Annotated in this window: 49 protein-coding genes and 1 pseudogene (1 of these 50 only partly in view); 21 read left to right on the top strand and 29 right to left on the bottom strand. The window is 67.6% G+C overall.

All coding sequences use genetic code 11. The features are described 5' to 3' along the window. Nucleotides 1–636: 636 nt before the first annotated feature. The gene (locus CEY09_RS23555; RefSeq protein ID WP_088590470.1) at nt 637–1,173 is read right to left on the bottom strand and encodes a DNA-deoxyinosine glycosylase; all 537 of its coding nucleotides are present in this window, start codon (nt 1,171–1,173) and stop codon (nt 637–639) included. A 167-nt stretch (nt 1,174–1,340) separates the two neighbouring features. Here CEY09_RS23555 and CEY09_RS23550 point away from each other — a divergent pair, with 167 nt between their 5' ends. After that, a complete protein-coding gene (locus CEY09_RS23550; protein WP_088590469.1) occupies nt 1,341–2,204 on the top strand; it encodes a pirin family protein in 864 nt (287 codons plus the stop codon). 237 nt (nt 2,205–2,441) lie between these two features. Then, nucleotides 2,442–3,470 (top strand): AraC family transcriptional regulator, encoded by a 1,029-nt coding sequence (locus tag CEY09_RS23545; RefSeq protein WP_088590468.1) that lies wholly within the window; start codon nt 2,442–2,444, stop codon nt 3,468–3,470. Between the two features lie 79 nt (nt 3,471–3,549). Here the strand turns inward: CEY09_RS23545 and CEY09_RS23540 are convergent, their stop codons facing one another. The 9 genes and pseudogenes from CEY09_RS23540 to CEY09_RS23500 form a co-directional block, all read right to left on the bottom strand. Next, nucleotides 3,550–4,446, bottom strand: coding sequence for a SphA family protein (locus CEY09_RS23540; protein WP_088590467.1), 897 nt, complete (start codon nt 4,444–4,446; stop codon nt 3,550–3,552). Then, nucleotides 4,443–6,065: a phytoene desaturase family protein gene (locus tag CEY09_RS23535; RefSeq protein WP_088590466.1), complete on the bottom strand. Its 1,623-nt coding sequence runs from the start codon at nt 6,063–6,065 to the stop codon at nt 4,443–4,445. Before CEY09_RS23535 ends, CEY09_RS23540 begins: the two co-directional genes overlap by 4 nt. Before the next feature lie 24 nt (nt 6,066–6,089). Next, nucleotides 6,090–6,599 (bottom strand): flavin reductase family protein, encoded by a 510-nt coding sequence (locus CEY09_RS23530; RefSeq protein WP_088590465.1) that lies wholly within the window; start codon nt 6,597–6,599, stop codon nt 6,090–6,092. Then, on the bottom strand, nt 6,596–7,837 hold the full coding sequence (locus tag CEY09_RS23525) for a styrene monooxygenase/indole monooxygenase family protein (RefSeq protein WP_088590479.1): 1,242 nt from the start codon (nt 7,835–7,837) through the stop codon (nt 6,596–6,598). The genes CEY09_RS23530 and CEY09_RS23525 overlap by 4 nt, the downstream gene beginning before the upstream one ends. A 60-nt stretch (nt 7,838–7,897) precedes the next feature. Further along, entirely contained in the window at nt 7,898–8,686 is a 789-nt protein-coding gene (locus CEY09_RS23520) for an SDR family oxidoreductase (protein ID WP_088590464.1), read from the bottom strand. 209 nt (nt 8,687–8,895) lie between these two features. After that, a complete protein-coding gene (locus tag CEY09_RS23515) occupies nt 8,896–9,525 on the bottom strand; it encodes a class I SAM-dependent DNA methyltransferase (RefSeq protein ID WP_088590463.1) in 630 nt (209 codons plus the stop codon). Next, a pseudogene (locus tag CEY09_RS23510) lies at nt 9,522–10,270 on the bottom strand (PDDEXK nuclease domain-containing protein). The gene CEY09_RS23515 and the pseudogene CEY09_RS23510 overlap by 4 nt, the downstream one beginning before the upstream one ends. Nucleotides 10,271–10,448: 178 nt before the next feature. Then, entirely contained in the window at nt 10,449–12,305 is a 1,857-nt protein-coding gene (locus CEY09_RS23505) for a phosphoenolpyruvate carboxykinase (GTP) (RefSeq protein WP_088590462.1), read from the bottom strand. A gap of 141 nt (nt 12,306–12,446) precedes the next feature. Continuing rightward, a complete protein-coding gene (locus tag CEY09_RS23500; RefSeq protein ID WP_088590461.1) occupies nt 12,447–14,069 on the bottom strand; it encodes an acyl-CoA synthetase in 1,623 nt (540 codons plus the stop codon). Between the two features lie 101 nt (nt 14,070–14,170). Between CEY09_RS23500 and CEY09_RS23495 the strand changes: the two genes are divergently transcribed. Continuing rightward, a complete protein-coding gene (locus tag CEY09_RS23495; protein ID WP_088590460.1) occupies nt 14,171–14,914 on the top strand; it encodes a TetR/AcrR family transcriptional regulator in 744 nt (247 codons plus the stop codon). Here CEY09_RS23495 and CEY09_RS23490 read toward each other — a convergent pair. Then, complete coding sequence (locus CEY09_RS23490) at nt 14,860–15,789, bottom strand: SDR family oxidoreductase (protein ID WP_088590459.1); 930 nt, start codon at nt 15,787–15,789, stop codon at nt 14,860–14,862. The two genes, CEY09_RS23495 and CEY09_RS23490, sit on opposite strands and share 55 nt — an antisense overlap. Before the next feature lie 136 nt (nt 15,790–15,925). On the opposite strand from CEY09_RS23490, the gene CEY09_RS23485 reads away from it, so the two are divergent. The 4 genes from CEY09_RS23485 to CEY09_RS23470 all read left to right on the top strand — a co-directional run bounded on the left by CEY09_RS23485 (nt 15,926) and on the right by CEY09_RS23470 (nt 19,453). Next, nucleotides 15,926–16,720 carry an enoyl-CoA hydratase/isomerase family protein gene (locus CEY09_RS23485; protein ID WP_088590458.1) on the top strand — a complete coding sequence of 265 codons (795 nt, stop codon included), beginning with the start codon at nt 15,926–15,928 and terminating at the stop codon, nt 16,718–16,720. 57 nt (nt 16,721–16,777) lie between these two features. Continuing rightward, nucleotides 16,778–18,070, top strand: a complete 1,293-nt coding sequence (locus tag CEY09_RS23480) for a Zn-dependent hydrolase (protein ID WP_088590457.1) — start codon at nt 16,778–16,780, stop codon at nt 18,068–18,070. 115 nt (nt 18,071–18,185) lie between these two features. Then, nucleotides 18,186–18,521 carry a thioredoxin family protein gene (locus CEY09_RS23475; RefSeq protein ID WP_088590456.1) on the top strand — a complete coding sequence of 112 codons (336 nt, stop codon included), beginning with the start codon at nt 18,186–18,188 and terminating at the stop codon, nt 18,519–18,521. 56 nt (nt 18,522–18,577) lie between these two features. Continuing rightward, nucleotides 18,578–19,453 (top strand): DMT family transporter, encoded by an 876-nt coding sequence (locus tag CEY09_RS23470; RefSeq protein ID WP_167390150.1) that lies wholly within the window; start codon nt 18,578–18,580, stop codon nt 19,451–19,453. 10 nt (nt 19,454–19,463) lie between these two features. On the opposite strand, the gene CEY09_RS23465 is transcribed toward CEY09_RS23470, so the two are convergent. Together CEY09_RS23465 and CEY09_RS23460 are read right to left on the bottom strand one after the other, a co-directional pair. Then, nucleotides 19,464–20,348 carry a DMT family transporter gene (locus CEY09_RS23465; protein ID WP_006226865.1) on the bottom strand — a complete coding sequence of 295 codons (885 nt, stop codon included), beginning with the start codon at nt 20,346–20,348 and terminating at the stop codon, nt 19,464–19,466. Continuing rightward, entirely contained in the window at nt 20,339–21,067 is a 729-nt protein-coding gene (locus tag CEY09_RS23460) for a GNAT family N-acetyltransferase (protein ID WP_088590454.1), read from the bottom strand. The genes CEY09_RS23465 and CEY09_RS23460 overlap by 10 nt, the downstream gene beginning before the upstream one ends. Nucleotides 21,068–21,189: 122 nt before the next feature. Here CEY09_RS23460 and pdxR point away from each other — a divergent pair, with 122 nt between their 5' ends. Then, nucleotides 21,190–22,680 (top strand): MocR-like pyridoxine biosynthesis transcription factor PdxR, encoded by a 1,491-nt coding sequence (gene pdxR / locus CEY09_RS23455; protein ID WP_088590453.1) that lies wholly within the window; start codon nt 21,190–21,192, stop codon nt 22,678–22,680. An 18-nt stretch (nt 22,681–22,698) separates the two neighbouring features. Here pdxR and CEY09_RS23450 read toward each other — a convergent pair whose 3' ends face one another. Next, complete coding sequence (locus CEY09_RS23450) at nt 22,699–22,995, bottom strand: hypothetical protein (protein ID WP_006226868.1); 297 nt, start codon at nt 22,993–22,995, stop codon at nt 22,699–22,701. Beyond that, complete coding sequence (locus tag CEY09_RS23445; protein WP_088590478.1) at nt 22,995–23,627, bottom strand: LysE family translocator; 633 nt, start codon at nt 23,625–23,627, stop codon at nt 22,995–22,997. The genes CEY09_RS23450 and CEY09_RS23445 overlap by 1 nt, the downstream gene beginning before the upstream one ends. Nucleotides 23,628–23,900: 273 nt before the next feature. Here CEY09_RS23445 and CEY09_RS23440 point away from each other — a divergent pair, with 273 nt between their 5' ends. Next, nucleotides 23,901–24,725, top strand: coding sequence for a DUF72 domain-containing protein (locus CEY09_RS23440; protein ID WP_006226870.1), 825 nt, complete (start codon nt 23,901–23,903; stop codon nt 24,723–24,725). 18 nt (nt 24,726–24,743) lie between these two features. Here the strand turns inward: CEY09_RS23440 and gorA are convergent, their stop codons facing one another. Further along, on the bottom strand, nt 24,744–26,102 hold the full coding sequence (gene gorA / locus CEY09_RS23435) for a glutathione-disulfide reductase (RefSeq protein ID WP_088590452.1): 1,359 nt from the start codon (nt 26,100–26,102) through the stop codon (nt 24,744–24,746). Nucleotides 26,103–26,265: 163 nt separating this feature from the next. Here gorA and CEY09_RS23430 point away from each other — a divergent pair, with 163 nt between their 5' ends. After that, complete coding sequence (locus tag CEY09_RS23430; protein ID WP_006226872.1) at nt 26,266–26,889, top strand: LysE family translocator; 624 nt, start codon at nt 26,266–26,268, stop codon at nt 26,887–26,889. 22 nt (nt 26,890–26,911) lie between these two features. Here the strand turns inward: CEY09_RS23430 and aceE are convergent, their stop codons facing one another. Next, nucleotides 26,912–29,575 (bottom strand): pyruvate dehydrogenase (acetyl-transferring), homodimeric type, encoded by a 2,664-nt coding sequence (gene aceE / locus CEY09_RS23425; protein WP_088590451.1) that lies wholly within the window; start codon nt 29,573–29,575, stop codon nt 26,912–26,914. A gap of 183 nt (nt 29,576–29,758) precedes the next feature. Then, a complete protein-coding gene (nirK, locus tag CEY09_RS23420) occupies nt 29,759–30,841 on the bottom strand; it encodes a copper-containing nitrite reductase (RefSeq protein WP_006226874.1) in 1,083 nt (360 codons plus the stop codon). 194 nt (nt 30,842–31,035) lie between these two features. Here nirK and CEY09_RS23415 point away from each other — a divergent pair, with 194 nt between their 5' ends. Beyond that, complete coding sequence (locus CEY09_RS23415) at nt 31,036–31,809, top strand: Crp/Fnr family transcriptional regulator (protein WP_088590450.1); 774 nt, start codon at nt 31,036–31,038, stop codon at nt 31,807–31,809. A gap of 4 nt (nt 31,810–31,813) precedes the next feature. On the opposite strand, the gene CEY09_RS23410 is transcribed toward CEY09_RS23415, so the two are convergent. Both CEY09_RS23410 and CEY09_RS23405 read right to left on the bottom strand, forming a co-directional pair. After that, a complete protein-coding gene (locus CEY09_RS23410) occupies nt 31,814–32,620 on the bottom strand; it encodes a formylglycine-generating enzyme family protein (protein WP_088590449.1) in 807 nt (268 codons plus the stop codon). 105 nt (nt 32,621–32,725) lie between these two features. After that, nucleotides 32,726–35,011, bottom strand: a complete 2,286-nt coding sequence (locus tag CEY09_RS23405) for a nitric-oxide reductase large subunit (protein ID WP_088590448.1) — start codon at nt 35,009–35,011, stop codon at nt 32,726–32,728. A gap of 232 nt (nt 35,012–35,243) precedes the next feature. Between CEY09_RS23405 and CEY09_RS23400 the strand changes: the two genes are divergently transcribed. Both CEY09_RS23400 and CEY09_RS23395 read left to right on the top strand, forming a co-directional pair. Further along, nucleotides 35,244–35,702, top strand: a complete 459-nt coding sequence (locus CEY09_RS23400; protein WP_006226879.1) for a MarR family winged helix-turn-helix transcriptional regulator — start codon at nt 35,244–35,246, stop codon at nt 35,700–35,702. Then, nucleotides 35,699–36,406: an aspartate/glutamate racemase family protein gene (locus tag CEY09_RS23395; protein ID WP_088590447.1), complete on the top strand. Its 708-nt coding sequence runs from the start codon at nt 35,699–35,701 to the stop codon at nt 36,404–36,406. Before CEY09_RS23400 ends, CEY09_RS23395 begins: the two co-directional genes overlap by 4 nt. 5 nt (nt 36,407–36,411) lie before the next feature. Here CEY09_RS23395 and CEY09_RS23390 read toward each other — a convergent pair whose 3' ends face one another. Continuing rightward, nucleotides 36,412–37,122 carry a Crp/Fnr family transcriptional regulator gene (locus tag CEY09_RS23390; RefSeq protein ID WP_006226881.1) on the bottom strand — a complete coding sequence of 237 codons (711 nt, stop codon included), beginning with the start codon at nt 37,120–37,122 and terminating at the stop codon, nt 36,412–36,414. Nucleotides 37,123–37,285: 163 nt separating this feature from the next. On the opposite strand from CEY09_RS23390, the gene CEY09_RS23385 reads away from it, so the two are divergent. The 5 genes from CEY09_RS23385 (at nt 37,286) to CEY09_RS23365 (ending at nt 43,604) form a co-directional block, all read left to right on the top strand. Continuing rightward, nucleotides 37,286–38,977 (top strand): acyl-CoA synthetase, encoded by a 1,692-nt coding sequence (locus tag CEY09_RS23385; protein WP_088590446.1) that lies wholly within the window; start codon nt 37,286–37,288, stop codon nt 38,975–38,977. A 42-nt stretch (nt 38,978–39,019) separates the two neighbouring features. Then, on the top strand, nt 39,020–40,789 hold the full coding sequence (locus tag CEY09_RS23380) for an acyl-CoA dehydrogenase (protein WP_088590445.1): 1,770 nt from the start codon (nt 39,020–39,022) through the stop codon (nt 40,787–40,789). 228 nt (nt 40,790–41,017) lie between these two features. Then, the gene (locus CEY09_RS23375; protein ID WP_088590444.1) at nt 41,018–42,028 is read left to right on the top strand and encodes an ABC transporter substrate-binding protein; all 1,011 of its coding nucleotides are present in this window, start codon (nt 41,018–41,020) and stop codon (nt 42,026–42,028) included. Between the two features lie 95 nt (nt 42,029–42,123). Beyond that, nucleotides 42,124–42,876, top strand: coding sequence for an ABC transporter permease (locus CEY09_RS23370; protein ID WP_088590477.1), 753 nt, complete (start codon nt 42,124–42,126; stop codon nt 42,874–42,876). Continuing rightward, on the top strand, nt 42,864–43,604 hold the full coding sequence (locus tag CEY09_RS23365) for an ABC transporter ATP-binding protein (RefSeq protein WP_088590443.1): 741 nt from the start codon (nt 42,864–42,866) through the stop codon (nt 43,602–43,604). The genes CEY09_RS23370 and CEY09_RS23365 overlap by 13 nt, the downstream gene beginning before the upstream one ends. A gap of 42 nt (nt 43,605–43,646) precedes the next feature. On the opposite strand, the gene CEY09_RS23360 is transcribed toward CEY09_RS23365, so the two are convergent. After that, entirely contained in the window at nt 43,647–44,873 is a 1,227-nt protein-coding gene (locus CEY09_RS23360; RefSeq protein ID WP_088590442.1) for an MFS transporter, read from the bottom strand. A 114-nt stretch (nt 44,874–44,987) separates the two neighbouring features. Here CEY09_RS23360 and CEY09_RS23355 point away from each other — a divergent pair, with 114 nt between their 5' ends. Next, the gene (locus tag CEY09_RS23355) at nt 44,988–45,443 is read left to right on the top strand and encodes a winged helix-turn-helix transcriptional regulator (RefSeq protein WP_088590441.1); all 456 of its coding nucleotides are present in this window, start codon (nt 44,988–44,990) and stop codon (nt 45,441–45,443) included. Here the strand turns inward: CEY09_RS23355 and CEY09_RS23350 are convergent. The 4 genes from CEY09_RS23350 to CEY09_RS23335 form a co-directional block, all read right to left on the bottom strand. Beyond that, nucleotides 45,440–46,411 (bottom strand): pyridoxamine 5'-phosphate oxidase family protein, encoded by a 972-nt coding sequence (locus tag CEY09_RS23350; protein WP_088590440.1) that lies wholly within the window; start codon nt 46,409–46,411, stop codon nt 45,440–45,442. The two genes, CEY09_RS23355 and CEY09_RS23350, sit on opposite strands and share 4 nt — an antisense overlap. A 32-nt stretch (nt 46,412–46,443) precedes the next feature. Beyond that, nucleotides 46,444–47,073 carry a glutathione S-transferase family protein gene (locus CEY09_RS23345; RefSeq protein ID WP_088590439.1) on the bottom strand — a complete coding sequence of 210 codons (630 nt, stop codon included), beginning with the start codon at nt 47,071–47,073 and terminating at the stop codon, nt 46,444–46,446. A gap of 122 nt (nt 47,074–47,195) precedes the next feature. Next, nucleotides 47,196–48,101: a LysR family transcriptional regulator gene (locus tag CEY09_RS23340; RefSeq protein ID WP_167390148.1), complete on the bottom strand. Its 906-nt coding sequence runs from the start codon at nt 48,099–48,101 to the stop codon at nt 47,196–47,198. Beyond that, nucleotides 48,085–49,005, bottom strand: a complete 921-nt coding sequence (locus CEY09_RS23335) for a LysR substrate-binding domain-containing protein (protein WP_088590437.1) — start codon at nt 49,003–49,005, stop codon at nt 48,085–48,087. Before CEY09_RS23335 ends, CEY09_RS23340 begins: the two co-directional genes overlap by 17 nt. Nucleotides 49,006–49,112: 107 nt before the next feature. On the opposite strand from CEY09_RS23335, the gene CEY09_RS23330 reads away from it, so the two are divergent. Next, complete coding sequence (locus CEY09_RS23330) at nt 49,113–50,465, top strand: MFS transporter (RefSeq protein WP_234818378.1); 1,353 nt, start codon at nt 49,113–49,115, stop codon at nt 50,463–50,465. On the opposite strand, the gene CEY09_RS23325 is transcribed toward CEY09_RS23330, so the two are convergent. After that, nucleotides 50,422–51,306, bottom strand: coding sequence for a LysR substrate-binding domain-containing protein (locus tag CEY09_RS23325; protein WP_088590435.1), 885 nt, complete (start codon nt 51,304–51,306; stop codon nt 50,422–50,424). The two genes, CEY09_RS23330 and CEY09_RS23325, sit on opposite strands and share 44 nt — an antisense overlap. A gap of 126 nt (nt 51,307–51,432) precedes the next feature. Here CEY09_RS23325 and CEY09_RS23320 point away from each other — a divergent pair, with 126 nt between their 5' ends. Beyond that, nucleotides 51,433–52,101: a flavodoxin family protein gene (locus CEY09_RS23320; protein WP_088590434.1), complete on the top strand. Its 669-nt coding sequence runs from the start codon at nt 51,433–51,435 to the stop codon at nt 52,099–52,101. On the opposite strand, the gene CEY09_RS23315 is transcribed toward CEY09_RS23320, so the two are convergent. Then, nucleotides 52,047–52,853, bottom strand: a complete 807-nt coding sequence (locus tag CEY09_RS23315) for a helix-turn-helix transcriptional regulator (protein WP_088590433.1) — start codon at nt 52,851–52,853, stop codon at nt 52,047–52,049. The genes CEY09_RS23320 and CEY09_RS23315 overlap by 55 nt on opposite strands. A gap of 18 nt (nt 52,854–52,871) precedes the next feature. Beyond that, nucleotides 52,872–53,369 carry the 3' portion of a proline dehydrogenase family protein gene (locus CEY09_RS23310; RefSeq protein WP_088590432.1) on the bottom strand. It continues 462 nt past the right edge of the window, so 498 of the gene's 960 nt are visible here — the last part of the coding sequence; the start codon falls outside the window, past its right edge — the gene reads right to left on this strand; its stop codon occupies nt 52,872–52,874.

Below are 53,369 nucleotides of genomic sequence, written 5' to 3'. Positions count from 1 at the left end.
ATGGTGGCGGCGGCGCTCAGGCCGAGGAGTCCTTTCAGGAAGCCGCGTTTACTGGGTAGGGGGGGTTCTGGTGAGGGGGGCATTGCTTGGGGCTCCGGGGCGGTTACTTTTTGTTGTTATTAACTTATCACTGGGAGTTATATAGGGGGTTGATTTGAATCAATTGGGGGACGGATACGGGGTCGGGGCTCGGCAGGTTGCCTTTGCTGGGTGCTGGTTGCAGGCTGCTGGGTTCTTGGGGCGCCGGTTGTCGCGCGGGCGGGGGTGGCGCGGCCAACGATGACGGTCCGGCCCGCGGGGGCCGGACTTCCCCGTCCTCATCCTCGTCCGCCTACGGCTCCCTTCGGATTCCGTCGGGCGTCACCGAACGGCCGCCCCACCCCCGCCCGCGCGACAACCAGCTCCAGCAGCGTCATGCCAAGGCCGCTGGGGGGAGCGGCGTGCTTGGCGTTTTGGTGGGGGTGAGAATGCCGCGGAAGGGGGTGGCATGCCCGCCCGAGAAGGCCGCCCTGCGCGGCCTTTTCGGGCATACGTGGTGGGGGTTGCGGGGGGATGTTGCCGGGGCGTGTTGCGGGGCGTTGTGCCGGGGGGCAGTGGGAGCTGCGGGGTGTTGCGGGGGTGTTGCCGCCTTCGTGTTTAGGCGGTGAGTGCTTGTCGCCAGGCGGCGAGCTTTGTCTCGAAGGAGGCGGCGGCGTGGGCGGGGCTGGTGGAGGGGAGATCCACGTATTCCAGGTTTGTTTGGGGTAGCCTGGGCAGGACGTGGCGGCGGTAGAGGGTGGCGGCCTTGCCGCCGTTGAAGCAGACGCGGGTGATGGCCGGGTGGGCCGTCAGGAAGGCGGCGAAATCGTTGGGGATGAGCGTGTCGTGGCGGATGTTGGCGTCCAGGCTGCCGGGGCGTTCGCAGGCTTGCAGGACGTCCCACAGGGCGATGCCGGCGGCTTGCAGGGCTTGCAGGCGGTGGGGGTAGTCCAGGGTGGGATCGAAGCCCAGGACCTGCGCGGCGATGGGCCAGAATGCGTTGCGGGGGTGGGCGTAGTAGCGAACCTGTGCAAGCGACGCCACGCCGGGCATGGAGCCCAGGACCAGCACCCGTGAATGGGGGGTTGCGACAGGGGCAAAGCCCCAGACGTGATTGTTGCGCCCTTCCTGGGCAGTGTCCGCGCGTAGTTCCATCGGGCAAGGATACGACAGACGGCAGCGGGCGGAATGGGATGGGGGCATCGTCCGATCCATGGAACAGTGCTTATCAATAGGGGGGACTACCGAAACCAGCGTTCCGCCCTTATCTTTAACCCTATGACGAACGACCCCGCAGGGGTCGCGCAATAGGAATAGACGCCATGAAGAAGATCCTCGGTTTGCACGCTGCTCCCCGCCCCCACTGGGTGGGTGACGGCTTCCCGGTGCGCTCGATGTTCTCCTACAACGACAAAGGCAAGAACGTCAGCCCCTTCCTGCTGCTGGATTACGCCGGCCCGGCCAAGTTCGAGCCGGCCGACCATCCGCGCGGCGTGGGCCAGCACCCCCATCGCGGCTTTGAAACCGTGACCATCGTCTACAGCGGCGAGGTCGAGCACCGCGACTCCACCGGCAACGGTGGCGTCATCGGTCCTGGCGATGTGCAATGGATGACGGCGGCCTCGGGCATCCTGCATGAGGAATTCCATTCCCCCGCGTTCACCCGGTCGGGTGGCGAGCTGGAAATGGTGCAGTTGTGGGTCAACCTGCCTGCCCGCGACAAGACCGCGCCGGCGGGTTACCAGGGCATCCTCAATGCGGACATCCCCGTGGTGGCGCTGCCGGACGATGCGGGTTCGCTGCGGGTGATCGCGGGCAACTTTGCGGGCCAGGCCGGCCCGGCGCGCACCTTCACGCCCATGGACGTGTGGGACGTGCGGCTGAATGCGGGCAAGACCGCGACGTTTCCCGTCGCCGCGGGCCGCAACAGCATGCTGGTGGTGCTGCGCGGCACGGTGCTGGTCAACGGCGAGTCCGTCGCCCGCGACGCGCATCTGGCGCTGTTCTCGCAGGACGGGGAAGACATCACGGTCGAAGCCAACAACGACGCCGTGTTCCTGGTCCTGAGCGGCGAGCCGATCGATGAGCCGGTGGTGGGATACGGTCCGTTCGTGATGAACTCGCAAGCGGAAATCGTCGAAGCCATCCAGGACTTCAACGCCGGCCGCTACGGGAAGATGCACTGACGCCACGAGGCGGGCGCTGTCTGCCCGCCCCAGGCCTTAACTCCTTCATTTGACGGCGATTAAGCCGTGCGCGAAAAACCGTGGCCCTGGCCGCGGTTTTTTGCATTCTGCGGCTAGGCAGTGCAGGAAACGGCCAGGCTCCCCCGGCGCGGGACGGGTTTTCCACCAGTCCCCCCCGCCCTGCGCAGCTTTACTATCGAATCCTTCCAGGCTCCCACGCGGGAGGAAACCCCTGCCATGATCAACCCGACGCCGTCCGCCACCAGCACTACCTGGCCGCCCGCCGCGCCGCGCATCGAATCCGTCCTGGGGCTGCCGGCGCAGCAGCTGTTCGCCTCCGGCGATCTGGATGAAGCCCGCTCCATGGTCGGCCGGGTCATGCGGCCGCATCAGTTGGGCGTGGTGGGCGCGATGCAGCGCCTGGATGCCCGCATGCATCACCAGCCGCTGGGCGATGTCTCGTTGAACCGGTTGCGCTACGGCGCCCATGTCGAGATCCGACCCGGCCCGCTCGAGGACTTCTTCCTGGTGCAGATGCCGCTGGCGGGATCGGCCCGCATCAGCAGCGGCCCGCAGCAAGTGGACTCCACGCCGGATGTCGCGTCCGTAGTCAGCCCGGACGACGACCTGGCGATGCGCTGGAGCGGCGACAGCGATCAGTTCATGCTTCGCGTGGGCCGTTCCCTGCTCGAGCGCACGTTGATGGGTCAACTGGGCTGTACGCTGGATCGGCCGCTGCGCTTCCAGCTGGGATTCCGCTGGCGCGATTGCCCGGCCTGGCGCTGCCTCATGACGTATCTGCTGGACTGTTCGTCGCAGCACGCGGACCTGGCCACGCACAAGTTGATCGTGCACCAGATGGAACAACTGGTCGCGGCCACCCTGCTGTCGGCCCATCCTCACAACTACACCTGCGTGCCGCCCGGCCGCCGCGCCGCGGTGCTGCCGCGCCACGTGCGCAGCGTGCAGGACTATCTGCAGGCCCACGCGCACGAACCCGTCAGCGCCGAACAACTGGCCCGCATTGCCGGCGTCAGCGTGCGCAGCCTGTATGCGGGGTTCAAGGAATTCCTGGACGTGAGCCCCATGCACTACCTGCGCGACCTGCGCATGGAGCGCGCCCGCGCCGAACTGCTGTCGGGCGAAAGCCACAACATCGCCGCCGTGGCCCTGCGCTGGGGCTTCGCGCACATGGGCCGCTTCAGCGCCGGGTACAAGGCGCGGTACGGCGAAAGCCCAAGCCAGAGCTTGCGCCGTTGCGGGTGAGAACACGCCTAAGAGAAAAAGGTTCAGCACGACGGGGCCGCGCTGGACTGGGGTCGTGCCGGGGCGCCCCCCTCCTGCTTTAGAACGGAATCGCCAGCTTCACATACAGCTGCGAGCCTTCTGGCCGGTTCTTCACCTTGAATTCCTGCTGCCATTTGGCGGTGAACAGCCAGCCCTTGTCGTTCAGGTAGCGCACCGACGGGCCGACCCCGAACGCGCGCGCCCGACCTGCGGCGCTGTTGGGTCCGCTGTCGTCCGTCACTTGCTGGAAGGCGTGGCCGCCTACCCCCAGCACCCAGCCCTTACCCACGCCCCAGCCCAAGGCGTAGTCGGCATGGATCGCCTGCCCGGAACGGGTGTCCGTGGCGGAGTTGCGGAAGTTGAAGTCGTACATCAGCTTCAGGTCGGCGTTGAATCCGTCCGGGCTGATGCGGCTAAGCGCGAACACGGGTTGCGCGGTCCAGTAGTTCTTGCCCAGGCTGGACGGGTCCTTGCGGTCGTACTCGCCGGTGGGCGCATACATGTCCAGTCCGACCACGTAATGCAGCGTCGGCGACACGTGATAGCCCAGCGCCACGCCCAGCGTCATGTCGCCCAGGCCGGTGCTGCGGTAACGTTCGCCGGCCGCCTTGAACGTGACGTCCAGGAGCGGCGCGATCGCGTGGAAGGCCAGTTGCCCGCCCATCACCTGCTGCTCGGTCACCCAGATCAGGCGCGGCGCCAGCACGTTGACGTCGACCTTGAAGCCCGGCACCGGCACCCGCTCGCCATCGTCGCCACGCAAGGTGTCGTAGCGCGCCCCGCCGCCGTAGACCAGCATGTGCACGCCGGGCGGCGGCAACGCGCCCGACATGAAGTTCTCGAGGCCGTCGGGGTAGATGCCCAGCCCGCCGCCTTCGGTGGCCTGGGCCGCCGTGCCTGCCAGCGCCAAAGCCACGGCACAGGCCAGCCGCCGGCGTTCAAGGTGTCTGCTCATGTTCCGCTCCTGCCCCCACGGGGCGCCAGATGTTGCGCGACGAGATAGCCGGAGCCGCCGCCCAGGCCGGGGCCTGGATGGGTGGCGGCGCCGATGTGGAAAAGGTTGGAAAGCGGCGTCCGATGCGCGCGCGCGCCCTGGCTGCCGGCAAAGGGCCGCAGCCAGAAGAATTGGTCGGGCGAGCACACGCCCGAATAGGGATCACCGCCCACCAGGTTGCAGTTCAGGGCTTCAAGGTCTGCCGGGCAATAGCTGCGGCGGCCGACGATGCGCTGCGCCAGCCCCGGCATGACCGGCTCCAGCCGCGCCTGCACGCGGTCGGCCACTGCCTCGCGCAGCGCGGCGTTCCAGCGCCCGTCTTCGGGTGCCGCGATCTCGCCCGCCGCGTCGCCTTTGACGCGCACCGGCAGTTCCTGCATCTGCACCCACAGGATCCAGCCGCCTGCCGGGGCGCGTGACGGGTCCACCGCAACGGGCTGGCCGATGGCCAGCGTGGGGCGCGCCGGCAACAGGCCGTTGTTGGCATCGGTCACCGATGCGCACACCTGCTCCATGCTCTCGGTCAGATGCACCAGCGGCACATGACGCAGTTCGGGGGTCAGCCAGTCCGGCGGCGCGTTCAGCGCGAAATGGATCTGCATGCCGCCGCGGCCGTAGCGGTAGCCGGCTGCGCGCTGGCGCAAGGGTTCGGGCGCGTCGGGCAGTAGCTGGCCGTACAGTTGCCCGGGCGTCACGTTGCAGACCACCGCCTCGGCCGCGCGGTATTCGCGGCCACCTGCCATCACGCCGACCGCGCGGCGCCGACGGCCGCCTCCTCGGGTCAGCACGCGTTCGACCGCGGTGCCGGTCAGCAATCGGCCGCCGCGCTGCTCGATCACTTTCGCCAACGCCTCCACCAAACCGCTGCCCCCGCCCTTGACCACCGGCATGCCGCCGGCCACGACGGCCGCGAAAGTCAGCTTGCCGATCAAGGCAGAGCACGCGTCGTCGGGGCCCAGCCCCGTATGCAGCACCCAGGGTGCGATCAGGGCGCGCGCCGCGTCCGACCGCAGTTCGCGTTCGGCCCATCGGCGAAACGGTTCCAGGGACGCCGCGGCAAAGGCGGCCAGGCCGTCCATGCCGCGCTTGCGCCATTCCTTGAACAGCAGCTTGAGCATGCCCGCGCCGTACGGGTTCTGCCCCAGCATCCCGAACGTCAGCGCGGCGTCCTCGCCGAAAAGCCGTTGCGCCATGGCGGCAAATGCCGCGCCATCGCCCGGCGCCCAGGCGTCCAGCCGCCGCGCGCTGTCCTGGATGTCCTGCTTGAATGCCAGCCCCGAACCGTCGGGCCGCACCAGCCCGGTCGTGTACTCGCCTTGCAGGAATTCCAGGCCGGCTTCGCCCAGCGCGGGCTTTAGCGCCGCGTAGGCCGGGCTGCCCACAAACAGCGGATACCAGCACGACAGCACGTCGTGGTGGTAGCCGGGGAACAGTTCTTCGGTGCGGATGCATCCGCCCAACCGGTCGTTGCGCTCCAGTACCAGCACCGACTTGCCGCGCTGCGCCAAAAGCGCGGCGCACACCAGCGAATTCATCCCGCTGCCTACGATGACGACCTGCGCATCTGACTCTGTGGCCATGAATCACTCCAACGGGTAGGGCCGCTACGCGGCGGTCAGCGCCGTGAAGCGCCCGGCATGGAACACCAGCGGCGTCGCCGCCACGCTGGCCACGCGCAGCACGCGCCCGAACAGCAGCAGGTGGTCGCCCGCGGCGCTCTGCTGGTCGTTCGCGCACACCAGCGTGGCGACGGCGCCGGCGATCGCAGGCACGCCCTCCGGCACTTCATGCAGCGGCGTGCCGTCGAACTTGTCGGCCACCGCCGAACTGGCGAATCGCATCGCCAGCGCTTCCTGGCCGCAGGCCAGCACGCTGATGGTGAAGTGGCTGCAATCGCGGAACGCCGCCAGATTGGGCGAATGGTTCACCAGGCTCCACAGCACCAGCGGCGGATCCAGCGACAGCGAGGCGAACGAATTGATGGTCAGGCCGACCTTGCGGCCGTCCGGGCAGCGCGTGGCCACGATGGCCACGCCGGTCGGGTAGCTGCCCAGCACGCCGCGCAGGACCTTGGGGTGCAGGTCGGTGCTGCCCCAGTCCAGCGGCGCCGTCATGCCGCCGCCCGCGCCGCCTTCGAGGCGATGAACGCTTCGCAGGCGAGTTCGTCGCGCCACCACGGGAAGAACGACGGGGGATGGTTGAACCCATTGGCGACGGCGCTGGCCAGCGCCGGCGAATCCTCGGCCGCCTTCAACAACTTGAGCAGATGCGGCGCGGGCGGCATCAGCATCGAATTCGTCCATTCCACCACCGCGCCGCCGTAGTCCCAGAAGCGTTCGAAGGTCTGCTGCATCCATTCGGCCGTAAAGGCGGCGTCGCCATGCGCCAGGATCGCCTCCAGATACACGGCGCAAGCCTTGGTCGCGTTGTTGGAGCCTTGTCCGGTGATGGGATCGTTGGTCACCACGGCGTCGCCCAGGCCGAACACCAGACGGCCCGACGGCAAGGTCATCACCGGCTTGCGCACCGTGGGCGCGAAACTGCCGGCCAGGATGCCGTTGGCGTCCGTCAGCTCTACTGCCTTGCAGCGGTCGGCCTCCCAGGGCAGGTAGGTGCGCAAGATATCCAGGCTCTGCGCCAGGTGTGCCTGCGGCGACTTGATGTCGCGCCAGCAATCCATCGGGCCGCCGGGGATCCCTTCGAACACCATGATTTCGCAGGGGCCGCCCGTCGTCAGCGCCGGGAACACGAAGTATTCGCCTACGCCGGGAATCAGGTTGAATGCGACCCGCGAGTAGTCGGGTGCGGGGCGCATGCCGGCGACGTAAGTCAGCGCCAGCGCGCGCTGCGGCCGATCGAATTGCGACCGGTGCGCGTCGCGCTCGAACAGCTTGACGACATCGCCCTTGCCGGCGGCCAGCAGCACCAGGTCATGCGATGCGGCCAGCAGTTCCAGCTCGCCCACGCCGCCGTCCTGGATCAGCAGCCTGCCGCCGCGGGCCTCGAACCGTTCCATCCAGGCCGGCATCTTGATGCGCTGGTCCACCGCCTGCGCGGAGTGGTCCAGGCGCGCGGCCCAGTCGATCAGTTTGTGGCCCGGCTGCTCGGGATGCGGCACCGCCAGCCCGATGCCGTCGACGGTCGGACAGTCGGCCTCCCATTGGTTCAGGCCCAGGTCGCGTTCGATCTGCAACGACGCATCGAACATGCATTGGCTGGACATCACTTTGCCGTTGCGGATGTTGTCCGGGTCGCGATTCGTGACCACGGTGACCTCGTACCCTTTGTCCAACAGCCCCAACGCCAGGGGCAGTCCGGCCTGGCCGCCGCCCACGATCGCGATTCGACGCATCATCCCTCTCCTTTCGTTTGCATTGCCCGCCGCCATTGCCGCGGGCCTGTTCATGGCTCGTTACTGCGCCAGACGGGGAATCGCCGGCCGCGCCTGCTCCGGCCCCATGGCGGAGTAGCCGCCATCCACCGCGTAATCGGCGCCGGTGACAAAACTGGCGTGGTCCGACAGCAGAAACGCGACCACCTCGGCCACTTCGGCCGGATCGCCGGCGCGCCCCAGCAAGTGGTAATCAGCGGCCACGCGATCGGTCTTGGCGCGGTCGCCTTGCGTCAGTTCGTCCATCACGCGCGACCACGTCCAGCCCGGCGATACGGAATTAACGCGGATGCGGTCAGCCGCGTAGTCCATGGCCAGGCTGCGCGTGACCTGCAGCAGCGCCGCCTTGGACACCGGATACAGCCAGCGGCCGGTCTGCGCGACGCGCGACGAGATGCTGGTGAAGTTGACGATGGCGCCGCCGCCGGCGGCCAGCAGATGGGGATGGACGGCGCGGGCGGCCATCACGGCGCTCACGACATTGATGTCCAGCGCCCGCAACCAATCGGCGCGGCCGGAAGCGGCGCCGTCGTCCAGGTAGGTCGCGGCCAGGTTGACCAGATAATCGATGCGGCCAAAGTGGGACGCGGCCTCGGCCACGCCCCGCGCCAACTGCGTGTCGTCCGAGATGTCCACTTGCCAGAACCGCGTGGCGGCCTGGTCCGCCCCGGCCACGCGTTCGCCATTGGCGGCGTCGATGTCGAATAGCGCCACGCGCACGCCCTTGTCGCGCAGCGCCTGGAGCACGCCCGCGCCGATCAGCGTGGCGCCGCCGGTCACGATGGCAACCTTGTTTTGCAGACCCTTCATCGCATCACCTCCGCATTGCTGACTGAGTGAGGCGAATACTGATGCCGCGCCGCGTGGCGGGCGTAGCCGGATCCGGCAGCCGCTATCCGCGGACTGCGCTTATTCGAGGAAATGGGGATGCAGGCTGGACACGATGGCCGGAATTCGCAGCCGCTGTCCGTTTTCTGCCAAGGCGCCGCCCGTGGCGGCAGCGCCCGATGCGCACCGCGCTAGCCTATACGCCGCCAGACGCTGGCCAGCCAGGGCTGCTGGTCGCGCGGCAATCCTTCCGGGCGATAGTAGTGTTCCAGCGCGTCGAAGCCGGCGTCCGCCAGCAGGCTGCGCCAGCCGTCCAGGTCGTGGTAGACGCCATAGCGTCCACGGTTCCATCCTTCCTGATTGCCGCCGCGCGGGTTCGAGCTGAACAGCACGCCGCCCGGTTTCAGCGCCGCGCGTAGCGCGCGCAACACCTGGGGCAATTCCTGGCCAGGCACATGAAACAGCACGGCATTGGCGAAGATGCCGTCAAAGCGTTCGGCGGGCAACGCCAGTTTCAGGAAATCCTGATGCCAGACTTCGCAACCACTGGCCGCACGCGCCATGGCGACAAAGCTGGGCGTGCCGTCCAGCCCCACCGGCCGATGGCCCAGCGCGACGAAGGTCTTCAAGTCGCGGCCGGGTCCGCATCCCAGATCCAGAATGTCGTAGGGCGGCTCGCCCTGGATATGCCGCAGCAACGCGGCGATGTTCTGGCTGACATCGTGGTCGCGCGTGCCGGCCTCGAACGATTCCGCGTTCTCTTCATAGTGCGCGAGCGTCAGCGCGCTGATCTTCGCAAGGTCTTCCGGGTCCAGTTTCATGAAGCCATTGTGCCTCGTTCCGCCATGCCCCGCAGTTCGATCTGCGCACGCGCCCGGCAAGCGGCCTGCTGCAACCGTTCCACCAGCACCGCCCGCGGCGGCAAGGCGGTCAGATACTCCGCCACGTGTATGCCTGACTTGTCCAGTTCCAAGAGCTCGATTTGTTCGGACTTCTTGCCCGCGCAAAGGATGATTCCGAGCGGCGCGGCTTCCTCGGGCTCGCGCTCGAATTTATCCAGCCACCGCAGGTAAAGCTCCATCTGGCCTTTGTAGGCCGCTTTGAACTCATCCACCTTCAACTCCACCGCCACCAGCGCTCGCGCAGCGTTCTGACGCTCCAGCGGTCGGCGCTGGCAATCTGCGCGTAAAAGTCTCGCTGAAGGGGATCTTTTAAAGGGATCAGCGCGATAAAGTGCGTCCAGCTCAATTGTCGTATCAGTGATACGACAATCTTTTCATCTGGGAAAGCGACCGCAAACTGCACCATGCGGCGCAGGTTTTTCACGGCGAAGCCGACTCCGTAGCCCTTGACCAATTGCGCCGCCAGCGCCGCGAGCAGTCCCACCCCATAGTCAGCCCGCCGCCCCGCCAGAACTTGCGTATGAATGCGATGGCCGATGCGCCAGTGGAGCATTGTCAGTTCACTGTTGACCGCAGACGCCGCGCGCTGGCGAGCCGCTTCGATCATCGCCTTGATATCGCCAAGCAACGCTGCGGATTCCGCAAGCGGTGAGCCCGCTGCCATTTCCACGGTCTGCGTCGACGCTTGTGCCGCATCGCCCACGACTCGTTCCCGCTTCGGTTTCGCCACAATGACTCCTCAAATACCCCGCTGGCTCGCAATGCCCCGGGGAAAAGTCATCATGAAATAGAAAAGCCCGCGTGCCTATGCAGCACGCGGGCTTTTCAGACGCAGTCAGCGATCAGGCTGCCAGGCGCCCTTCGATCTTGGCCTTGGTGGCCGGCAGGTCTTCAGGCAGGCCCTGGGCCAGTTGGCCGAAGAGCTCGTGGTGCAGCGCCAGTTCCTCGCGCCAGGCGGCAGCGTCCACCGACATGACCTGGTCGAACTTGTCCGGCGTGAATTCCAGACCCGTCCAATCGATGTCCTGATAGCTGGGCGATACGCCAAACACCTGGTCCACGCCCTTGGACTGGCCGTCGATGCGGCCCAGCATCCAGCGCAGCACGCGCATGTTCTCGCCGAAACCCGGCCAGACGAACTTGCCGTCCGGGCCCTTGCGGAACCAGTTGACGCAATAGATGCGCGGCAACGTGGCGCCGGTGGCTTCCAGTTGCTTGCCCAGCTTCAGCCAGTGGTTGAAGTAGTCGCTCATGTTGTAGCCGCAGAACGGCAGCATGGCGAACGGGTCGCGGCGCACCACGCCCTGCTGCCCGACGGCGGCGGCGGTGGTCTCCGAACCCATGGTCGCGGCCATGTAGACGCCTTCGACCCAGTTGCGCGCCTCGGTCACCAGCGGCACCGTGGTGGAGCGGCGGCCGCCGAAGATGAAGGCGTCGATGACCACGCCTTCGGGGTTTTCCCATTCCGGATCGATGGACGGGCACTGCGCGGCCGGCGCGGTGAAGCGCGCGTTCGGGTGCGCGGCCTTGCGGCCGGTTTCGCGCGCGATGGCGGGCGTCCAGTCCTGGCCTTGCCAGTCGATCAGGTGCGCGGGCGGCGTGTCGGTCATGCCTTCCCACCAGACGTCGCCGTCATCGGTCAGCGCCACGTTGGTGAAGATGACATTGGCCTTCAGGGTGGCCATGGCGTTGAAGTTGGTCTGCTCGCTGGTGCCCGGAGCCACGCCGAAATAGCCGGCTTCCGGGTTGATGGCGTGCAGGCGGCCGTCGGCGCCCGGCTTGATCCAGGCGATGTCGTCGCCAATCGTGGTGACCTTCCAGCCGTCCATGCCTTGCGGCGGGATCAGCATGGCGAAGTTGGTCTTGCCGCAAGCGGAAGGGAACGCGGCGGCCACGTGGTATTTGCGGCCCTTGGGCGAGGTCACGCCCAGGATCAGCATGTGTTCGGCCAGCCAGCCCTGATCGCGCCCCATGGTGGAGGCGATGCGCAGCGCAAAGCACTTCTTGCCCAGCAGCGCATTGCCGCCATAGCCCGAGCCGTAGCTCCAGATCTCGCGGCTCTTGGGGAAATGCACGATGTACTTGGTGGGGTTGCACGGCCAGGCCACGTCGGCTTCGCCGGCGGCCAGGGGCTTGCCCACGGAATGCACGCAAGGCACGAAGTCGCCGTCGGTGCCCAGCACGTCATAGACCTGCTTGCCCATGCGCGTCATGATGCGCATGTTCACGGCCACGTAGGGGCTGTCGGAGAGTTCCACGCCGATGTGGGCGATGTCCGAACCCAGGGGGCCCATCGAGAACGGCACGACGTACAGCGTGCGGCCGCGCATGGCGCCGTCGAACAGGCCGTTGAGCGTGTCGCGCATCTGGGCCGGGTCGGCCCAGTTGTTGGTCGGGCCGGCGTCTTCGGGCCGGTCCGAACAGATGAAGGTGCGGTCTTCCACACGCGCGACGTCGGACGGATCCGAGCACGCCAGGAAGGAATTGGGCCGCTTGGCGGGATTCAGCCTGCGCATCGTGCCGGCCTGGACCATCTGCTCGCACAGGCGGTCATATTCCTCTTGCGAGCCGTCGCACCAGACGACGCGATCGGGTTTGGCCAACGCGACAAAACTGGCCACCCAGTCAATCAGGCCGCGATGCTTGACGTAGGCCGGCACGTTCAACGCCGCAAGGCCCCCATCCAATGGCTTATTCATTGGGGCTATCTCCATACTTAGACAAATGGTGATACGGCCCCAATTGCGTGGGGCCGTATGTAATTTGCGCCATCATACTTGCAGCGCGGGGCAACCCGTCAACCCATCCTCATGGACGAGTTTGTCACGGGTTGAGACGGCTCAGGAATAGCGGCCGTCACGCAACTCCCTGCGAATGATCTTGCCGGTGGCGGTGGTCGGCAAACTGGTTACAAAGCGGATCGCGCGCGGGTATTCATGCGCGGCCAAGCGGGTGCGGACATGCGCCTGCAGGGCCTTGACCAGCGCCTCGTCGCCGTCGAAGCCGTCGTTCAGCACCACATAGGCCATCACGATTTCCGTGCGCTGCTCGTCCGGCACGCCCACCACCGCCGCCATCCGCACGGCCGGATGGCCGATCAGGCAGTCCTCGATGGGTGCCGGGCCGATGCGGTAGCCGGCGCTGGTGATGACGTCGTCATTACGCCCCACGAAGCGGATGAAGCCTTGCTCGTCGCGCACGCCCAGGTCGCCCGTCAGCAGGTAGTCACCCACGAATTTCTCGGCGGTGGCCTCGGGGTTGTTCCAGTAGCCCAGGAACATGACCGGGTCCGGCCGCGATACGCCGATGTTGCCCTCTTGTCCATCGGCCACTTCCACGCCCTGGTCATCCACAATAGCCACCCGGTGCCCGGGCGCCGCACGGCCGATCGAGCCGATTTGCGGGTCGAACAGCGACGAGCACGACGACACCAGCATGTTGCATTCGGTCTGGCCATAGAACTCGTTGATGGTGACGCCCAGCACGCGGCGGCCCCAGTCGATGAGCTCGGCCCCCAGCGATTCGCCGCCGCTGGCCACCGAGCGCAGGGCCAACGGGCCGGCCGCTTCGGGATAGGCTGCGCCGCGCATCATTTTCAGCGCGGTAGGCGGCAGGAAGGTGTGCGTGACGCCGTGGCGCGCCATCAGTTCCAGGGCGGAGGTGCCGTCGAACTTCTCGAAACGACGCGCCAGCACGGGCACGCCGTGGTGCCAAGACGGCAGCAGCACATCCAGCAGGCCGCCGATCCAGGCCCAGTCGGCCGGCGTCCACATCAGCTTGGCGTTTTCGGGGAAGAACTCGTGCGACATCTCCACGCCGGGCAGATGCCCCAGCAGGACGCGATGCGCATGCAGCGCGCCCTTGGGCTTGCCCGTGGTGCCCGACGTATAGATGATGACGGCGGGGTCGTCCGCCGCGGTGCGCACCGGCGTGTAGTCGTCGGACTCGGCGGCCAGCGCCGGATGGAACGGCACCGCGCCGCCCTCGCCTTCGCCATCAATGCAATAGATGACCTTCAGGTCCGGCAAGCTGGCGCGGATTTCGAGCAGCTTGCGGCAGCCCTCGGCGTCGGTCACCAGCGCCGCCGCGCCGCTGTTGGCCAGCCGGTACTGGATGGCGTCCACGCCGAACAGCGTGAACAGCGGCACCGCCACCGCGCCCATCTTGTAGACGGCGATGTGCGTCACCGCGGTCTCGGGCGCCTGCGGCAAATACACCGCCACGCGGTCGCCGCGCCGCACCCCATGGCGCTCCAGGCTGTGCGCGAGGCGATTGGACTGCGCCTTGATGTCGTCGAAGGTATAGCGCGTTTGCGCGCCGTCGCTCTTTTCGTAGATCAGCGCCACGCGTCCGCTGCCGTCGGCCCATTTGTCGCAGGCGTCGACGCCGATGTTGAAGTCCGCCGGCACCTGCCATTGGAATTGGGACACAAGCTGCTTGTAGGATTCGGCTCGGGACAGCATGGTTTAGTCTCTGATGTTGTTATGGATCATCCAGGGCTTGCTCAACTTGCTTGACCCTGGCTCAATAATAAGCCCCGCCTACCCGCCCTTTTGCCGTCCGCATGGAAAAAACCCCTGTCGTCCCGACCCGCCGCCCGGCGGCCAGCGCCAAGTCGGAACAGCGCATCCGCGACATCCTGAACATGGCCCGGCAGGTCTTCTCCGAGGCCGGCTTCCAGGCGGCCACGACGACCGAGATCGCCCAGCGGCTGGGCGTATCCGAAGCCACGATCTTCACCTACTTCGGCGGCAAGCGGGAATTGTGCGTGCGGGTGATCAGCGACTGGTACGACGAGATCATCGGCAAGGTCGAAGACAGCTTGCCCCACGTGCAGGGCGCGCGCGCGCAGCTGCACTATCTGGTGCATACGCACCTGCGGCACCTGCTGGCCGAAGGGCCGGGGCTGTGCGCCTTCATCCTGTCCGAAGGGCGCGCCCGCAACGACGATTTCGGCGAGGTCTACGCCGGCCTGCAGCGCCGCTACACCGCGCCGCTGATGCGCATCCTGGCCCAAGGCCAGGCCGACGGCGACATCCGCCGGGACATGCCCTTGCGGCTGTTGCGGTCGGCGGTCTATGGCCCCATGGAGCACGTGCTGTGGGACGCCATCCTGCGCGGCGCGCGGGTAGATGTGTCCGCCACGGCCGACCAGCTGGTCGGCTTCCTGTGGCAGGCCTTGCAGCCGCCCCGCCAGGACGCGCTGGCATTGGCCCGGTTTCGCGGCGAAGTGCGCGACGCCCTGCATCGGCTTCAGGCTTCCGAATCGTCAGCAGAGTCCGAAAACAAGGACGGCGGCACGTACTGAGGAAAGCCGTTGTAGACCTCGCCGCGCTCGGCGGGCTGCAAGGACCAGGAGTGGCGTGCGTTCGGCACGCCGCCATCCACGCGGATGACGCTGCCATTGATGAAGGCGGCCGCCGGCGACAGCAGGAACACCACGGCCGCCGCCAGTTCCGCCTCGGTGCCGAAGCGTTGCAGCGGCACCTTGGTCTTCAGCTTGCGCAACACCGCGCGGTACTTGTCGTCGTAGCTGTCCATGCCGCTCGACGCGATCCAGCCTGGCGCCACCGCATTCACGCGAACCCCGGCGTGCGCCCATTCGCAAGCGGCGGTTTCGGTCAGGTTCCACACGCCGGCCCGCGCCGCGCCCGAATGGCCCATGCCCGGCATGCCGCCCCAGATGTCGGCCAGCATGTTGACGATGGCCCCGCCGTGCTGGCGCATGTGCTGCGTATAGACCTCGCGCGCCATCAGGAAGGTGCCGTGCAGGTTGTTCTGAACCACGGCGTTCCAGCCGTTGAAGCTGATGCGGTCCAACGGCGCCGGAAACTGCCCGCCCGCGCAATTGAACAGGCCATCGATGGCGCCATGCCGGGCCAGCACGTCCGTGACCACGCCGCGCACGCCGGCCTCGTCGCGGATATCGCACGCGTGCAGGCTGATGCGCCCGGCGGCTTCGGGGTAGATGCGGGCAATCTCTTCACCCGCCGCCTCAAGCTTGTCCAGCTTGCGACCGACCAGCGCCAGGCTCGCCCCCAGCGCCGCCAGTTCGTGCGCGGTGCAGCGCCCCAGGCCGCTGCCTCCGCCCGTCACCAGGATGGTCTTGCCGTCGTACAGTCCGGGCCGGAATACCGACGCATAACGCTGATCGGCGGCCTGGCCGCCTGATTGTGGATTCATGTCTCGCTCCGTTATTTTTTGAGGATAACTCAATACTTGACCGGAATTCATCGCGGACTACCCAAAATAGCCCTAGAATCATCGAGCAGTAGCATCTAGCTTATTGAGCCATATTCAATACAACGGGAGACCCGGCATGATTCTGCACGCCCCCCTGGACGTCGCCCACGACGGGGCCATCGTCCGCCTGACGCTGAACCGCCCCGACATGCGCAACGCTTTCGACGAGACCCTGATCGCCGCGCTGACCCGCGCCGTCAGGCAGGCGGCGCAGGATCCCCGTGTGCGCGTGCTGCTCTTGACCGGCGCCGGCAAGGCGTTCTGCGCGGGCGGCGACCTGAACTGGATGCGCAAGATGGCCACGCATACCGACGCCGACAATCGCGCCGACGCCACCCGGCTGGCCGATATGTTGCACACCATCTGGTCGTGCCCCAAACCCGTCGTTGCCTGCGTGAACGGCGATGCCTACGCGGGCGGCATGGGCCTGCTGTCGGCCTGCGACATCGCCATCGCCGCAGATTCCGCGCACTTCTGCCTGTCTGAAACCCGCCTGGGGCTGCTGCCCGCCACCATCAGCCCCTATGTGATCCGGGCCATGGGCGAACGGGCGGCCAACCGCTATTTCCTGACCGCCGAACGTTTTGACGCCGCCACCGCGCTGCGCCTGGGGCTGCTGCACGACGTGGTGCCGGCCGAGGCGCTGCATGACGCGGCCGACGCAATCTGCCGCACGCTGTGCGCCAACGGCCCCGATGCCGTCCAGGCCAGCAAGCGCCTGGTGCGGGACTTCGCGGGCCAGCCGATCGACACGGCGGTGATCGCCGACACCGTGGAACGGATCGCGGCCTGCCGCAGCACCGACGAAGCCCGCGAAGGCGTGGCCGCTTTCCTGGAGAAGCGCGAACCGTCGTGGCGGCTGGCACCCTGAAGGGGCGGCGGGCTAGATCGCCATGACATAATCTACGGCGCATCTTCAGGAATCTTCATGCCGCACGCAACACCCCCTGCATCGCCTTCCCCCCAATTCCCCCCGCTCAATGCCGACCGCCTGTGGTCGCGCATTGAAGCCTTGTCCCGCTTCACCCTGCCCGACGTCCCATGGACGCGCCGCGCCTTTTCGCCCTTGTTCGACGAGGCTCGCGCCTGGCTGCGCAGCGAGTTCGAAGCCGCCGGCCTGGCCACCCGCCTGGACGCGGGCGGCAACCTGATCGGCACCCGCGCCGGGCGCGACCCGGCCCGCAAGCCGATTGCCACCGGCTCGCATTGCGACACCGTCATGGCCGGCGGCCGTTTCGACGGCATCATCGGCGTCCTGGCCGGCATCGAAGTCGCGCACACGATGCAGGAACACGGCATCGAACTGGCGCATCCGTTCGAAGTCATCGACTTCCTGTCCGAAGAACCCAGCGACTACGGCATCTCGTGCGTGGGTAGCCGCGCGCTCTCTGGCCAACTGACGGCCGACATGCTGGCCGCCCGCAACCCCGACGGCGAGACGCTGGCCCAAGGCATCGCCCGCGTCGGCGGCGACCCGTCGGCGCTTCATGCCCCCTTACGCAACGCGGGTGACACCGCGGCGTTTGTCGAACTGCATATCGAACAGGGCCCCGTCCTGGAAAGCCGCAGCCTGCCGATCGGCGTGGTCACCAACATCGTGGGCATCCGCCGCGTGCTGATCGTGGTGGAAGGCCAGCCCGATCATGCTGGCACCACCCCCATGGACATCCGCCGCGACGCGCTTGTCGGCGCGGCCCGCATCATCGATGCCGCCAGCCGCCAGGCCAGCGCCGCCAGCGGCAATCCGCATTACGTGGTGGCCACGGTGGGCCGGTTGTCGATGACGCCGAACGCCGCCAACGCCGTGCCCGGCCGGGTGGAGCTGACGCTGGAAATGCGCAGCGACAGCAACGCCGTGCTGGACGCGTTCCCGGAAACGCTGATGGCGGGCGTGGCCGACGACCTGAAGGCGCTGCGCCTGACGGCAGGCTTCACGCAACTGAGCCGCGCGCAGCCCACGGACTGTTCGCCGCTGGTGATGGACGCGGTCAAGGCCGCGGCCGACCAGCTGGGCTACGCGTCGATGCGCCTGCCCAGCGGCGCGGGCCATGACGCCGTGTACATGGCGCCCACGGGCCCCATCGGCATGGTCTTCATCCCGTGCCTGAATGGCCGCAGCCACTGCCCGGAAGAATGGATCGAACCCGCGCAGTTGCTGGACGGCACCCGGGTCCTGTACCAGTCGGTGCTGGAGCTGGACCGGGTGCTGCGCGGCGCTTGAATCGGCACATCCATTCGGCGCCCGCGGGTATCCCTGGCCCGCGGGCGGCGCGCTGCCATAATGGACGCCTTGCGCCGGGTTCGTCTGGCGCCCACGACTCGTCCCCCCGCCGCCCATGGAACAGATAGAACTCAATGACAGCACCGCCGACCGCTTCCTGCTGGATGCGCCCGGCCTGACGCTGCTGGTCTTTCACAGCCGCACCTGCGGCACCTGCCGCATCGCGCGCGAACAGCTGCCGACCCTGGAATTGCCCGTGGAACGCGTGTGCTGGGTGGATGCGGGCGACAACCGCGGACTGGTCGAACGCTACGAGGTCTTTCATCTGCCCGCCATGTTCGTCACGCGCGACGGCGCCTTCTTCGGCCCGGTGCAATCGACCCTGGCCGAATGGGACTTGCGCCAACAGATCGGCCTGGCGCTGGACAGCTACCCCGCCGAACTGCCGTGAGCGCGCCCGCCGCCAAGCCCCAACGCTTGCCGCTGGACGCGCTGGCAACCAGCGGCATGCTGGCCCTGTGCGTGTGCTGGGGTTTCCAGCAGATCGCCATCAAGCTGGTGGCCGGCGATATCGCCCCGATCATGCAGATCGGCCTGCGCTCGACGTTCGCGGCGCTGGTGCTGGCGGTGGTGGTGTGGCGGGCCGAGGGCTTGCGCGCATTCCGCGACGGCACCGCCCTGCCCGGCCTGATCGTCGGCTTGCTGTTCGCGGGAGAATTCCTGTTCGTGGCGCAGGGCCTGCTCTACACCACGGCCTCGCACATGTCGGTGTTCCTGTACACCGCCCCCATCTTCGCCGCGCTGGGCCTGCATTGGCTGTTACCTGAAGAACGCATGCGCCCGCTCCAGTGGCTGGGCGTGGCGATCGCGTTCGGCGGCATCGGGGTGGCGTTTTTGGGCAAGCCAGCGCAGGCGGGATCCTCGAACATGCTGCTGGGCGATGCCATGGGCCTGGCCGCGGGCTTGCTCTGGGGCGCCACCACGGTCGCCATCCGCAAGACCTCGCTATCGGAAGCCGCGCCGTCCAAGACGCTGTTCTATCAGATGGCGGTGGCCGCCATCGGGCTGCTGGCCTATGCCGCCGCCACCGGTCAAGACACCATCCGCTACACGCAGGCCGCCGTGCTGAGCGTGGCCTTCCAGTCGGTGGTGGTGGCGCTGTCCAGCTACCTTGCCTGGTTCTGGCTGCTGCGCCGCTACCTGGCGTCGCGGCTGTCGATCCTGTCTTTCATGACACCGCTGTTCGGCGTGAGCTTCGGCGTGCTGATCCTGAACGAGCCGCTGGACGCCGGCTTTGTCATCGGCGCGGTGCTGGTGCTGTCGGGCATCACGCTGGTCAGCGGCGCGGAAGTGATCAGGAACCTGTTGCAGAAGCGGGTGTGAGCCGCCGGCGTCACCCCCGCGCCTTGCCCAAGTTCAGTACGATCAGCGCCGCCCCGGCCAGCACGAAGGCGAAGCCCAGCCAGTCTGCCGCGCCCGGCCGGTCGCCCACCAGCGCCATCGCGCCCAGCACCCCGACCACGGGCACCATCAGTGTCGTCAATGCCGCGACGGTGGCGCTGACCTTTTCGCTCAGCACGAACCACAGCCAATACGCCACCGCCGTGCCCAGGATGATGTGAAACGCCAGCGCGCCGGCCACCCGCGCATTCCAGCCCTGCGTGGGAAACGACTCGCCCGCGATCAGCATGCCCGTCAAGGCGCAAGCCGCGCCCACCACCAGTTGCCAGGCCGTCACCACGATGCGGTTGCCCGCCACGGGCCACCGCTTCAGATAGACCGTGCCGGCGGCCCAACCGAAAGCGGCGATCAGCGGAAAGGCCAGGCCTTTGGTCGCGGCGATGTCGTGGTCGACGAAGACGGCATGCAGCACCGGCCAGGCCAGGATGGCCACGCCCAGCGCGCCCAGCGCCAGCGCCACGGCCCGGCGTCGGTCGGGGCGTTCACCCAGCACGGCCCAGGCCAGCACGGCCGACATCATGGGCATGGTGAAGGTCAACACCGCAGCGCGCGAGGTGCTGGTGCTGAGCTGCGCCCACGCCACCGCCAGGTTGAACACCGCCACGGCCAACAGGCCGCCCACGATGATGCCGGGCCACGACGCACGCGGAGGCAACAGGGCCACGCGCTTGGCCAGCGCCAGCAGCAACAGCAGCACCGCACCGCTGCCCAGGCCCATGACACGCAGCGTGAACGGCGGGAAGATCGACAGAATGATCTTCACCGCCGGCCAGTTCAGCCCCCAGAACAGCGCAAGCGCTATCGGGATCAGGCGCACGCGGCCTTTTCCTGGGCGGTCAGTTCGGCCAGGCCCTTGCGCTGGTTGCCTTCGGCGTCGAAATTCTCGGGGTCCAGCCAGCGCTCGTAGGCAGCGCGCAGCGCCGGCCACTCGCTGTCGATGATCGAGAACCATGCCGTATCACGGCTGCGGCCCTTGTAGACCGTCGCCTGGCGGAAGATGCCCTCGAATTGGAATCCCAGCCGGGCGGCGGCCTTGCGCGACGGCGCGTTCAGGCTGTCGCACTTCCATTCATAGCGGCGATAACCCAGTTCGTCGAAAGCGCGGCGCATCAGCAGGAACTGCGCCTCGGTCGCGATGCGGGTGCGCTTGAGCTGGCGCGAGAACGACACGAAGCCCACTTCGATCACGCCGTTGGGCGGGTCGATCCGCATCAGCGCCAGCGTGCCGATGGCGCGGCCCGTTTCCAGATCGATGATGGCGTGGTGCAAAGGGTCGCTGCCTGCCTGCGCGGCCTCGGCGAACGTCCGGTAGGCGGCCTCGTCAGCAAAAGGGCCGACGCCCATGTAGGTCCAGTCGCTATCGTCCGGCGCCTGGCTGAAGGCCTGATACAAGTCCGCCGCGTGGCGCTCGGCGGACAGGGGTTCCAACCGGCAGTAACGGCCAATGGCCGGCGTCAGGGGCGGACGCGCGCGCGGGGTCCAGCCGGGAACATCAGGGCCAATGGGTTGTTGGAATGCGTTGACGCGGGGTTGCATGCTACGGGCCTCATCCTGGTTAGCGCGCGTCGCCGGCGGTGGCGGACGCAACACGCATGACCTCACGATATCGGAATCGTGGCATCATAAAAAGCACCACGATCCTTGAATTTAATAGGGCCATGACTCCCCTGCCATCCCTGGGCGACCCTGCGGACGCCGCCCTGCTGTCCAGCCCGCTGGCGCGCGGCCCCGGCGCGCTGCCTCGCCAGCGCCAGCTGATCCAGCGGCTCAAGCAGGCCATCCTGGCCGGCCAATTGCCCGCCGGCGGCAAACTGCCATCGTCGCGCGCGCTGTCCGAGGACCTGGATATTTCGCGCAACACGGTCCTGATCGCCTACGAGCAGCTTACTGCCGAAGGCTATGTCATCGCCGACCGGCAAGGCACGCGCGTGGCGGCGCTGTCGGCCGCCGCCAGCAACGCCGCCCGGCAGGCCGCGCCGCCGCCCGCCGAATCCTCCTTCACCGCCAAGCGCCTGTCGCGCATCGTATCCTCGCGCTACCTGCACGACGGTTCCCTGCCGATGACGCCCGGCACCCCTGCGTTGACGCAGTTCCCGGTCAATGCGTGGCGCCGCGCGCAGGACCGCGCGCTGCAGGCCGCCCCGGCCACCACGCTGGGGTATGGGCATCCGGTGGGCGAACCCGCGCTGCGCGAAGCCATCGCCCAGTACCTGCGCGTATCGCGCGGCGTGCGCTGCGAGACGTCGCGCATCGTCATCACCGAAGGCGCGCAGGGCGCGCTGGCGCTGTGCGTGCAACTGCTGACCAACCCCGGCGACACCGCATGGCTGGAAGACCCCGGCTACCGTGGCGCCAAGTCCGCCTTTCATGCGGGGGACCTGGACGTCGTGGCGATGCGCGTGGACGCCGACGGCATGGTGATTCCCGAAGACGCGTGGCAGACGCGCCCGCCGCGGCTGATCCAGACCACGCCGTCGCACCAGTACCCCACCGGCGCCGTGCTGTCGGTGGCGCGCCGGCTGGACCTGCTGGAACGTGCGCGCCGCGCGGGTGCGTGGATCATCGAAGACGACTACGACAGCGAATTCCGCCATCAGGGCGAGCCCATCGCGGCCATGCAGGGCCTGCTGCCCGACGCACCCGTGCTGTATGTGGGCACGTTCAGCAAGACCATGTTCCCTGCCCTGCGCCTGGGTTTCCTGGTGCTGCCCGAAACCATCGCCACGCAAGCCATGCCGTCCGTCATCGAAATGCTGCGCGGTGGCCACCGGCTGGAACAACTGACCATGGCGGCCTTCATCGACAACGGCCAGTTCTCGCGCCACCTGGGCCGCATGCGGCGGCTGTACCGCGAGCGCCAGGCGGCGCTGCGCGACGCGCTTGCCGCGCACCTGGAGATCGATCATGAAGTGCTGGGCGGCCACAGCGGCCTGCACCTGACCGTGCGGCTGCCGCCGGCGTTTTCCGATGTGGCGATCGTGGAGCAGGCGCGCAAGCTGGGGATGAACCCCGGCGCGCTGTCCTCATTCGCGATCACGCCCCGCCCGGAAGACAATGGGCTGGTGATCGGATATGGGAACACGGGGGCCGAGCGGTTCCCGGCGCTGGTCGGCCGGCTGCGGGATATCGCGTTGAAAGCCCGGCGCTGACGGCCAGGCCGCCCGCGGCTAATCCACCAGCCCGCCCAGCACCAGCACCGCCAGCACCAGCCAGAAGAGAAATCCGATGATGGAGCGGCGCAGCAAGGCCTTGACCGCCGCCCACAGGAACATCAGGCCCAGCACCAGCAGGACGAAGTTGAAGATCGACGGGCTCATGCCCATCGCGCCGGCCAGTCCGGAATAGAAGTCGCCCAAGGCGCCGCCCAGGCCGCCCAGCAGCCACTTGATGCCCGCAACGATGCCGCGCAGCGCTTCGCCGAGCATGCCGCCCAGCGACGCGAAAAAGCCGCTATCGTGTTCCATCAGCGGCGCGTATCCATGATCATGCGCACGGCCAGGCCCGCCAGCACCGTTCCCATCAGCCAGCGTTGCACGACCATCCACAGTGGACGGCCCGCCAAGAAGCCGGCGATCGATCCGGCCATGATGGCGATGACGGCATTGACCGACAGGCTGACCACCACCTGCGTCATGCCCAGCGCCAGCGACTGCGTGAACACGCTGCCGTGGTCGGGCTGGATGAATTGCGGCAGCAGCGACACGTACATCACCGCGATCTTGGGATTCAGCAGATTGGTCACCAGGCCCATGGTGAACAGCGTCCGCGGGCTGCTCTTGGGCAGTTCGCGCACCTGGAACGGCGAACGGCCGCCCGGCCGGATCGCCTGCCACGCCATGTACAGCAGGTACAGCGCGCCGCCGATGCGCAGCGCGTCATAGGCCAGCGGCACCGTCAGCAGCAAGGCGGTGATGCCGAAGGCGGCGCACAGCACATAGAAAATGAACCCGACCGCCACGCCGCCCAGTGAGATCAGACCCGCCTGGGGGCCTTGGGAAATAGAGCGGGACACCAGGTAGATCATGTTGGGCCCGGGCGTAAGCACCATGCCCAGCGCAACCAGGGCGAACGTCAGCAGATGAGTCAGGTCAGGCATGATGAGCCGGCGGGCGCCGGGCGAAGTCGGATTGAAGGCATACACGTTATCGCAAAACTGTACCGGAACAGGGATTTTTTGTCGTAGGCAAAGACGCAAGGTGTTTGCTGGCATGAAGGCAAACTCCAGAAGTTCGCAAAGGGTCGGATTGCCGTATCGCGAATACGACAGCCGCGCCAGTGTTACTTCCTGTTCCGGGCCTGCACGCTTTACGCCGGCATGGGCGCGGCGATACAGTGGTCGGGTTCGTCCGATTGCATGGAGCACCTGGACATGCCGCAGCGTCACCCGTCCGTGGTGGGCAGTTCCCCCCGTATCCGCGTTGGCATAGGAGGCTGGACCTACGCGCCCTGGCGCGGCCCGTTCTACCCCGAGGGCCTACCCCACGCGCGGGAACTGGAGTACGCCAGCCGCCAGCTGACCGCCATCGAAATCAACGGCACCTATTACAGCACCCAGAAGCCGGCAACTTTCGCCAAATGGCGCGACGAGACGCCGGAGGGGTTCGTGTTTTCGCTCAAGGCGTCGCGCTACGCGACCAACCGCCGCGAATTGGCCGGCGCCAAGGATTCGATCCAGCGCTTCGTGAACAGCGGCATTGCCGAACTGGGACCTAAGCTGGGCCCGGTGGTCTGGCAGTTCGCCCCCACCAAGACCTTCAACGCCGAGGACTTCGGCGCCTTCCTGGAATTGTTGCCGGACAAAGTCGACGGCCTGAAGCTGCGCCACGTGCTGGACGTGCGGCACGCCAGTTTCGCCTGCGACGAATACCTGGAATTGGCCCGCCGCCACCGCGCCGCCACCGTCTACACCGACAGCGAAGACTTCCCGGCCATCGCCGACCGCACTGCCGATTTCGTCTATGCGCGCCTGATGCGCGCCAGCCCCACCTTCAAGGCGGGTTATGCGCCCAAGGTGCTGGATGCCTGGGCCGAGCGCCTGCGCACCTGGGCGCGCGGGGCCGACCCGGCGGACCTGCGCCGCATCGGGCCTGACCCCTCGGGCGCCGCGCGGCCGCAGGACGTCTACGCGTTCTTCATCAATGGCGCGAAAGAACGCGCGCCGGCGGCGGCGCGCGCCATGATCGAACGCCTGTAGCGCTCCGCCGGTACCGCCTTATTGCGCGACCGGGGTGCGCAGCGTGACGAACTCTTCGGCCGCCGTGGGGTGGATGCCGATGGTGTCGTCGAATACCTGCTTGGTCGCGCCCGCCTTCAGCGCCACGGCGATGCCCTGCACGATTTCGCCCGCGTCGGGGCCCACCATGTGCACACCCAGCACGCGGTCGGTCTTGGCGTCCACGATCAGCTTCATCAGCGTTTTTTCCTGCGACTCGGTCAGCGTCAGCTTCATGGGCCGGAAACGGCTTTCGAAGAGCTTGACCTCGTAGCCGGCCTCGCGCGCCTCTTCCGTCGTCATGCCCACCGTGCCAATGTTCGGCAGGCTGAACACGGCGGTCGGGATCAGCTTGTAATCCACCTTGCGGTATTCCTCGGGGCGGAACAGGCGGCGGGCCACGGCCATGCCTTCGGCCAGGGCCACCGGGGTCAGCGGCACGCGGCCGATGACGTCGCCAATCGCCAGGATGGAGGGCTCGGCGGTACGGTATTCGTCATCCACCTCGATGAAGCCGTCTTTCTTCAGCTTGACGCCGGTATTTTCCAGGCCCAGGTCATCCAGCATCGGACGACGGCCCGTGGCGTAGAACACGCAATCGGCCTCGATGACGGAACCGTCCTTCAGCGTGGCCGCCAGCGTGCCGTCGGCCTGCTTGTCGATGCGCGTGACTTCGGTGTTAAAGCGCAGGTCGATGCCCTTTTTCACCAGTTCGTCGCGCAAGTGTTCGCGCACGCCCTGGTCAAAGCCGCGCAGGAACAGCGGGCCGCGGTAGGCCTGGGTGGTCTGTGCGCCCATGCCGTTGAAAATCGAGGCGAACTCCACGGCGATGTAACCGCCGCCCACGACCAGCACGCGACGCGGCAGCGCCTTCAAAAAGAAGGCCTCGTTCGAGGTGATGGCGTGTTCCTTGCCCGGGATGTCCGGCACCTGCGGCCAGCCACCGGTGGCCACCAGGATGTTGGCGGCGCTGTGACGCTGGCCATTGATCTCGACCGTATGCGGGTCGACGATGCGGGCGTGGCCTTCCAGCAGCGTCACGCCGCTATTGACCAGCAAATTGCGGTAAATGCCGTTAAGGCGCTCGATCTCGCGGTTCTTGTTGGCGATCAGGGTGGGCCAGTCGAACGACGGCTTGCCGGCGGTCCAGCCAAAACCGTGCGCCTGCTCGAAGTCCTCGCTGTAGTGGGCGCCGTAGACCAGCAGCTTCTTGGGCACGCAGCCCACGTTGACGCAGGTGCCACCCAGGTAGCGGCTTTCCGCCACCGCCACGCGCGCGCCGAAGCCCGCCGCGAAACGGGCGGCGCGCACGCCGCCGGAGCCCGCGCCGATCACAAACAGATCAAAATCGAATGCCATGGTGTTTCCTTCGCGAGAAGCCTTGCGGCCACGCGTTCACTGTCCGGGAAAACCGTATTTAACACCACCCGGCGCCGGGGCATTCCCAAAGCGCGGCGATTGGCCTACAGTCACCGGCACGGCTGCCCGGCAGCCCCCCTACCCCCATCGGAGCGCGAGTCCCATGTCGCTTGAAACCTGGTTGGCCTTTCTGGGCGCATCCGCCCTGCTCGTCATGTTGCCCGGCCCGACGATCCTGACCGTCATCAGCTATTCCATGGCGTACGGCAAACGCGCGCGCCTGCCGCTGGTGCTGGCCGTGGCGCTGGGCGATTCCACGGCCCTCGTGCTGTCGCTGCTGGGCTTGGGCGCCCTGCTCAAGGCCTCTGCCTTCTGGTTCACGGTGGTCAAGACCGCCGGCGGGCTGTATCTGCTGTATCTGGGCTTCAAGCTGCTGCGCGCGGGCGTGGCTCCGGCCTCGCTGCCCGTGGCCACCGCCGCGGCCTCGCGCTGGAAGCTGTTCGCCAACACGTACCTGGTGACGGCGTTGAACCCCAAGGGCATGATTTTCTTCGTTGCCTTCCTGCCGCAGTTCATCGACCCGGCGGGCGACGTGACGCGCCAGTTGTGGATGCTGTCGGCCACGTTCGTCGCCTGCGCCGGCATCAACGCCGCCGCCTATGCGGTGTTCGCGGGTTCTGCCAGCCGGCTGCTGGCGTCGCCCCGGGCGCAGCGCGGCTTCAACCTGGGCGGCGGCGCCATGCTGTCCGCAGCCGGCGTCTGGGCCATGCTGGCGCGCCGGGTCTAGCCCCGACGCGCCTCCTGCTCCCCTACGGCAAGGCGGCGGAAACCGCTTCCGCGTCGATGCCGTAGCGGGCGATGGCGTCGGCCGCCTTCGCCCGGTCGATCAGACCGTCGTCCGCCAATGCCTTCAAGGCCGCCAGCGCGATGTGATGGCGGTCCACCCCAAAGAAGGAACGCAGCGCCTGCCGCGTATCCGACCGGCCGAACCCGTCCGTGCCCAAGGTCACATAGCGGCGGCCCGCCATGAACGGCCGGATCTGCTCGGGCACCGTCTTCATGTAGTCGGTGGCCGCCACGACCGGACCGATGCTGCCGGCCAGCGCGGTTTCGGCGTAGCCGCGGCGCGCGTCCTCCAGCGGATGCAGGCGGTTCCAGCGTTCGGCCTCGTGGCCGTCGCGCCCCAGTTCCGAATAGCTGGTCACGCTCCAGACGTCGGCCGCCACGCCGAAGTCCTGCTGCAGCAGATCTGCGGCGGCCAGGGTCTCGCGCAAGATCGCGCCGCTGCCCAGCAATTGCACCCGCAGCGCGCCCGGCCCCGCCTCGCGCAAGCGGTACATGCCCTGCAGGATGCCGGCCTCGGCGCCCGCCGGCATGGCCGGATGCGCGGTCTTCTCGTTGATCAGCGTCAGGTAGTAGAAGACGTCTTCCTGATCCTGGTACATGCGGCGCATCCCGTCCTGCACGATTACCGCGATCTCATAGGCGTAGGCAGGATCGTAGGCACGGCACGACGGAATGACCGAGGCCAGCACGTGGCTGTGGCCGTCATCGTGCTGCAAGCCTTCGCCTTCCAGCGTGGTCCGCCCCGACGTCGCGCCCAGCAGGAAGCCGCGTGCGCGGATGTCGCCCGCCGCCCAGGCCAGGTCGCCCACGCGCTGAAAGCCGAACATCGAATAGAAGATGTAGAACGGAATGGTGGCAACACCATGCGTGCTATGGGCGGTGGCCGCCGCGATCCACGACGACATGGCGCCCGACTCGTTGATGCCTTCCTGCAGGATCTGGCCCTTGCGGTCTTCGCGGTAGACGCTGAGCTGGTCGGCATCCTGCGGCGTGTACAACTGCCCCACGTGCGAGTAAATGCCTACCTGCCGGAACATGCCGTCCATGCCGAACGTGCGCGATTCGTCCGGCACGATCGGCACCACGCGCGGGCCGATCTCCGGGTCTTTCAGCAATTGCGCCAGCACGCGCACGAACGCCATCGTGGTGGAAAACTCGCGCCCGTCACTGCCCTTCAGGTGCGAGGCGAACGCGTCCAGCGCCGGCGTGGCCAGCGGGCCGGGCCCGGCCGGACGGCGGGGCAGATGGCCGCCCGCCCGCGCGATGGCGGCGTCGAAGTAGGCCTGTTCCGCGCTGCCCGGCGCGGGCTTGATGTAGGGAATCTGCTCCAGCTGATCGTCCGGCACCGGAATGGCAAAGCGGTCGCGGAACGCGCGCACGGCCGGGTCGGCCATCTTTTTCTGTTGGTGGTTGGTGTTCGCGGCTTCGCCGGCCGCGCCCATGCCGTAGCCCTTGACGGTCTTGGCCAGGATGACGGTGGGCTGGCCGCGATGCGCCAGGGCCGCCGCATAGGCGGCATAGACCTTGGCCGGGTCATGCCCGCCGCGGTTCAACGCGCCGATCTCGTCATCCGACAGATGGGCCACGCGTTCCAGCAGCACCGGGTCCGCGCCAAAGAAGTGTTCGCGCACATAGGCGCCGCCGCGTGCCTTGAACACCTGATACTCGCCGTCCACGCACTGCATCATGCGGCGGCGCAGGCGGCCGTCGTGGTCCTGGGCCAAGAGCGCGTCCCAGCCGGCGCCCCAGATTACCTTGATGACATTCCAGCCAGCGCCGCGGTACACGCTTTCCAGTTCCTGGATGATCTTGGCGTTGCCGCGCACCGGGCCGTCCAGCCGCTGCAGGTTGCAATTGACCACGAAGATCAGGTTGTCCAGCTTTTCGCGCCCGGCCATCGCCACGGCGGCCAGCGTTTCGGGCTGGTCCTGCTCGCCGTCACCCAGGAATCCCCAGACCTTGCGGCCTTGCTCGGGTATCAGTTCACGGTCCTCCAGATAGCGCATATAGCGCGCCTGGTAGGCGGCCATCAGCGGCCCCAGGCCCATCGACACCGTCGGGAACTGCCAGAACTCAGGCATCGTGCGCGGGTGCGGATAAGACGCCAGGCCGCCCCCGCCGATCTCGCGGCGGAAGCGGTCAAGCTCGGCTTCCGAAATGCGGCCTTCCAGATAGGCACGCGCGTAGATGCCCGGGGCTGAATGGCCCTGGATGTAAAGCATGTCACCCAGGAATTCCGGCGTGGCTGCCCGGAAGAAATGGCGGAAGCCGGTTTCGTACAGCGTCGTGGCCGACGCATAGGTCGCGATGTGGCCGCCCACGCCTGAGGTCTTGCCCGCGCGCAGCACCATGGCCATGGCATTCCAGCGCAGGTAGGCGTCCAGGCGCAGTTCGACCCCCAGGTCGCCGGGAAACCCGCCCTGCGCGGCCGCAGCGATGGAGTTCACGTAAGGCGTGACGCCCGGCGCCGCGTAGCGGCCGTTGGCCGCGCGGTCCTGGTTGATCAGTTGATCCAGCAAATAGTGCGTGCGCGGCAGGCCCTCGTGGGCCAGCACGGCCTGCATGGCTTCCAGCCATTCCTGGGTTTCCTGCGGGTCGGCGTCGATCGGGTCGATCGGGGTGTCCATGGGCGTCCTCCTTTGGGTGCGTGGGCGGCGCCTGGTCGGGATAGCGGGCGCCGTCATTTCACATCGTGAATTGCAATTGCATAATGTGCAATTGCAATCGTAGGGAGGTTTTTTAACAATTGCAAGTGCAACTATTCACGCACAGCTGGGCGCCATGGCGGCGCCCTTGCCCGTCGAAGCCACTCAGCGCGGAATCGGCGCCGGCGCCTTGATCTGCTGCATCAGGTCGTTATTCCACTTGCCTTCGACCTTGATGTGCCCGGCCGCGCCCAGTTCAAAGGCTTCGATCAGGTTGTGGTTCAGGTATGCGTACACGCCCGGCTGCTTGAAGGTGTACAGCGCGGCCCCCGCCGAGCCGCCCCGGATGAACCAGGTTTCCAGGTTTTTCTGGGGCGGGTTGCCAAATTTGCCGGTTTCCCAGACCCAGTCGCCATGGCCCCCGATCAGATGGGGCCGCGTGTCGCGGTTGGCCTGCGAATGGATCAGCATCACGGTCTCGCCCACCTTGGCCGTCAAGGCGTTGTCGCCCATCAACGCGCCGACCTTGCCGTTGAAAACGATGTGCGACGGGGTCAACGTGCGCATGACTTCGAGCGTGTCCGCGTAGCTGTCGGCCAGCGTCGCGTAGTCCTTGTATTTGCCATTTTCGTCCTTGGGGATGTAGAGGTCGAACTCGCCGATGGTGTAGACGCGGTCGTAGTGCAGCGGCTTGCCGTCCGGGTCTTTCAAGCCGTCGCGCGGCAGCACCATCAAGGTGCCGCTCATGCCCGACACCACGTGCCAGGGCACCATGCCCGTCGGCGCACAGTGATAGACAAAGGTGCCGCTGCGGTCCGCCTTGAAGCGCAGCGTGGCCTGTTCGCCCGGGTTCACATTGGTCAGTTGGGCGCCGCCCAGCGCGCCCGTGGCGGCATGGAAGTCCACGTTATGCGGCATCGCGTTGGTGGCGGGATTCACCAGCGTCACCTCGACGTAATCGCCCTCATGCACGACCATCGTCGGGCCCGGCAACGACCCGTTGAACGTCATGGCCTGCAACGTGGTGCCCTTGCCGTCGATGACCATTTTCTTCTCTTCGATGGTCATGACGAATTCGATCACCTTGGGCCCCGACCGCGCCACCTGCTCGTGCGGATGGACAAGCGGCGGGGCAACCAGCGCGACCTTGGCGCGCGGCAACTGGTCGGCGTTCTGGGCACCGGCCAGGCCGGCTGCCAGCGTGAAAAACAAGGCCGTGGCGATCACGGTGGGACGCAAGGCATTCATGTGCAACTCCTCTTTCCGATTCTTCAACGCCGAGTCTGTCGGCAACTCCATTGAAGGCGTCGCGCACGCATCCTTCTTTGCTGTAGCGCAAACTCGCGGCCAGGCAATGCCCGGGCGCGCATTGCCGGTACGCGGCCGCGGTGTCACCATCAAGACGTGGAAATCTGCTCCGCCCTTTCAAACGGACCATCGCCATGCCATCGCCGCTTTGCCACGCCCTGCTACGCAACCTGGACTTGTTCAGGCCGCTGGCCGATGCGCAGTTGAACGCCGCGCTGCAAGACGCCGCGCCCTGTCGGCTTGAGGCCGGGGCCGTGGCGTATGCCCAGGGTGCACCGGGCGCACACTTCTTCGTGCTGCTGCACGGTTGCCTGAAAGTGGCCCAGGTCACGCCGGAGGGTGAGCAGATCATCGTGCGCTACGTCAACCCGGGCGACATGTTCGGGCTGGCCTGCGCCATGGGCCAGGCCTGTTATCCCGCTACTGTCCTGGCCGTGCAGGAAAGCGTGTGCCTGGCCTGGCCCGCCGCGGCCTGGTCCACCTTCACCGCCAGCCATCCGCAGCTGGCCGCCACCGCCCTGCACACGATGGGGCACCGTTTGCAGGAGGCGCACCAGCGCATCCAGGAACTCTCCAACGACGACGTCGAACAACGCGTGGCGCGCACGATACTGCGGCTGATCGACCAATCCGGCCTGCCTACCCGCGACGGCGTCGACATCGGCTTTCCCATCACGCGGCAGGACATCGCCGAGATGACCGGCACCACCCTGCACACCGTCAGCCGGCTGCTCAGCGACTGGAAACAGCGCGGCATCATCGGCGGCGGCGGGCGCATGCGCATCGTGCTGCGCTCGCCCGCCGCGCTGGCCCGCCTGTGCGGGCATGCCCCGTTGCCGGTGGATTGCGCCGCCTGCCTGTCGTGCCGCGCGGGCCCGTCCGCGGGCGTTGTTCCCGCCGTGCACTAAGCCCCTAGCCGGTTTCCATCACCAGGCGCAGGCCCAGATTGGCCGGCGGCACGCCCACGGAACACGCGCCGTTCCTGGGGTTGCGGATGAAGTCCGGCAGATAGGCGATATGCCGGCCCGCCGCGACGCGGATGCCGCAATTGCCCTCGCCGGCCGTCTCCTGCGGATCGTCCAGCGCCGCCGTCAACTCGCGACGCACATGGCAATCCGACGTCCAGTCCCACACGCTGCCTGCCATGTCCTTCACCCCTCTGGCGTTGACGCCGTACGCGCCGAACGCGCGCACCTCGCCGTCCGCCTGTCCGCTTGCCTGTTGCGCATATTCCGCCAGCCAGCGCTGCGCGGGATCGTCGCGGTCGGGAAATGGTTCGACCGCCGTTTCGCGGAACGCTTCGCCCGCCGCATAGGCCCATTCGGCATAGGTCGGCAAGCGAAACCGCTGGCCGGTGCCGGCCGACAGCCAGGCAGCGTAGGCGTCGGCATCAGCCCAGCTGATGCCCACCGCCGGCCGGTCGGACGCCGACGCTCGCCGTTGTTCCGCATCTAGCGGCTTGCACGCGCCCGCGGCTACACACGACGCATACTCGGCCTGGCTGACCTGGCGCGTCATGATGGAAAAACCTTGGGGAAAGCGCGCAAGCCGCGGCACGGGCGTTGCGGGATAGCCGTTTTGCAGCACCTCGCCAGGCGGCACGTGGCGCAGTTCACCCGGTGGCAGGCGGGTCAGTTCCGGCACGGCAAGGCGGGCCCGGTCGGCGGGCCCGCAGGCAGTCATCAGCAAGGACAGGACCGCGAGGCAAAGCAGGCGCATGGAAGGCTCCGGAGGCCCCGCGCCGACCTGGCGCGGGCAAGTCTCCATTGAACCGGCCGATGCGCGCAGCCACGTTGCGCTGGCGCAAAGTCGGGATCGTCTGCCCTACCCTTGCGCGGTCCCGGCCCGCAGGCGCGGTTCTGCCAGGGCGGGACGGGCGCTCAACAATCCCAGGATCACCTGCATCACCATCGCCAGCGCGCCCAGCAGGAACACCACGTCGCCGAACGTGCGGCCCCAGCGCAGCGTCTTCAGCAGGTCCTGCTGCATGAAGGCCTCACTGCGGGCATACCAGAGCCCCTCGCTGACGCTGGCGTGGAACTGGATCAGGCCGATCGGCAGGAGGCTGGTGAAGATCATCAGCGCCAGGCCGATGTTCAAGCCCCAGAACGCCAGTTTCATCAAGCCGGGGCTTAGCGCGTAGTGCGGACGGATGTAGCGCAGCACCAGCAGGGTGAATCCCAGCGCCAGGAATCCATAGACGCCGAAGAGCGCCGCGTGCGCGTGTACCGGCGTGGTGTTCAGGCCCTGGATGTAATAGAGCGAGATCGGCGGGTTGATCATGAAGCCGAATACGCCTGCGCCCAGCATGTTCCAGAACGCCACGGCCACGAAGCACATCAGCGGCCACTTCAGGTCGGCCATCCAGGGCGCGCGCGACTTCAGGCGCCAGTTCTCCCAGGCCTCGTGGCCAAGCACGATCAGCGGCACCACCTCAAGCGCCGAGAAGCTGGCGCCCACGGCCATGACGGGCGTGGTGGTGCCCGCGAAATACAGGTGATGGAACGTGCCCGGAATGCCGCCCAGCATGAACAGCGAAGCCGAAGCCAGGCTGGCCGTCGTCGCCATGCGGCGCGACACCAGGCCCAGCGTCGAGAAAATGAATGCCAGCGCCGTCGTCGCGAACACTTCGAAGAAGCCCTCGACCCACAGGTGCACGATCCACCAGCGCCAGTACTCCATCACCGTCAGGTGCGTGCGTTCCCCGTAGAAAAAGCCCGCGCCGTAGAACAGCCCGATCGCGCCGACCGACGCCGTCAGCAGCGCCAGCAGGTTCTTGTCGCCGCCAGGCTTGCGCAAGGCGGGCACGATGCCGCGCAGCATCAGCACCAGCCAAAAGCAGATGCCGGCGAATTTGCCGATCTGCCACAGCCGGCCCAGGTCCACGTATTCATAGCCCTGATGGCCAAGCCAGAAGTTCAGGTCGGGCGGCATGACCTGCGCGATCGCCAGATAGTTGCCGGTGAACGACCCGACCACCACCAGCACCAGCGCCCAGAACAGGATGTCGACGCCCGCCTTCTGGAACTTCGGGTCGCGCCCGCCGTTGATCAGGGGCGCCAGGAACAGGCCCGCCGCCAGGAACCCGGTGGCGATCCAGAACAAGGCGCTCTGGATATGCCACGTGCGCACCAGCGAATACGGGAACCACTGGGACACGTCGATGCCGTAGAACTTCTGGCCTTCGACCGTGTAGTGCGCCGTGAAGCCGCCCAGCAGCACCTGGAAGCCGAACAACGCCACCACCAGGAACAGGTACTTGCCCAAGGCGCGCTGCGATGGCGTCAACGCGAACGTGGTGAGCGGATCGCGTTCAGGCGCCTGCGGCTCGTCTTCTTCTTTGCCGCGCAAGAACGCCCAGGCCCAGACCAGCAGGCCGATGCCCGCCAGCAGCACCACGACGCTGATGATGGACCACATGACGTTTTCGGCGCTGGGCTGGTTGCCGATCAGCGGCTCATGCGGCCAGTTGTTGGTGTAGGTGACGGTTTTCCCTTCGCGCTCGGTCGCCGCCGCCCACGCGGTCCAGAAGAAGAACCGGGTCAGCTGGGTCCGGCGCGCGGCGTCGGGCAAGGTGTTTTCCTTCATCGCGAAGCTTTCGCGGCTGCCGTGCAGCGCGGGCGCATCGGAAAACAGCTGGTCGTAGTAGGCGGCGGTCTGCGCGATGGCGCGCGCCCGGCGCGGGCTGACGGTCAGCGTGTCGGTCGCGGCATCACTGCGGTTGGCGCGGTATTCGGCCTTCAGCGCTTCGCGCAGGGCCGCCTGATCGGGCGGGGCCAACTGCGCATAGGCTTGGCCGTGCTGATCGCGCGCGGCCAGATCCAGCCAGGCCGTCAGTTCGCGATGCAGCCAATCGGCGGTCCAGTCCGGCGCCTGGTACGCGCCATGCCCCCAGACGGAACCCAGCTGCATGCCCCCCACGGATTGCCAGGCGGTCTGGCCGTCCAGGATGTCATCGCGGCCGAACAGGCGCGCGCCGTCGGCCGTGGCGACCGTGCCGGGGATGGGCGGCGCCTGCCGGTAGACCTCGCCACCGTAGAATCCAAGCAATGCGAACGTGATCGCCACCACGGCGATCAACGTGAACCATAATTTCCGATACGGACCCATGATGGGAACGCCCTCCAGTGTTGCGGTTAGTGGGGTACGTTCCCTTATGCGAATTCCGTGCCAGGAAAAAGCAGCGTCAAATCAAACGCTTGAATTCGGAAAGGTAATTTTGACCTCGACCGGAAAGGGTATAAATCACTGTCCACAGGTTCTTTCTACCCTGACACGCCGGGCCCTGCCTTCTACAATCGCCGGCTGCATCCCTGTCTTTCAATCAAAAGGAATCGACCGCATGGCCACGGGCAAGCCCGACGCGTGGAGCCTCTTCCTGACCGCGCATGCGCTGGTGGTAGAGGAAATCGAAAAGCGGCTGTCGGCCGCCGACCTGCCGCCGCTGGCGTGGTACGACGCGTTGTGGGCGCTGGAACGCGCGCCCGATGGCACGGCGCGCATGTTTGAAATGGCCGAACGCATGGTGATCGCGCGCTATAACCTCACGCGCCTGATGGACCGCATCGAAGCCGCGGGCCTGGTGGAGCGCTTCCGGTCCGACGAAGACCGGCGCGCCACCTACGCCCGGCTCACGCCCAAGGGCCGCGCGCTGCGGCTCCAGATGTGGAAGGTGTACGGGCCCGCCATCGACGAACTGTTCCTGTCGCAACTGCCCGCCTCGCAGCAGGCGGCGATGGCCGAGAGCTTCCGCCAAATCGCCCGCCACGTGCGCGCCTTGAACAAGGAGTCTTCAGAATGAACGCCACGCCGCTACACATCGGCATCGTCGCCTGCTCGGCCGAGGGCGCGGCGCTGTGCTATCGCACGCTGTGCGCGGAAGGCGCGCAACGCATGGGGCCGCACGCGCACCCGGAAATCTCGCTGCACACCCATTCGCTAGCCGACTACGTGGTCTGCCTGGACCGCGGTGACCTGCCCGGCGTGGGTGCGCTGATGCTGTCGTCGGCCGACAAGCTGGCGCGCGCGGGCGCGGATTTCCTGATCTGCCCGGACAACACCATCCACCAGGCGCTGGCCCATGTGCTGCCGCAGTCTCCGCGGCCCTGGCTGCACATCGCCGAGGAAGTCGCCACCGAGGCCGTGGCGCGCGGCTATCGGCGCATCGGCATCCTGGGCACGCGCTGGCTGGTCGACAGCGACGTTTATCCCGACAAGCTGGGCGCGCAAGGCCTGGACTATGTGCGGCCCGGCCAGGAAGACCGCAGCGCGCTCGCCCGCATCATCATGGATGAACTGGTCTACGGCGTGTTCAAACCCGAATCGGTGGCGCGGCTTCAAGCCATCATCGGCAACTTGCGCGATGCCGGCTGCGACGCCGTGGTGCTGGGCTGCACCGAGCTTCCGCTGGTGCTGAACGACGGCAATTCCGCGTTGCCCACGCTGGACTCCACCCGTATTCTGGCGCGCGCCGCCTTGACGCGCGCCCTGCAGCCGCCCCGCTAGGCGGCTCAGATCTGATCCAGGCCGTATTGCCGCAGGCGGTCCAGGCCCAGCACCTTGATCTGGTTGTACGCCAGCGCGAGGATGCCCTGGTCGGCCAGCGCCTGCAACGCCTGGTTGACCCGCTGGCGCGACAGGCCGGTCAGATACCCCAGCTCTTCCTGCGAAATCGCCAGGGTCAGATCGGTGGACGGATACAGCTGCGGATTGAACAGCTGTGCCAGCGACTGCGCCACGCGCGCATCGGCATCCAGCAAACGGTGGTTCTGGATGGACGCGATGAATTCACCCATCCGGTCATTCAACTGGCCGATGACAAAGTGCGAAAACGGCAGGCTGGCCGACAGCAGCGCGTGAAACGTCGCGGCCGGCACCAGCATCACCAGCGACGGCTGGATCGCCACCACATCGTATTTGCGCAGTTCGCGCTTGATGACGCTGCCTTCGCCGAACCAGCCGCCCGGCGGCACGCCCGAGAACGTGCAACTGCGCCCGGACTCGTTGTAGATCGCCAGTTTCAGCAAGCCGGCGTGCACGCCCAACCAATAGTCCGAGGGCGCATTGCGCCGCGCGATCCAGGCGCCGCTTGCCACGTGTTCGGCGCGCGCAGTCGCCAGCACCAGATCCTGGTGGCGGCCGTCCAGTGCGCCGAACCAGGCGCAGGCCCGGAACAGGCGGGACAGTTCCGGGGCGGAAACAATGTTTGAAACGTCGGTCATGGGCAGAACCGTGTAAAACTGGAGTTTGCAGGGTCGACCGGCGGTCTGTCATGCAGGCGACAGACAGTATTTTCCGGCGCGCCCTAAGCTCACGCAAGCGACGGGAATCAAGGTTCCCGAAAATAGATAAGGGGCGCCTGCCCGCCCCGCTCGGAGACAACGCATGAGCAGCATGTTCGACCACGGCCTGGCGCGCCGCGACGCCAACTATGAAGCCTTGACCCCGGTGGATTTCATCGCCCGGGCGGCGGACGTCTACGGGCACCGCCTGGCGGTGGTGCACGGCAAGGTGCGCCGCACCTGGGCCCAGACCTACGAGCGCGCCCAGCGGCTGGCCAACGCGCTGGCGAATGCCGGCATCCGGCGCGGCGACACCGTCGCGGTGATGCTGCCCAACATCCCCGCCATGGTCGAAGCGCACTTCGGCGTGCCCATGCTGGGCGCGGTGCTGAACACCCTGAACACCCGGCTGGACACCCCCAGCGTGCTGTTCATGCTGGGCCACGGCGAGGCCCGCGCGCTGATCGTCGACACCGAATACGGCGACGTCGCCCAGCGCGCCCGCGCGGAATTCCCGCACCTGAAAATCGTGTCCGTGCACGATCTGGACAGCGCCCCGGCCACGCTGCCCGGCGCCACCGACTATGAAGCGTTCCTGGCCGACGCCCCCGCTCACTACGACTGGAAGCCGCCCGCCGACGAATGGGACGCCATTGCGCTGAACTACACGTCCGGCACCACCGGCGACCCCAAGGGCGTGGTCTACCACTACCGCGGCGCCTACATGAACGCGGTCAGCAACATCCTGGAATGGGACATGCCCAAGCATGCGGTCTATCTGTGGACCCTGCCGATGTTCCACTGCAACGGCTGGTGCTTCCCGTGGACGGTTGCCGCGCGCGCCGGCGTGAACGTGTGCCTGCGCAAGTTCGATCCCAAGACCGTGTTCGACCTGATCCGCGACGAGGGCGTCACCCACTACTGCGGCGCGCCCATCGTGCAAAGCGCGCTGGCCAATGCGCCGGCCGAGATGCGGGCCGGCATCACGCACACGGTGCGCACCATGGTGGCGGGCGCCGCGCCCGCGCCGGCCGTCATCGCCAAGATGCGCGACATCGGCTTCGAATTGACGCACGTGTACGGCCTGACGGAAGTCTACGGACCGGCCGCCGTCTGCGCCCGCCAGGAAGCCTGGGACGCGCTGGACGACGAGCGCCGCGCCCTGCTCACCGCGCGCCAAGGCGTGCGCTACCACTTGCAGGCGGGCATCTCGGTACGCAACCCCGACACGATGGAAGAAGTGCCCGCCGACGAACAGACCGTGGGCGAGATCATGTTCCGCGGCAATATCTGCATGAAGGGCTACCTGAAGAACGAACGCGCCACCGAAGAGGCCTTCGCGGGCGGCTGGTTCCATACCGGCGACCTGGGCGTGATGACGGCCGACGGGTACGTCCGCATCAAGGACCGCAGCAAGGACATCATCATCTCGGGCGGCGAGAACATCTCCAGCATCGAAGTCGAAGACGCGCTGTACCGCCACCCTGCCGTCGCCGCCGTGGCGGTGGTGGCCATGCCCGACCCCAAGTGGGGGGAAACGCCGTGCGCCTTCGTCGAGCTGAAGGCCGGCTGTACCGCCACCGCCGAAGAGATCATCGCGCACTGCAAGCTGCTGCTGCCCGGCTTCAAGGTGCCCCGCGCCGTGCGTTTCGGCGAACTGCCCAAGACCTCCACCGGCAAGATCCAGAAATTCGAACTGCGCGCCGCCGTCGGCGCAACCCGGGCCATCGACGTGGCCGACCCCGATTCCAGATCCGATTCCAAACCGGATTCCAAACCCGATCAGGCCGGCTGAACGCCGTCCCCGCACAACCCTGAATCCAGGAGCTCCGACGCCATGACGTACCAAGCCCCCGTGAAAGACATGCTGTTCGTGTTGAACCATCTGGCCGGATTGCAGCAAGTCGCTGCCCTGCCCGGTTTCGAGGAGGCCACGCCCGACACCGCCCAGGCGGTGCTGGAAGAATCCGCCCATTTCGCCGCCGAGGTGCTGGCGCCGCTGAACCACCCCGCCGACCGCGAGCCCAGCGCCTGGCGCGACGGTGCCGTAACCACGGCGGCCGGTTTCAAGCAGGCCTTCCGCCAATACACGGAGGCCGGCTGGCAGGGCATGTCGCATCCTGTCGAATACGGCGGCCAGGGACTGCCCGGCCTGATCGGTTCGCCCTGCTCTGAAATGCTGAACGCCGCCAATCTGTCGTTCGCGCTGTGTCCGCTGCTGACCAACGGCGCCATCGAAGCGTTGCTGACCGCCGGTTCCCCCGAGCTGAAAAAGCGCTTCATCGGCCCCATGATTTCGGGCCAATGGACCGGCACGATGAACCTGACCGAGCCGCAGGCCGGTTCCGACCTGGCGATGATCCGCACGCGCGCGCAGCCGGTGGGCGACGGCACCTACCGGCTGTCGGGCACCAAGATCTTCATCACCTACGGCGACCACGACCTGACCGAGAACATCCTGCACCTGGTGTTGGCGCGGCTGCCGGACGCGCCCGAAGGCGTCAAGGGCATTTCGCTCTTCCTGGTGCCTAAATTCCTGGTGAACGAAGACGGCTCGCTGGGCGCGCGCAATGACGTCACCTGCGTGTCCATCGAACACAAGCTGGGTATCAAGGCCAGCCCCACCGCCACCTTGCAGTTCGGCGACGCGGGCGGCGCGCTGGGGTATCTGGTCGGCCAGGAAAACCGCGGGCTGGACGCCATGTTCATCATGATGAATGCCGCCCGCTATGCCGTAGGCGTGCAGGGCATCGCCATCGCCGACCGCGCCTACCAGCATGCGCTGGCCTACGCCGCGGACCGCGTGCAGAGCCGTCCGGTGGACGGGTCCTCGCGCGAGGCCGTGGCCATCATCCAGCACCCCGATGTGCGCCGCATGCTGGGCACCATGCGCGCCCTGACCGAAGCTGGCCGCGCGCTTGCCTACGTCACCGCCGGCCATGCCGACCAGGCGCACGCCCACCCCGACGCCGACGTGCGCCGCCGCCATCTGGCCGTCCAGGAATTCCTGGTGCCCATCGTCAAGGGCTGGTGCACCGAGATGTCCATCGACGTGGCCAGCCTGGGCGTGCAGGTGCACGGCGGCATGGGCTTCATCGAGGAAACCGGCGCCGCCCAGTACTACCGCGACGCCCGCATCCTGACCATCTACGAAGGCACGACCGCCATCCAGGCCAATGACCTCGTCGGCCGCAAGACGCTACGCGACGGCGGCGCCGTGGCCCAGGCCTTGCTGGAAGCCATCCGCCAGACCGAATCAGAACTGGAATCCCGCAGCGAACCTGCCGCCAATCTGGTGCTGAAGCCGCTGCGGCAGGCCCGGCTGGCGCTGGCGAACGTGGTGGACTTCGTGCTGGCCAACGCCGCCAGCGCGCCGAACGCCGTGTTCGGGTCGGCCGTGCCCTACCTGCTGCTGGCGGGCACCACGCTGGCCGGCTGGCAGATGGCGCGCGCGCTGCTCGTCAGCCTGGACCATCAGCAGGAAGATCCCGAGTTCCATCAGGCCAAGATCGCCACGGTGCAGTGCTATGCGCTGCACAAGCTGACCCAGGCCCCGGGCCTGGCGGCCGTGGTGCTCGGTTCCAAGGACTACGAGATCCAGCCGTAACCGCCCGGCAGCCGCATGACTAAAAGACCGCGATTTCGCGGTCTTTTTCATTGGGTTTTCATGGGTGAGTCTGCCGCTATTCCCCGTTCTGCGGCACCATTAAACATATAACCATAATGAATAAAGAATAAGAATAAACATATTTAAAATCATTAGGCGGACACCGGAAAACCCTTTGTCCGTAGGCAAAGCGCCAGCCGCATCAAGGCGCGACTCACAGGATTTCCCATGCTCCGCAAGCTCTTGGCTGTCACCGTGCTCTCTGCCGCCGCGTCCTCGCCCGTCTTGGCTGCGCCGCCGGCGCTGGAAATCGGCTATCTGCCCATCCTGCCCGATGCCCAGCTGTTCATCGGCCTGGAAGAAGGCAACTTGCAGGCCAAAGGCGCCCCGGCGCCCAAGCTGGTGCAATTCCAGAGCGGCCCGGCATTGACCCAGGCGCTGATCGCCGGCCAGCTGGACGCCGCCTATGTCGGCATCGGGCCCGCGCTGGTCGCACGCGCCAAGGGCGCGGACATCAAGGTCGTCGCCTCGAATATCGTCGAACAGGTCAATGTAGTGGCGCTGGGCCCGCTGGCCCCGTACTTCGCCTCCGGCGCCCCGGCCACGGCATTCGCCCGTTTCGCCAAGGACCATGGCCGCAAGCCCGTGCTTGCCAGCTACCCGAAGGGCGCCGTGCCCGAAGCCGCGCTGCAGTATTGGCTGCGCAACCAGATCAAGGCCGATCCCGCCAGCGTGGAACTGATCTACCAGGGCGAAGCCCAGATCCAGCAATCGCTGCTGACGGGCGCCATCGACGGCGCGGCCATCCTGGAGCCCACCGTCACCACCGTCCTGACCCGCGCCCCGGAGTCCCGCGTCGTGGCGCGCGGTTCACAACTGTTCCCGAAACAGCCCGGCGCCGTGCTGCTGGTGCGCGAGAAGCTGATCGCCGACCACCCCGACACCGTGCAGCAACTGGTGAACGCGCATCTGTCGGCCACCGCGTTGTTGAAGAACGATCCGGCCAAAGCCGCAGGCTACGTACAGAAGTACGTGGGCGGCGGCCGGCTGGACCGCGGCCTGGTGGAAAAAGCCATCCGCAACTCGCATGACCAGTTCGTGGCCGACCCGCACGCCATCGTCGACGCCACGGCCGAACTGCAGACGTTCCAGGCGACGCTCGGCACCGTCGAAGCGCCCCCGGTCGACGTGAAGCAGTTGTTCGACACCCGCTATTACGACAAGGCCGCCAAGCCATGAATCAGGGAATCACCCCGGCAATCAACCCCGCAATGAGCCCGGCCACGCCGCCGGTCGCCGCGCCTGCCGCCGGGCGCAGCGGCCCGCCGCCGTGGATGGCCGCCGCGCGCCGGGCCGCCTACGGCATCGCCGGGCTGATCCTGTTCATCGGCATCTGGAAAGCCGCGCTGGTCTGGGAATGGGCGCCGCGCGGCACCCTGCCCGACCCCTTCGCGTTGCCCGGCACGCTGGCCCAGGAATGGCAATCGGGGCGCCTGCTGCCTGCCATCGGCTCCAGCCTGATCCACTATTTCTGGGGGCTGGCGCTGGGCACGGCGCTGGGCTTCGGCGTGGGCCTGGCCGCGGCCACGCTGCCGCGCTTCGACCTGACCCAAGCCTATCTGGCCCGCATCCTGCGCCCGATCCCGCCGCTGGCTTGGGTCGTGTTCGCCATCGCCTGGTTCAAGGTCAGCCACGCGGGCGCGGCCTTCGTCATCGCGATCGGCGTGTTCTGGGTGAACTACTTCGCCACCTACAGCGCCGTACGCAACGTGGACCCGCGCTACTACGAACTGGCCCGCGCGTTCGGCCATGGCGGCTATCTGGCGCGCGCGTTCTCGGTGACGCTGCCAGCCATCGCCCCCGGCGCCCTGTCGGGCGTGCGCACCGGCATCGGGCAAGCCTGGATGACGCTGATCGCCGCCGAACTGCTTGGCGTGCCCGGCATGGGCCAGGAGATGAACGCCGCTGCCGGCGTGGGCGCCTACGACGCCGTGGTCGTCTACATGCTGATCATCTCGCTGGTCTACACAATCTGCGACCTGGCGTTCTCCGCCGTTGAAGGGAAGGTGCTGCAATGGCGTCCGTGATCGAATTCTCCCAGCTGTCCTATCAGCATCCGGGCGCCGCCGCGCCGGTCATCCAGGGGCTGTCCCTGAACATCGAGGCGGGCAGCTTCGTCGCCGTGGTCGGCGGGTCGGGCGTGGGCAAGTCCACCCTGCTGCGCGCCGCCGCGGGCCTGACGGAACCCACGGCCGGTGCGGTCCGGTTCCAGGCGCAGCCGCGCCCGGGACGCCGCACGCGCGCCGTCGTGTTCCAGGACAGCCGCCTGATGCCCTGGCGCACGGTCGGCGGCAACGTCGGCTACGGCCTGGAAGGCCTGGGGCTGGACCGCGTGGAAAAGACGCAACGCATCGATGCCGCGCTACAGCTGACAGGCATGGGTGACTACGGCCGCCGCTGGCCCCACCAGTTGTCCGGTGGGCAGGCGCAGCGGGTAGGCATTGCCCGCGCCCTGGCCGTCAAGCCGGACCTGCTGCTGATGGACGAACCCTTCAGCGCGGTCGACGCCATCACCCGCCGCAACCTGCAGCAGGAACTGATCCGCGTCTGGCAGGCGTCCGGTGCCGCCGTGCTGTTCGTCACGCACGATATCGAAGAAGCGGTGTTCCTGGCCGACAAGGTCGTCGTGCTGGGCGGGCATCCCGCCAACGTCGTGGGCAGCTACGACATCGCCCTGCCGCGCCCGCGCGACCGCGGCGCGGCGGCGTTCGCCTCGCAGGTCGCGGCCATCGCCCATACGCTGGAACACCACTGATCGGCATGCCGGCACCAACGGGTCCCGGACTCAGCAACGGGTTCAGCACCGGGCCGCGTGCGCAGCCGCCTTCGTCGGCAGCGTCGCCGCCCAGAACAGCAACGCCGCCAAGCTGATGCCGGCGCCCAGCACACAGACGCCAGACCATCCCCAACGCGCATACACGGCCGTTGACGCGATAGCCCCCAACCCGCTGCCCACCGCGTAGAACATCATGTACGCGCCCACCAGGCGGCTATGCGCCTGCGCGCTGATGCTGAAGACCATCGTCTGATTGGTCACGTGCAGCGCCTGCAACGCCACATCCAGGATCAATACGCCCAGTGCCAGCGCCCACAGGCTGTGCTCCAGCAAGGCGATGGGCGCCCAGGCCAGGCACAGCAGCAGCAGGCCCGCGGCGGTGGTGCGCTGCTCCAGCCCGCTGTCCGCCCACCGGCCGGCGCGCGCCGCCATCAACACGCCCAGCACGCCCACCAGCCCGAACGCGCCAATCGCCGTGTGCGACAAGGAATACGGCGGCGCCGACAACGGCAACACCAGCGCCGTCCAGAAAGCGCTGATCGCCGCGAACATCAGCAACGCGATCATGCCGCGCACCCGCAGCACGGGTTCGCGCGCCATCAAGGCGTACAGGGAACGCAGCAATGCCCAGTACGACAGGTCGGCCACCGGCAGACGCCGGTGCGGCAAGCGGCGCGCCAGCACCCAGGCCAGCAAGGCGGCCAGCGCCGCCGACACCACATACACCGCGCGCCAGCCCCATGCATCCGCGACCAGGCCCGCCACCGTACGCGCCAGCAACAGGCCGATCACCACGCCGCCCTGCGCCGCGCCCACGACGCGGCCACGCTCGGCCGGCGCCGCCAAGGCCGCGGACAAGGCCAGCAAGCCCTGCGTCATCGCCGTGCCCAGCAGCCCCAGCGCCACCATGCCCGCCAGCAGCCACGGCGTGTTGCCCGCCAGCGCCACGGCGCCCAGCGCCAGGACCAGCAGCCCCAGTTGCCCGATCATCAGCCGGCGCCGGTCCAGCAGATCCCCCAGGGGCACGACGAACAGCAAGGCCAGGGCGCACCCCAGCTGCGTGGCGGTGATGACAATGCCCACGGCGCTGTCGTCCATGCCGAACTCCCGGCCGATGGCGTCCAGCAAAGGTTGGGCGTAATACACGTTGGCCACGCTCAGCGCACAGGCCACCGCCAGCAGCATGACCAGCCAGGTCGGCATAGGGCTGCCGGCATCGTGGGGGGAATCGTCGGATCGGGCGCGCATCGGATTTCCAATATGGTTTTATTACGAAACCAGAATGCTAGGGCTTTAGGTTTTATAATGCAACCATAAAGTCCGATCCGCTGTCCCCGTCATCCTCTTGCTAAAGGGCCCGACATGGTCAAACGCACCAGCCTTGAAGGCGCCGCCTGTCCCGTGGCGCGCTCGCTAGACGCGATCGGCGACTGGTGGTCGCTGCTGATCGTGCGCGACGCCTTCGACGGCTTGCGGCGCTTCGGCGAATTCCAGAAAAGCCTGGGGGTCGCCAAGAACATCCTCAGCGACCGGCTGCGCACGCTGGTCGCGCACGGCATCCTTACCGCCGTCCCGGCGTCCGACGGCAGCGCCTATCAGGAATACGTGCTGACGGAAAAGGGCCGCGCCCTGTTCCCGGTCATCGTCGGCTTGCGGCAATGGGGCGAAGATCACTACTACGCCCCCGCCGAAGCCCATTCCACGCTGATCGACCGCAAGCGCGGCCAGACGGTGCGCCGACTGGAGATCCGCGCCCAGGACGGGCGCCTGCTGGATCCGGAAGATACCGTGGTGCAAAAGACCACGCCGGGCGCCTAGGCGGCGGCCGGCCACTGCCCCGTCGCCAGCGCCGTCGGCGAATACGCATCGAACTTCCAGCGCAGCGCCAGCGCCCCTGGCCGCCACACGGCGCGGCGCACGTCCACGCGCCACAGGCGCTCAGCGCCGGCAAACGTATCGATCTCGGGGCTGTCCAGGATCACTTCCGCCCGCCCCGACAACTGCAGGACGTCGCCCCGCGCGAAATCGATGAAGACGAGGCCCGCGCGCGGGTTCGCCATCAGATTGCCCAGCGTATTGAAGAAGCGGTTGCCCGAAAAATCAGGGATGGTGAGGACATTGCCGTCCACCCGCACGAACCCCGGCTTGCCGCCGCGATGCGACACGTCCACGGCACGGCCCGCGCCGTCCTCGGCGTCCACGTAGCTGGCGACAAAGAAGGTATCAGAGGCCGCGATCAAGGCGCGTGCCGCATCGTCCAGCCCATCGCGTTCGCGCGGCGTACCGGGAAAGCGCAGCGACGGTGCACGCGAAAAGTGGAAATCGCGCGACTGGATGTACTGCGGGCAGTTGCCGAAGGATTGCGCGACGGCAACGTCGAATCGCTTGCCATCCCAGGCCGCAACCCGGCCGTTCATGCGGTTGCGGCGCCGGGTATGCAGCTCGATGCCCAGCAGGCCCACCGCCCGGTCCGGGCCCAGGCCCGCCAGCAACGGATCGTCGGCATCCGGTACCGCCGCCACGCGCAAGGTGTGCGGGTCCGGCGACACGGCAAATCCCGGCAGCCCTTCCAGCACGCCCGCCCACGGGTCGCCCCGGTCGTCCACCGTGCCCATCACCAGGAAGGGTAATTGCGCGAAGAACTCCCGGTGCTGGTCCGGCATGTAGTCGCGCACGACCTTGGGGCCGATTTGCGCCATGCGCTCGGCCACGCCCGCGCGGGTTTGCAGCAGCCGTTCGCCAACGTGCCAGGGCGGCGCGACGAGGATAGGATCGGAAGCGTTCATGATGCGTTCCTTGGCCGGCGCGAGGCCGGCACTCAAGCCGCCAACAGGCCGGCGGCCGTGCTGGCCATCGGCACGAAGCGCGGCAGGTTTTTGATGCGAGCCAACCACGCGCGGACATGCGGATAGTCCGCCAACGACACGTTGCCCTCCGGCGCGTGCGCCACGTAGGCATAGCAAGCCACGTCTGCGATGGTCGGGGCCGCGCCCGCCAGGAAGTCGCGCTGCGCAAGCTCGCGATCCATGACGGACAGCAAGGCATGCGCGCGCGCCAACGTAGCGTCCACGTCGAACGACGCACCGAACACGGTCACCAGCCGGGCAGCCGCCGGGCCACCGGCCAAGGGGCCTGCGGCCACCGACAGCCAGCGCTGCACCTGCGCCGCCCCCGCCGCGTCCTCGGGCAGCCAGGCGCCGCCGCCGTAGCGCTTGGCCAGGTAGACGAGGATGGCGTTGGAATCCGCGACCACCACGCCGTTGTCGTCGATCACCGGCACTTGGCCGAACGCGTTCATTGCCAGGAATTCAGGACGCTTTTGTTCCGCCTGGCGCAGGTCCACGTCGACGCGGTGATGCGGCACCTCCAGCAGGGACAGCATCAACGCGACGCGATGCGCGTGGCCGGACAAGGGGAAGCTGTAGAAGGTCAACGGAGCGGTAGCCATGCGAAGTTCTCAAGTGGTTGAATCGTGCCTCCATCTTGGCCCCGTATGCGCCAAACGAGAACAGCCAGCGGCCGCAAGACACTCTTGCAGTCCGTGAAAGAAAGTGCGGGAAAACTCGCGTGTCAGGCGGGCAGCGTGGCCAGGTCCCGGCGCAGCGCGTCCACGCAGAAATCGACGAAGCTGCGCACTTTCGCCGAGCTTTTTCGGCCCTCGGGATACACCACGTGCACCGGCATGGGAGGCAGTTCGAAGTCGCGCAGCACCACCTGCAAGGCGCCGCTGGCGAGATGCCGGGCCACCTGATACGACACCACTTGCGTCAGCCCCCATCCTTCGCAAGCCGCCAGGACCGCGGCCTGGAATGACGTGACCGTCAATTGCGAATCCACGCTCAGCCGCCGGGCTTGGCCGTCCTGCTGGAACCGCCACTGCGTGCCCCGCCCCTCCATGGCCGCGGTGATCGTGCAAAAACGCAGCAGCGCGTCCAGGTCCTTGGGTTCGCCGTGTTTTTGCAGGAAAGCCGGCGCGGCGCACACCACACGGCGCACCTGCCCCACCGGCACCGCAGTCAAGGTCGAATCCGGCAAGGCGCCGATGCGTACCGCCACATCCACGCCTTCATCCAGCAGGTTCACGACGCGATCCACCAGCAAAGTGCGCACGGACACTTCACGGTGCGCGCGCAGATAGCCCAGCACCGCCGGCATCACATGCAGTTCGCCGAAGAAGGCGGGCGCCGTGATGCTGAGCGCGCCGCGCGGCGCCCCCATCACGCCCGCCGCGGCGTCGTCGGCCTGCTCCACGTCATCCAGGATGCGGCGGCAATCAGCCGCGTAGCGTTCGCCGGCTTCGGTCAAGCGCAAGCTTCGCGTGGTGCGCACCAGCAGCAAGACGCCCAGGCGATGCTCCAGCGCCGCGACGCTGCGCGTCACCGTGGGCGCGGACATTTCCAGCCGCCGGGCGGCGGCGGCAAAGCTCCTGGCCTCGGCCACGGCCAGGAACACGGTCATTTCATGGAAGCGGTTCACGGCGGGTCTCTCCGGCCAAGGCGCGCGGGGCGCTGTCAAGGATGCATTGCCGCACGATATCGCCCAACGCGGCGGCCACGGGGTCAGGCTGCGCCTGGGCCTGGTACAGCGACAGCGAAATCGACGGCAGGGCCGGCAAGCCCTGCTCGCCCGGCGCCAACGTGCGGACCGTGGCGGGCAGGCCCAAAGGCGTGCGCACCGCCACCCCCAGACCCGCAGTAGCGGCTGCCCACAAGCCGGCCAGGCTGGGGCTGGTGAACGCCGCGCGCCAGGACAGGTTCGCCCGGTCCAGCGCCTCGGTCGCGCAATCGCGGAACAGGCACGGCGCCTCGAACGCCACCAGGGGCACATCGCCATCGTCCGTAAACACGGATGCGGCGGGCGCCGCCGGCCCGATCCAGCACATCGGAAGCTCCAGCAAACGCTCTGCATGCGGCAGGCGCGCATCATGGTCCCAGGCCAGCGCCAGATCCAGCTGCGCAAGCGCGATGCGCTCCAGCAGGTCGGCATTGCGCGCGACGCGGGCTTCGATTCTGACCTTGGGATGCGCCCGGGCGAATTGGCCCAACACCTGGGGCAGCAGCGTTTCGCCAAAGTCCTCCTGCAAGCCCAGCCGTACCCGGCCTTCCAGTTCCGCCCCGCGCACGGCGCGCGACGCCTGATCGTTCAGCGCCAGCAACCGGCGCGCGTAGGCCAGCATCGTCTCGCCCGCCTCGGTCAGCGCCAGGCCGCGGCCTTCCTTGCGAAGCAGCGGCACGCCGGCCTGCTCTTCCAGCTTCTTCAGTTGCGCGCTGACGGCGGACGTGGACCGGCCAAGACGATCCGCCGCACGCCCGAAGCTGCCCAGGTCGACCCCGGCCACAAAGCTGCGCAACACATCAAGATCGAACGTGACCTGCCGCATTAATAGTCCCGATATTCAAAACTATAAAACCAAAATTTCCTGATTTTCAGAACGATAGCAGAAGCGCAGACTGGCCGGTCCTTTTCTTTTGCCCTTCGGAGCCCCGCATGTCCCCACCCTCTTGCCCCGCATTGACGATGCCTTCGGAGGCGGTACGGCCGGCCCATCGCTGGAAAGTGCTGGCAGTCGGCGTCGCCGCCAACGCCGCCTTTTCGGCCGCGGCGGCCGGCCTGCCCACGACGGCGGTGTTCATGCGTTCGGGCTACCGGCTGGACAACGACCAGTTGGGCCTGGCCTTGGGGCTGCTGGGGTTGGGCGTGGCGCTGTTCGAGTTGCCCTGGGGCTTGCTGACCGACCGCTGGGGCGACCGCCCGGTGCTCTTGAGCGGCCTGGGCGCCACGGCGGCGGCGTTGGCCTGGATGGGCCTTTTTGCCGCGCCCACGGCGGCCGGGGTGCCCAGCCTGTGGCTGCTGGCGCTGGGCCTGGTGCTGGTCGGCAGCCTGGGCGGCAGCGTCAACGGCGCCAGCGGGCGGGCGGTGATGGCCTGGTTCGACGAAGGCGAGCGCGGCCTGGCGATGAGCATCCGCCAAACCGCGGTGCCCTTGGGCGGCGGCATGGGCGCGCTCCTGCTGCCATGGCTGGCGGCGCACGCGGGCTTTGGCGCGGTGTTCGGCGTGCTGAGCCTGATGTGCGGCGTGGCCGCCGTGCTTGCCGCAGGCTGGTTGCGGGAACCGGAACGCGCCGGCCCTGCCTCGACCCGCTCGACCGCCCCGGCGCGCCCGGCCGCCTCGCCGCTGCGCGATGGCCGCGTCTGGCGGGCCGCCGTCGCGATCGGCGTCATGTGCAGCCCGCAATTCGCGGTATTGACGTTCGCCACCGTGTTCCTGCACGACTTCAGCCAGGCGGGCATCGGCACGCTGACGGGCGTGATGGTCGCCGTGCAACTGGGCGCCATGGTGGCGCGCATCGCGGCCGGGCGTTGGACGGATCGCCATGGCGACCGGCGCGCCTTCCTGCGTCGCTGCACCTGGCTGAGCTGCCTGCTGTTCGCGGCGCTGGGCGCCGTGGCCTGGGCAGTCGACGGCGCGCCGGGCCGCCCGGGCGCCGTGTTGGCGACCGCCAGCCTGCTGGCGGCGGCAGGCATCTGCGCGTCGGCCTGGCACGGCGTGGCCTATACGGAATTGGCCACCTTGGCGGGCGCCTCGCGCGCCGGCACCGCGCTGGGCATGGCCAACAGCTGCGTCTACCTGGGCCTGTTCCTGACGCCGCTGGCCATCCCGCACGTGGTCGCGGCAAGCTCGTGGCCGGTGACCTGGGTGATCGCCGGCCTGTGCATGTTGGCGGCGCTGCCGCTGCTTCCCAGGCCCGTGCCGCGGCCCGCGCTCACCCCCAAGGCGCTGGAACCGGCGCCGCGCGCTACCCCAGGAACTCCTGGCTCAACCAACCCAGGAACGCCTTGACCGGGGGGTGCCGTTCGCGGCCCGGCGCGCACAGCGCGGTGTAGGCGGACCCGGCCACGCGCACGTCGGGCCGATACGCCGCCAGCGTGCCGGCGGCCACGCTGTCCGACACCATGACGGAACTGGCCAGCACCAGGCCCTGCCCGGCAATCGCCGCCTGCAGGGCGTAATGCTCTTCCGTGTACGCATGCACCGCCGCCGGCTTGCGCCACGACGGCAAGCGCGCCGCGTCGCACCACGCCTGCCAGCCCAGGTCATACAGCTGGGAATCGCGCCAGTGCACCGTTACCAGCGCTGGCGCGCGTTTTCCTGCCTGCGCCACCATCGAAGGCGCGCCGTATACGCCAAACGACTCCGGCAGCCGGCACGCGGCGTGCAAGGCCGGATAGGCATGCGGGCTGTAGCGGATCGCGACATCCACGCTGCCGTCCTGCAGCAGGTCCACCGGGTCGGCGTTGGCGTTCAGGCGCAACTGGTATTGCGGATAGGCGTCGTAGAAGCGCCCCAGCCTGGGCACCAGCCACAGCGCCGCGAAGGAATGCGTGGTGGACACCGTCAACGCGCCCGCAGCCGGCGCCGGCCGCAAGGCGTCCAGCGTTTGCGCCACATCCAGCAAGGCGCCGTGCACGCTGACGAACAGGCGCGCGCCCTTGTCGGTCAGCCGCACACCGCGCGGCACGCGGTCGAACAGCGCGAACCCCGCCTGCCGTTCCAACGCCTTGATCTGGTGCGACACCGCGGTGGGCGTCACCGCGAGTTCGGCCGCGGCCAGCTTGAAACTGCGCAGCCTGGCCGCCGCTTCAAACGTGCGCAGCGCCGTGACCGGAAGGTTGGCAAACATGAAGGGCGGCCCTATACATGAAATGAATTCATCATAACCAAGGAATCGTCATTTGTCGCGGCGTCTTGGCCTGCCTACATTGACGCTCAAGCATGAACCACGCATGCCGAATCCAAGGATCCAAACATGAATTCAAATCATCAAGAAAAAAAGCTGCTCATTCTGGTGGGCAGCCCCCGGCGCGACGGCAACAGCGCAGCCCTGGCCGCGGCCGCGCAACGCGGCGCCGACGCGGCCGACACCGCCACCACCCTGCTGTTCCTGGACGATTACATCCAGGGCTTCCTGCCCGACCTGCGCCACGGTTCCGCCCCGGCCGACCGCTACGGCGAACTATTCGGCGAGTATTTCCTGCCTGCCGACGGCGTCCTGATCTGCACGCCTGTGTATTGGTACGGGATGTCCGCGCAGGCCAAGGCGTTCTTCGACCGTTCCTTCACCCATTACGCGGGTTCGGGCCCGGAGCCGGAACGGGTCAAAGCCGCCATGACCGGCAAGCGCTTGGGCCTGACGGTCGTGTCCGAGGAAACCTATGCCGGCGCAGCGCTGGGCATCGTGCATCAGGTGCAGGAATACGCGCGCTACACGCATTCGGACTTTGTCGGCTATGTGCACGGCGCAGGCAACAAGCGCGGAGAAGTCGCGGCGGACCCGCGCCAACCGCTGCTGGCAGCCGAACAACTGGGCGCCGCCTTTTTCACGCGCAAATACTCCGACTACCGGATGGAAACGCCCCGCTCTCACAACGTGTGGGACGCGCCAGCCCGTTGCAGCACGCCGGGGGTGCTGCCGTAGACCTGCTTGAAGACACGGGTCAGGTGCGCTTGATCCGCAAACCCCACCGCATGGGCCGCCTGCGCCAGCGGCAAGCCATCGCGCAACAGCACCCGCGCCCGCGCCACCCGCCAATTGCGCAGCCAGGCCTGCGGCGGCAGGCCGTAGCGGCGGGCAAACTGCTTGACGAGCGTCGTGCGATGGCGGTCCTGCGCCTGCGCCAGCGCTTCCAGATCCGGCGCGCAGGACGGATCGGCGGCCATGCGTTCGCGCAGCAAGGCGCAGACGTCGGGCGCATCGGTCAAGGCGGGGTCGCCGGCGCCGGCATGCGCAGCCAGCAGCCCGAATAAGGCGGCGGACAGGCGTTCGCGGCGCGCCGGGTCGGGAATCGGGTCCGGCGTCAGCGCGGCCAGCCATTGCGCGCACAGGCCTGGCGCCGTGATGACGGGCCCCGGCAAGCGCGCGCCGTCGGCGAACAAGGCGCGCGCGTGATCGTCGAACCATTGGGCGTCGATGTACGCCATGCGATACGTCAACGGCGCGGCCGAGGTGCCGCCGGTATGGACCTGGCCAGGCGCGATCACCACCAGGTCGCCCTCGCTGGCGGCATGAGCCTGGCCATGTACCGTGAAGGTGCAACGGCCGTGCTCGAGGGCGCCGATGGACCAGGCGTCGTGGAAATGTGGCGCATAGCGATAGGCGCGCAAATCCGCGATCAGCACGTCGCCGGGCAGGCCGGCGCCGCAATGCCAGATGTGTCGAGAAACCGCCATGATGCCTTCAGGCTGTGGCTAGCTGAAATAGTGTCCGTCCGAGGTCAGCGAACGGGCCAGCAGCCACGCGTTACGAGGATTCTCCCCCACCCGGCGGATGGCGTACGGCCACCAGTCGCCGCCGAACGGAAGATAGACCCTGACGTTATAGCCCAAGCCGCGCAGCGCCAGTTGCCAGTCGGGGCGCACGCCATAGAGCATTTCGAATTCGAAGCCATCGGGCGGCCACCCGCGCTCGCGCGCCAGCGTCATGATCGCGCCGGCCAGGCGGTCGTCATGCGTGCCGAAGACGGGATGGAAACCCGCGTCGCGCGCCTCGCGCGACAGCATGATGGACGCCGCGTCCAGATACGCCTGATCGATGCCCGCGCGACCCGCGTGATCCAGCGCGCGCTCAGGAAACGCGCCTTTCACCAGACGCAGCGAAGTCCGTTGCCGGATCGCCCACGTCAGGTCTTCCGGCGTGCGCCGGCGCCGCGCCTGCAAGGTCAGGCCGACAGGCAGGCCCGTTTCCTG

It is taken from the genome of Achromobacter marplatensis (assembly GCF_002209535.1).
Lineage (GTDB): Bacteria > Pseudomonadota > Gammaproteobacteria > Burkholderiales > Burkholderiaceae_B > Achromobacter > Achromobacter marplatensis.
This window is presented reverse-complemented; position numbering and strand designations above follow the sequence as displayed.

Excerpts from the sequence above, each read along its gene's own strand:
- CEY09_RS23495 (WP_088590460.1), top strand. The coding sequence starts at position 14,171 with ATGGAAAAAACCCCTGTCGTCCCGACCCGCCGCCCGGCGGCCAGCGCC.
- CEY09_RS23550 (WP_088590469.1), top strand. The coding sequence starts at position 1,341 with ATGAAGAAGATCCTCGGTTTGCACGCTGCTCCCCGCCCCCACTGGGTG.
- CEY09_RS23505 (WP_088590462.1), bottom strand. The coding sequence starts at position 12,305 with ATGAATAAGCCATTGGATGGGGGCCTTGCGGCGTTGAACGTGCCGGCC.
- CEY09_RS23395 (WP_088590447.1), top strand. The coding sequence starts at position 35,699 with ATGAACGCCACGCCGCTACACATCGGCATCGTCGCCTGCTCGGCCGAG.
- CEY09_RS23360 (WP_088590442.1), bottom strand. The coding sequence starts at position 44,873 with ATGCGCGCCCGATCCGACGATTCCCCCCACGATGCCGGCAGCCCTATG.
- CEY09_RS23450 (WP_006226868.1), bottom strand. The coding sequence starts at position 22,995 with ATGGAACACGATAGCGGCTTTTTCGCGTCGCTGGGCGGCATGCTCGGC.
- CEY09_RS23535 (WP_088590466.1), bottom strand. The coding sequence starts at position 6,065 with ATGGCCACAGAGTCAGATGCGCAGGTCGTCATCGTAGGCAGCGGGATG.
- gorA (WP_088590452.1), bottom strand. The coding sequence starts at position 26,102 with ATGGCATTCGATTTTGATCTGTTTGTGATCGGCGCGGGCTCCGGCGGC.
- CEY09_RS23315 (WP_088590433.1), bottom strand. The coding sequence starts at position 52,853 with ATGGCGGTTTCTCGACACATCTGGCATTGCGGCGCCGGCCTGCCCGGC.
- CEY09_RS23540 (WP_088590467.1), bottom strand. The coding sequence starts at position 4,446 with ATGAGCAGACACCTTGAACGCCGGCGGCTGGCCTGTGCCGTGGCTTTG.
- CEY09_RS23330 (WP_234818378.1), top strand. The coding sequence starts at position 49,113 with ATGTCCCCACCCTCTTGCCCCGCATTGACGATGCCTTCGGAGGCGGTA.
- CEY09_RS23370 (WP_088590477.1), top strand. The coding sequence starts at position 42,124 with ATGGCCGCCGCGCGCCGGGCCGCCTACGGCATCGCCGGGCTGATCCTG.
- CEY09_RS23475 (WP_088590456.1), top strand. The coding sequence starts at position 18,186 with ATGGAACAGATAGAACTCAATGACAGCACCGCCGACCGCTTCCTGCTG.
- CEY09_RS23445 (WP_088590478.1), bottom strand. The coding sequence starts at position 23,627 with ATGCCTGACCTGACTCATCTGCTGACGTTCGCCCTGGTTGCGCTGGGC.
- CEY09_RS23480 (WP_088590457.1), top strand. The coding sequence starts at position 16,778 with ATGCCGCACGCAACACCCCCTGCATCGCCTTCCCCCCAATTCCCCCCG.
- CEY09_RS23350 (WP_088590440.1), bottom strand. The coding sequence starts at position 46,411 with ATGAACGCTTCCGATCCTATCCTCGTCGCGCCGCCCTGGCACGTTGGC.
- CEY09_RS23485 (WP_088590458.1), top strand. The coding sequence starts at position 15,926 with ATGATTCTGCACGCCCCCCTGGACGTCGCCCACGACGGGGCCATCGTC.
- CEY09_RS23405 (WP_088590448.1), bottom strand. The coding sequence starts at position 35,011 with ATGGGTCCGTATCGGAAATTATGGTTCACGTTGATCGCCGTGGTGGCG.
- CEY09_RS23410 (WP_088590449.1), bottom strand. The coding sequence starts at position 32,620 with ATGCGCCTGCTTTGCCTCGCGGTCCTGTCCTTGCTGATGACTGCCTGC.
- CEY09_RS23530 (WP_088590465.1), bottom strand. The coding sequence starts at position 6,599 with ATGACGGCGCCGCTGGACTGGGGCAGCACCGACCTGCACCCCAAGGTC.
- CEY09_RS23470 (WP_167390150.1), top strand. The coding sequence starts at position 18,578 with ATGCTGGCCCTGTGCGTGTGCTGGGGTTTCCAGCAGATCGCCATCAAG.
- CEY09_RS23320 (WP_088590434.1), top strand. The coding sequence starts at position 51,433 with ATGAATTCAAATCATCAAGAAAAAAAGCTGCTCATTCTGGTGGGCAGC.
- nirK (WP_006226874.1), bottom strand. The coding sequence starts at position 30,841 with ATGAATGCCTTGCGTCCCACCGTGATCGCCACGGCCTTGTTTTTCACG.
- CEY09_RS23375 (WP_088590444.1), top strand. The coding sequence starts at position 41,018 with ATGCTCCGCAAGCTCTTGGCTGTCACCGTGCTCTCTGCCGCCGCGTCC.
- CEY09_RS23390 (WP_006226881.1), bottom strand. The coding sequence starts at position 37,122 with ATGACCGACGTTTCAAACATTGTTTCCGCCCCGGAACTGTCCCGCCTG.
- CEY09_RS23525 (WP_088590479.1), bottom strand. The coding sequence starts at position 7,837 with ATGCGTCGAATCGCGATCGTGGGCGGCGGCCAGGCCGGACTGCCCCTG.
- aceE (WP_088590451.1), bottom strand. The coding sequence starts at position 29,575 with ATGGACACCCCGATCGACCCGATCGACGCCGACCCGCAGGAAACCCAG.
- CEY09_RS23400 (WP_006226879.1), top strand. The coding sequence starts at position 35,244 with ATGGCCACGGGCAAGCCCGACGCGTGGAGCCTCTTCCTGACCGCGCAT.
- CEY09_RS23365 (WP_088590443.1), top strand. The coding sequence starts at position 42,864 with ATGGCGTCCGTGATCGAATTCTCCCAGCTGTCCTATCAGCATCCGGGC.
- CEY09_RS23430 (WP_006226872.1), top strand. The coding sequence starts at position 26,266 with ATGTCGCTTGAAACCTGGTTGGCCTTTCTGGGCGCATCCGCCCTGCTC.
- CEY09_RS23355 (WP_088590441.1), top strand. The coding sequence starts at position 44,988 with ATGGTCAAACGCACCAGCCTTGAAGGCGCCGCCTGTCCCGTGGCGCGC.
- CEY09_RS23500 (WP_088590461.1), bottom strand. The coding sequence starts at position 14,069 with ATGCTGTCCCGAGCCGAATCCTACAAGCAGCTTGTGTCCCAATTCCAA.
- CEY09_RS23440 (WP_006226870.1), top strand. The coding sequence starts at position 23,901 with ATGCCGCAGCGTCACCCGTCCGTGGTGGGCAGTTCCCCCCGTATCCGC.
- CEY09_RS23545 (WP_088590468.1), top strand. The coding sequence starts at position 2,442 with ATGATCAACCCGACGCCGTCCGCCACCAGCACTACCTGGCCGCCCGCC.
- CEY09_RS23380 (WP_088590445.1), top strand. The coding sequence starts at position 39,020 with ATGACGTACCAAGCCCCCGTGAAAGACATGCTGTTCGTGTTGAACCAT.
- CEY09_RS23325 (WP_088590435.1), bottom strand. The coding sequence starts at position 51,306 with ATGTTTGCCAACCTTCCGGTCACGGCGCTGCGCACGTTTGAAGCGGCG.
- CEY09_RS23555 (WP_088590470.1), bottom strand. The coding sequence starts at position 1,173 with ATGGAACTACGCGCGGACACTGCCCAGGAAGGGCGCAACAATCACGTC.
- CEY09_RS23385 (WP_088590446.1), top strand. The coding sequence starts at position 37,286 with ATGAGCAGCATGTTCGACCACGGCCTGGCGCGCCGCGACGCCAACTAT.
- CEY09_RS23515 (WP_088590463.1), bottom strand. The coding sequence starts at position 9,525 with ATGAAACTGGACCCGGAAGACCTTGCGAAGATCAGCGCGCTGACGCTC.
- CEY09_RS23345 (WP_088590439.1), bottom strand. The coding sequence starts at position 47,073 with ATGGCTACCGCTCCGTTGACCTTCTACAGCTTCCCCTTGTCCGGCCAC.
- CEY09_RS23490 (WP_088590459.1), bottom strand. The coding sequence starts at position 15,789 with ATGAATCCACAATCAGGCGGCCAGGCCGCCGATCAGCGTTATGCGTCG.
- pdxR (WP_088590453.1), top strand. The coding sequence starts at position 21,190 with ATGACTCCCCTGCCATCCCTGGGCGACCCTGCGGACGCCGCCCTGCTG.
- CEY09_RS23520 (WP_088590464.1), bottom strand. The coding sequence starts at position 8,686 with ATGAAGGGTCTGCAAAACAAGGTTGCCATCGTGACCGGCGGCGCCACG.
- CEY09_RS23415 (WP_088590450.1), top strand. The coding sequence starts at position 31,036 with ATGCCATCGCCGCTTTGCCACGCCCTGCTACGCAACCTGGACTTGTTC.
- CEY09_RS23460 (WP_088590454.1), bottom strand. The coding sequence starts at position 21,067 with ATGCAACCCCGCGTCAACGCATTCCAACAACCCATTGGCCCTGATGTT.
- CEY09_RS23335 (WP_088590437.1), bottom strand. The coding sequence starts at position 49,005 with ATGCGGCAGGTCACGTTCGATCTTGATGTGTTGCGCAGCTTTGTGGCC.